Source organism: Streptomyces sp. NPDC054770 (assembly GCF_053611985.1).
Genome location: NZ_JBSHBL010000064.1, coordinates 1 through 56,822, shown reverse-complemented (window position 1 = coordinate 56,822; position 56,822 = coordinate 1). Strand labels below are relative to the sequence as shown.

Below are 56,822 nucleotides of genomic sequence, written 5' to 3'. Positions count from 1 at the left end.
TCTCCGAGCACCGTCATATGTGGTCTCCCCCCGAGTCCCCATGATGTTTCCGCCCGGTGTTCCCCCCCGGATGGCCCGATGGCCGGGGGCGGGGGGGCGCCGGGGGGGGGGGGGGGGGCCGCGGGGGGGAGGAGGTGTAGCGGGTGGTGTGGGGGGGGCGACGGCGGCGGCGCCCCTGGGGACTACTGGGTGACGCTGATCGTCTGCGCGGCCGACGACTCGGCGGACGACCAGGCGGAGTGGTCGTTCAGCGCGGCCGACTGGTTGGACGCGTCGATGTTGGCGATGTGCTTGGTGACGTTGACCGTCTTGCCGAAGCTGAACTTCAGGCGGCCGAGGGCCTCACGGCCCGGCAGCAGCTCGGCGGACTCGTTCTCCAGCTCGTTCATGTCCATGCTCATGACGGATGTCCCTTCGTTTCGTGTGCGATGAGGTTGAGGTCGGTCTCGGTGCCGGCGCCGTGCGCCAGGGCGGTACTACTGGTGGACGCTGATGGTCTGACCGGCGCCGGAGTCGGCCACCGACCACGACGAGTGGTCGTTCAGCGCGGCGGACTGGTTGGACGCGTCGATGTTCGCGATGTGCTTGGTGACGTTGACCGTCTTGCCGAAGCCGAACTTCAGCCGGCCCAGGGCCTCGCGACCCGGCAGCAGCTCCGCGGACTCGGCCTCAAGCTCGTGGGCGTCCATCATGATCTTTTCCCCCTCAGGGATAGACATTTCCGATCGGACTGAGTCAGGTTCCCCCCGGACTCTGTCCAATCTGGTCGGACGTGCTGTCCAACGAGATTGGACACTAGGCCCTGCGGAACCCCTCGCGCAACCCCTTCCGGAAATCACCCACTCGGCCGATCGCCGACCCGCCCGTAGAATCGGCCGCGACATGACGGAGTCCGCAGGTGGCGAGCAGGAAGTGACGGTCAGTGGCCAACGCACTGCAGCAGTTGATCCGTGAGCACCTCGACCGCAAGGGCTGGTCCTACGGCGACGTGGCACGGCGCGGCGGCATCCCCCGCTCCACCGTGCACCACCTGGCCACCACCGAGCGCGTGGTCCGCATGCCCCAGGCGACCACCCTGGAAGGCCTGGCCAAGGGCCTGGAACTCCCGCTGGAGGCGGTGCGCCGCGCCGCCGCCGAGGCCTGCGGGATCCACGTGTACGACACCTCGCCGGCCGCGGATCCGAAGGGCACCGCGGGCGCCGCCGACCCCGAGGTCGCGCTGCTCATCGCCAGCGTCCAGAAACTGTCGGCCGACGACCGCCGGCATGTCACCGCGCTCGTGGAGTCCCTGCTGGACCGCGCGCCCCGGGAGAAGTGAGCGCCACCGGGCCGCTTCCGGACGCTCTTCCGTCAAGTCGGAAAAATAATCCAACTCCGCACGAAAGCGTCAAGATCCGCCGCTAGTCTCTGCCTCACTGCCCGGGAACGCGAGAGCCGCACGACCACGGGCTCTCAGGGGGACATGTGTTGTTCGTGCACGGCGGACCGGCGACGGCCGTGGTCCGGAAACCCGACGGTGAGTCCGTCGTCCTGCTGTCCGGGGAACTGCCCGAGGTGCTCACCGACGGGTCGGTCACCGAACTCCTCGACCTGGCCGCCGCCATCCTGGACCCGGGCGAACTCGCCCTTTTCGAGGAGTGCCTGCGCACCCTGCGCCGCAACGGCATGCACGCGGGCCGCCGCATCGAGGTCGACGGCGCCGTGCTGACCGTCTACGAGGGGTGAGCCGGCGCCGAGGACGGGTGGCGCCAGCCACGAGAGGTGCGGGAAGTGCCCGGAACCGGACTTGAACCGGTACGCCCGCGAGGGGCAGCGAGGTTTAAGCTCGCCGTGTCTGCATTCCACCATCCGGGCAGGCCATGGGCTCCGCTACGAGGCTCCGAGCCTATCGGGAGGCGTCCCTCGAACAGCGGACGGGCAACCCGATGTTGTCTTATTTTATTGACGTCTGAGGGAGCATCAGCCCCCGGAACTAGCCATCCGCACTTGCCAATAGCGTTACGCGCGGTGGGTGGGCGCGTACACGGAATGACGGAATTTCACCGTCCGAACAAGGGGGCTCCACCTGTTCTCGACGACCGGGAGGACCCGGTTCCGGATCGTCGCCGTCATCCCCAGGTATGACTCGGCACCCCCGTGGTCCGTCCCGAGTCGCCCCCCGGAACCGGAACTGCGGCTGACTACACGGGCCCGTACGGCCGAGACGATGGTGCGGTCCCCATGAACGCCGTCGTCCCGACAGGAGCGCCCTTCCGTGTCCACCACACCCATCGCCGACCGGCGGACCACTTCCGTGGCCGCACGTGCCACGGACCTCTCGAAGATCTACGGCCAGGGTGAGACCCAGGTGGTCGCCCTGGACCGGGTCACCGTCGAGTTCCGGCAGGCCGAGTTCACCGCGATCATGGGGCCGTCCGGCTCCGGGAAGTCCACGCTGATGCACTGCGTGGCCGGCCTCGACACCTTCTCCTCCGGTTCCGTGCGGATCGGCGACACCGAGCTGGGCTCCCTGAAGGACAAGCAGCTGACCAAGCTGCGCCGGGACAAGATCGGGTTCATCTTCCAGGCGTTCAACCTGCTGCCGACGCTGACCGCCCTGGAGAACATCACCCTCCCGATGGACATCGCGGGGCGGAAACCGGACAAGCAGTGGCTGGACAACGTGATCCAGATGGTCGGCCTCCGGGACCGGCTCGGCCACCGCCCCTCGCAGCTCTCCGGCGGCCAGCAGCAGCGCGTCGCCGTGGCCCGCGCCCTCGCCTCCCGGCCGGAGATCATCTTCGGTGACGAGCCGACCGGAAACCTCGACTCCCGCTCCGGCGCCGAGGTGCTGGGCTTCCTGCGCAACTCGGTGCGGGAGCTCGGCCAGACCGTCGTCATGGTCACCCACGACCCGGTGGCCGCGTCGTACGCGGACCGCGTGGTCTTCCTCGCCGACGGCCGGATCGTCGACGAGATGTACCGCCCGACGGCCGAGGGCGTCCTGGACTTCATGAAGCAGTTCGACGCGAAGGGCCGTACCAGCTGATGTTCCGCACCGCCCTGCGCAACGTACTCGCGCACAAGGCCCGGCTGCTGATGACCGTGCTCGCCGTCATGCTCGGCGTCGCGTTCGTCTCTGGCACCCTGGTCTTCACCAACACCGTCTCGGACGCCTTCCAGAACAGCTCCGCCAAGGGCTTCAAGGGCGTCGACGTGGCCGTCCAGGCCAAGTACCAGGACTCCAAGGGCGACACGCTCGGCAAGACCCCGGACCTCACCCAGGCCCTGCTCGACAAGGCCGCGAAGGTCCCCGGGGCCGCCTCCGCCACCGGCGTCGTCTCCGGCTTCACCGCGATCGCCGACAAGGACGGCAAGCTGATCGGCGGCGGCTGGCAGTCCGAGGGCGGCAACTACTGGGGCGCCAAGGACGCCCGCTACCCGCTGGCCAGCGGCCACGCGCCGAGCGGGAAGAACGAGGTCCTGATCGACGCCAAGACCGCCGGGCGGGCCGGCTACAAGGTCGGCGACACCGTGCGCATCTCGGTCAACGGCCCGGTCCTCACCCCGACGATCGCCGGCATCTTCACCACCGACGACGGCAACGTCGCGGCCGGCGGCAGCCTCGCCCTGTTCGACACGGCGACCGCGCAGCAGCTGTTCGGCAAGAAGGGCGCGTACGACGAGATCGACGTGACCGCGAAGGCGGGCACCGGCCAGGCCGCCCTCAAGTCCCAGCTGGACCAGGCCCTGCCGAAGAAGCTCGTGGAGACCACCACCGGGCAGCAGCTCGCCGACGACCAGGCGAAGCAGATCTCCAGCAGCATGAGCGGGCTGCGCCAGGGCCTGCTGGTCTTCGCCGGCATCGCGCTGTTCGTCGGCACGTTCATCATCGCCAACACCTTCACCATGCTGGTCGCCCAGCGCACCAAGGAGCTCGCGCTGCTGCGGGCGGTGGGCGCCTCGCGCCGCCAGGTCACCCGCTCGGTGCTGATCGAGGCGTTCGTGGTCGGCGCGGTGGCCGGCGTGACCGGTCTGGTCGCCGGCATCGGCATCGGCGCCGGACTGCGCTCGCTGCTGGGCTCGCTCGGCGCGACCGTCCCGGACGGCCCGCTGGTCATCACCCCCGGCACGGTCGCGGCCGCGCTCGCCGTCGGCGTCGTCATCACCATGCTGGCCGCCTGGCTGCCCGGCCGCCGCGCCGCGAAGATCCCGCCGGTCGCCGCGATGAGCGCCCTGCACTCCGCCCCGACCACCAAGTCGCTGGTGCTGCGCAACACGATCGGCGCGCTGTTCTCGGCGGCGGGCGTGACGGTGATCCTGGCGGCGACGACGATGAGCGGCTCCGACGGCCAGGCGCCGATGGGCCTGGGCGCCGTCCTCCTCATCATCGGCGTCTTCGTCCTCACGCCGCTGCTCTCCCGCCCGCTGATCGCGGCCGCGGCCCCGCTGCTGCGCGGGTTCGGCGTCTCCGGCAAGCTCGCGCGCCAGAACTCGGTGCGAAACCCGCGCCGTACCGCCGCCACCGCGTCCGCGCTGATGATCGGCCTGACCCTGATCACCGGTATGACGGTGATGGCGGGCAGCCTCCAGAAGTCCATCGACAGGATGGCGAGCGCGGCGATCCGCGCGGACTACGTGGTCTCGATGGCCAACGGCAACGCCCTCTCCCCCGACGTCGCCAAGAAGGTCGCGGCCACCGACGGCGTCACCGCCTCCAGCCCGCTGAGCAACGCGGCCTCCCGGATCGACGGCGACACCGAGTACCTGACCGGCGTCAACGGCTCGGCGATCGGCAAGCTGACCGACCTCACGGTGGACAGCGGCACCTTCAAGGTCGGCGGCACGGACGTCGTCGTGGACGACGACACGGCCAAGTCGCACGGCTGGAAGGCCGGTTCCGGCTTCACCGTGCACTACGAGGACGGCAAGGCGCAGCGGCTCACGGTCGCCGCGGTCTACGAGGGCAACCAGCTCATCCGCGGGATCATGCTCGACGACGCAGTCCTCACCCCGCACGAGAGCGACCCGGCCGACATGCAGGTCATGGTCAAGACGGCGGACGGCGCGTCGAGCGCGACCAAGGACAAGCTGGAGAAGGCCCTCGGCTCCAACCCGGCGATCAAGGTCCAGGACAAGCAGGACCTGTCCAACTCCATCGCGCAGGCGTTCACGCTGATCCTGAACATGGTCTACGGCCTGCTCGCGATGGCGGTGATCGTCGCGGTCCTCGGGGTCATCAACACCCTGGCCATGTCGGTGTTCGAACGCTCCCAGGAGATCGGCATGCTCCGCGCGATCGGCCTGGACCGCAAGGCGGTGAAGCGTATGGTCCGCCTGGAGTCCCTGGTCATCTCACTCTTCGGCGGGGTGCTGGGCATCGGCCTGGGCGTGTTCTTCGGCTGGGCGGCCGGTCAGCTGGTCGGCGCGAAGATGCCGACGTACGAGCTGGTGCTGCCCTGGACCCGGATGGCGGTCTTCCTCCTCCTGGCCGGCACGGTCGGCGTCCTGGCGGCCCTGTGGCCGGCCCGGCGCGCGGCGCGGCTGAACGTGCTGGCGGCGATCAAGTCCGAGTAGCGGACGGCGGTACGTACGGCGAAGGGGCCCCACGCTCGCGGTGGGGCCCCTTTCGTGTGCCGCCGTCAGTTCCAGGTGCGGGTGCGCAGCGGCAGCCCGGAGGCACCCGACTCCGGGGTCCGGACGGCCAGCACCTGGTTGACGCCGATGCGGTTGCGTTCGAAGGCGAGGGCGGAGGCGGCCATGTACAGCCGCCAGACACGGGCCCGGCCGGGGCTGGTCAGCCGCATGGCCCGCGGCCACTCGGCCTCCAGGTTGGCCACCCACTGGCGCAGGGTGCGGGCGTAGTGCTCGCGGATCGACTCCACGTCCCGCACCTCGAACCCGGCCCGCTCCAGCTGGGTGACGGTGGTGCCGATCGGGGCGAGCTCGCCGTCCGGGAAGACGTAGGCGTCGATGAACTCGTCGACGTTGTACCCGGACTCGTCGTGCTGCGGCCGCCGTGCGATCTGGTGGTTGAGCAGCCGCCCGCCGGGCTTCAGCAGCCCGTACAGCTCCCGCGCGTACACCAGGTACTGCTCGGCCCCCACGTGCTCGGCCATCCCGATCGACGAGATCGCGTCGTACGGCCCGTCCCTGACGTCCCGGTAGTCCTGGACCCTGATCTCCACCCGGTCCGTCAGACCCTCGTCCGCGACCCGTTTGCGGGCGTACGCGGCCTGCTCCTGGGAGAGGGTGACCCCGACGACGCTCACGCCGTGCTCCCGGGCCGCGTGGATCGCCATGGAGCCCCAGCCGCAGCCGACGTCGAGCAGCCGCTGACCGGGGGTCAGGCCGAGCTTCGCGCTGACGAGTTCGAGCTTGTCGCGCTGCGCGCTCTCCAGGGTCTCTGCGTTTTCGATGTCCCCCCAGTAGGCGCACGAGTAGACCATCGACGGCCCGAGGACGAGCTCGTAGAAGTCGTTGCCCACGTCGTAGTGGTGGCTGATGGCCTGTCTGTCGCTGTGGCGGGTGTGCAGGTGTCTCCGTCTGCGCGCCTCCTCACGGGGCGGGGCGGGCGGCAGGAGCGGCCCGGCGAGCTTCAGCAGCTCGCCCACGGCGGCCCGTACGGCGGGGTCCCGCAGGGCCTGGAGGACCGTACGGCTGTCCTCCCCGCGCTCCCAGATCAGTCCGGACATCACTTCGAGGGCGCCGTAGAGGTCGCCCTCGATGTCCAGGTCGCCGGCGACCCAGGCGCGGGCCACGCCCAGTTCGCCCGGCTTGAACAACATGCGGCGCAGGGCGCGGCGGTTGCGCACGACGAGTGTCGGCGCGTCCGGCGGCCCGTCCTGCGATCCGTCCCAGGCCCGCAGCCGCACCGGGAGCGGGGCTCCCAGCACCTGCTCGGCAACTCTCCTCAGCCGCGACGCGGCGTCGGCCATGGCGCACACCTCCAAGACGTTGATCCCGGATGCCGGTTACCACGTAAACACCGTGAGGGCAGCGGCGCAGTCCCGCAAAGGAGTTACGACTGGGCAAAACCGGTGTATGCGCCACGCACTCTCCGGCACCGCCCCCAGTTCTACTGCCCACCTGTTGCCGTGCTGTTGCCTCCGCGCCCAGAAACGCCGAAGGACCTCCCGCACCACGGATGGCGGGAGGTCCTTCGGGTGGTTCAGCGACCGGTGACCGGGGTCAGGAGGCCTTGGCCTTCTCCTCGGCCTTCGGGGCGGCGACCGGCGCCGGCTTGGCGGCCTCGTAGAACTCCTCGCGGGGGTTCTCCATGGCACCCAGGGACACGACCTCGCGCTTGAGGAACATGCCGAGCGTCCAGTCCGCGAAGATACGGATCTTGCGGTTCCAGGTCGGCATGGCGAGACCGTGGTAACCACGGTGCATGTACCAGGCCAGACGGCCCTTGACCTTGATCTTCGTCTTGCCCAGGACGATCATCGCAACGCCCTTGTGCAGACCGAGACCCGCGACCGCGCCCTTGTTGGCGTGGCTGTACTCCTTCTGCGGGAAGCCCCGCATGCCGGAGACCACGTTGTCGCCGAGGACCTTGGCCTGGCGCAGCGCGTGCTGCGCGTTCGGCGGGCACCAGGCGTTCTCGACGCCGGCCTTGCGGGCGGCGACGTCCGGCACCTGGGCGTTGTCGCCCGCGGCCCAGATGTAGTCGGTGCCCTGCACCTGGAGGGTCGGGGCGGTGTCCACGTGGCCGCGCGGGCCGAGCGGGAGACCGAAGCGGGACAGCGCCGGGTTCGGCTTGACACCCGCCGTCCACACGATCGTGTTGGAGTCGACCTCGAGGCCGTTCTTCAGCACCACGTGACCGTCGACGCAGGAGTCCATCGAGGTGGAGAGGTAGATCTCCACACCGCGGCTCTCCAGGTGCTCCTTGCCGTACAGGCCCAGCTTGGGGCCGACCTCGGGAAGGATCTTGTCGGCGGCGTCGACCAGGATGAAGCGCATGTCCTCACGGGACACGTTCTTGTAGTACTTGGCGGCGTCGCGGGCCATGTCCTCGACCTCGCCGATGGTCTCCGCACCCGCGAAGCCACCGCCGACGAAGACGAAGGTGAGCGCCTTGCGGCGGATCTCGTCGTCGGTCGTGGAGTCGGCCTTGTCCAGCTGCTCCAGGACGTGGTTGCGCAGGCCGATGGACTCCTCGATGCCCTTCATGCCGATGCCCTGCTCGGCGAGGCCGGGGATCGGGAAGGTGCGGGAGACCGCGCCGAGTGCGATCACCAGGTAGTCGAAGGGCAGCTCGTACGACTCGCCGACCAGCGGCGCGATCGTGGCGACCTTGCGGTCCTGGTCGATGGTGGTGACCCGGCCGGTGAGGACCTCCGCCTTCGGCAGGACGCGTCGCAGCGGGACGACGACGTGCCGAGGGGAGATGCTGCCGGCGGCGGCTTCGGGGAGGAAGGGCTGGTAGGTCATGTACGACCGGGGGTCGACGACCGTGACGGTCGCCTCGCCGTAGCGCATCTTCTTGAGAATGCGCCGAGCTGCGTACAGGCCTACGTACCCACCGCCTACTACGAGGATCCTGGGACGCTCCGTGGTGCTCATGGCATCGAGTATCCACCCGCCCCAGGGGGGCCGCTCGTGCGCCCCTTCACAAGCTTCTACAGGGCCCGTGCTACACTCCGCCGCTCACGTGACACAGGTCATGGTCATCGGCGGGAACCCACTTCCGATACGACCCGTTGTCAATGCCGCGTGAGCTGCCTCTCCAGGCTTCCGGGGGCACCGTGAGGGCACCCGATGTCACCCTCACGAGCACCTCCCGGAACACCCCCTCGACGCTCTCCTGAGCATCCGCTCAGGCCTGTTGAGCCCCCGAACGGCCCAAGAGCCCCCACCGGACCCCCCACCTGCGCCGAATTCCTTGTGAAGAACTTCACGAAGTTTTCCGACGGGCTCTCGTGGCACGGCGTGTCACCGACGCCAAACCCGCTCATCCGCTTACCCGGCCCGCTCAGACGATGCGTCGGGAGCGGCTCCGAGGGCCGCCGTCAGGCGATGGACCAGGCGATGCCGTCGAGGATGTCGTGCTCGCTCACCACGACCTCGGTCGCGCCCACCCGCTCCATGATCGACTGGAGTACGAGGGCACCGGCCGCGATGACGTCGACGCGGCCGGGGTGCATGGCGGGGATCGCCGCCCGCTCGGCGTGCGTCGATCGCAGCAGCCACTCGGTGATCTCCCGGACCCGGGCGTAGGGGATGCGGGAGTGGTGGATGGCGGCGGAGTCGTACTCCGGCAGGTCCTGGTGGATGGCGGAGAGGGTGGTGACGGAGCCGGCGAGACCGACCAGGGTGTGCGCCTCGCGCAGCGGTACGGTCTCCTCCGCGAGGTCGAGGGCGCGCTCGATGTCGGCCCACATGGAGGCGGTCTCGGCCTCGGTGGGCGGGTCGCTGACGCGCCCCTCGTGCACGAGATGCCGCTCGGTCATCCGCACGCAGCCGACGTCCACGGACCGGGCGGCGGCGACGTGTGCGTCGCCCACCACGAACTCGGTGGAGCCGCCGCCGATGTCCACGACGAGGAACGGCTTGGCGAGGTCGTCGCGCCCGGCGAGCTCCCTGGTGGCGCCGGTGAAGGAGAACTCGGCCTCCTGGTCACCGCTGATGACCTCGGGCTCGACACCGAGGATGTCGAGCACGCCGCGCACGAACTCGTCCCGGTTCTCGGCGTCACGGGACGCGGAGGTGGCCACGAACCTGAGCCGCTCCGCCCCGTACTCCTTGACGACCGCCGCGTACTCCCGGCAGGCCGCGAAGGTCCGCTCCAGCGCCTCCGGCGCCAGCCGCCCGGTCCGGTCGACCCCCTGCCCGAGCCGCACGATCACCATCCGCCGGTCCAGATCGACGAGCTCCCCGGTCTCCGGGTTCGCATCGGCGACGAGCAGCCGGATGGAGTTGGTACCGCAATCGATGGCGGCGACGCGGGTCATGGGTGGTGTGTTCCTCACTCTGTACGTGCTGTACGTGACCTTGCAGCGGACCGATTCGGGTGGTGGGTGGGCGAAGGTCTCGGGGATCCAGGGGGCGGAGCCCCCTGGGACGGTGGGCTGACCGGCGGTCAGTTCTCGGTCGAGGGCACCACACACGCCCCCTTGGCCCACCACTCGGGAAGCATGGCGATCGCCTCGTCGCCGAGCGGGTTCACACCGGGGCCGGCGGCCAGCGAGTGGGCCACCAGGACGTGCAGGCACTTCACCCGGTCCGGCATCCCCCCGGCGCTGGGAAAGCCCGTCAGCTCCTCGATCTCGTCCCGGCGCCGGATGTAGTCCTCGTGCGCGGCCCGGTACGCCGCCGCCAGCTCCGGATCGCTCTCCAGCCGCGCCGTCATCTCCTTCATCACGCCGTTGGCCTCAAGGGTGCCGATCGCGGACGCGGCCTTCGGGCACGTCAGGTAGTACAGCGTCGGGAACGGCGTCCCGTCCGGCAGCCGCGGCGCGGTCTCCACGACGTCCGGCTGCCCGCACGGGCACCGGTGCGCGATCGCCCGCAGTCCGCGCGGCGGCCGCCCGAGCTGCTGCTTGAAGGCCTCGACGTCCGCGTCGGTCGGCTCGGTACGCGGAGTGGAGGGAGGAGCCGTTTCCATGCCTGTCTTTCTGCTCTGCCGCGCTACTGCGCGCTACTGCTCACTGGTCGGACGCGTCGGACTTGTCGACGCCGTCCCAGACGTTCGCGTACCAGGGCCGGTCGGCCGCCCCGAGGTAGGCGTGCGCCTGCTTGGCGGCACCGGGGTCGATCACGACGTACCCGGTCTCCCCCGGCATCACATAGTGCAGCCGCTGCCGGATCTGCTGCTCGGCGTAGGAGTCGTCCTGCCACCGCGCCTTGAGGTCCCGCAGCTGCTCGACCCGCTGCCGGGCCTGCTGCTGCTGCCGTTCGAGGTCGGAGATCTCGGCGCGCTGGGAGACGTACTGCCGCATCGGATAGGCGAGCGCGACGATCATCGTGCAGAGCACGATCGCGAGCAGCGCGGCGCGGCCGGTGAGCCGGGAACGGCGGGCCTGGCGCCGGGTCTGGGAGCGGTAGACACGGGCCGCCGTCTGCTCGCCGAGCAGCTTGAGCCTGGTCGCGGTGGAGAACCGGTCCCGGTCCTTCACGGCCATGTCCCCGCCTCCCTGGTCACCCTGATACGCGCGTACGTCCCCGGACACGGTACGGGACCGGGTACGGGGACGTACGTACGACTGGCTAAGGCTTAACTCCGTAGGGGTCAGCCCTTGAAGCGCGGGAAGGCGCTGCGGCCGGCGTACACCGCCGCGTCGTCGAGGATCTCCTCGATGCGCAGCAGCTGGTTGTACTTGGCGACGCGCTCGGAGCGGGCCGGGGCGCCGGTCTTGATCTGGCCGCAGTTGGTGGCGACGGCGAGGTCGGCGATGGTGACGTCCTCGGTCTCGCCGGAGCGGTGCGACATCATGCACTTGAAGCCGTTGCGCTGGGCGAGCTCGACGGCGTCCAGGGTCTCGGTCAGGGAACCGATCTGGTTCACCTTCACCAGCAGGGCGTTGGCGGTGCCCTCCTCGATGCCGCGGGCCAGGCGCTCCGGGTTGGTGACGAACAGGTCGTCGCCGACGATCTGGACCTTGTCGCCCAGCTTGTCGGTGAGGACCTTCCAGCCGGCCCAGTCGTCCTCGAACAGCGGGTCCTCGATGGAGACCAGCGGGTACGCGGCGACGAGCTCCTCGTAGTACTCGGTCATCTCGGCGGCCGAGCGGGACTTGCCCTCGAACTCGTACTTGCCGTCCTTGTAGAACTCGGACGCGGCGACGTCGAGCGCGAGGGCGATCTGCTCACCGGGGACGTAACCGGCCTGCTTGATCGCCTCCAGGATGAGGTCGAGCGCGGCGCGGTTGGACTCCAGGTTCGGCGCGAAGCCGCCCTCGTCGCCGAGACCGGTGGCCAGGCCCTTCGACTTCAGGACCTTCTTGAGGGTGTGGTAGACCTCGGCACCCCAGCGCAGCGCCTCCGAGAAGGACTCCGCGCCGATCGGGGCGATCATGAACTCCTGGATGTCGACGTTGGAGTCCGCGTGCGAGCCGCCGTTGAGGATGTTCATCATCGGGACGGGCAGCAGGTGCGCGTTCGGGCCACCGAGGTAGCGGAACAGCGGCAGGTCGGACGCCTCGGAGGCGGCGTGCGCGACGGCCAGGGAGACGCCGAGGATGGCGTTGGCGCCGAGCGAGCCCTTGTTGTCGGTGGCGTCCAGGTCGAACATCGCCTGGTCGATCAGGCGCTGCTCGGTGGCGTCGTAGCCGACCAGCTCCGGGCCGATCTGCTCGATGACGGCGAGGACGGCCTTCTCGACGCCCTTGCCCAGGTAGCGGTTGGGGTCGCCGTCACGGAGCTCGATGGCCTCGAAGGCACCGGTGGAGGCGCCGGACGGAACGGCGGCACGACCCGTGCTGCCGTCGTCGAGGCCGACCTCGACCTCGACCGTGGGGTTGCCTCGGGAGTCCAGGATTTCCCGGGCTACGACGACGTCGATGGACGGCACGAGCATCTCCTTCTTGGGTTGTGACGCTGGTTGTGCGGGGCGCACGCGGGCCTCGTCGGCCCTTGCTCAGCCTTGCGACTAGAGCCTAACCGTCCTGGGGCCGTCGGCCGCCACGACCGACCGGCCCTTGGACACAGAGACGGTACTCATTGTTCACCCGCGGAACAAAGGGGGTCCCGATGAAGAACGGGAGAAGAGCGGACCAAGAAGGGGACCGCGGCACCGCAAAGAGAAACCCCGCCCCGGTGCGTACGGGGGAAAACGCACCGGAGCGGGGGCCCGTGGGGGACGGGGGTGACCCTCACGCGGTCTCCACTATGGGGACCGCGGTTGTGTGGGGGCTGTGGTTCAGCTGGGCGCCGCTTAGTACTTACGGCGACCGCGCCGCACCCTGCTTTCACGTGCAGCCGCACCCTGCTTTCAGGTGCGGCCGCGCCCTACTTCAGGTGCAGCTGCTGGCCCGGGTAGATGAAGTCGGCGTCGTCGACGATGTCCTTGTTCAGCTTGAACAGCGCCTGCCAGCCGCCCTTCACCTTGTGCTTCACGGCGATCGAGCTGAGGGTGTCGCCCTTGACGACCTTGTACTCGCCGTCGCCCTTCTTGACCTTCTTGCCGGTCGGGGTGGTGACGGTCTTCTTGGCGGCCGGACGCTCGGCGGAGCGGGAGGCCGCCTGGGTGTCGGTCGAGCGGGTGCCGGCGCCGCTGCTCGACGAGCCGGACGAGCCGGTGCTGCTGCCGGTGTAGGTGGCGCCGGACAGGCCCGTGCCGCAGACCGGCCAGGCACCCTTGCCCTGCGCGCCGAGGACCTTCTCGGCGATCTGGATCTGCTGCGCCTTGGTGGCCTGGTTGGCCTGCGCGGCGTACTGCGTGCCGCCGTACGCGGCCCAGGTGGAGGCCGAGAACTGGAGACCGCCGTAGTAGCCGTTGCCGGTGTTGATGGCCCAGTTGCCGCCCGACTCGCACTGGGCGACGGCGTCCCACTCCGAGGCCGTGGCGGCGGAGGCGCTGCCGGCCGCCATCAGCGGCGCGGCGACGGCGACGCCGGTGACACCGGCGACAGCGATGGCGCGGACGGCCTTGGACGGACGACGGTGCTTGCCCTTGCCGGAAAACAGCATGGATCGATCCCCTCACCGACGCCTGCGAGGTGAGCTGTCGGGTTCGGGCCGGTTGAGTTGCCCGGCCGCACACCTGTGTGTCGGTGCGCGGCTTCACCCCGAGCCGGATCGGCAGCCTCGACTACCGGTCCCGGCACTTACCTTGGGTCCCCCGCTCCTGCCTACGGCGCATGACGCGACGACTGTTCCCGGACGGCCGCTGGCAGGACTCGGCGTTGCGACGGCCGGGGCTCGTGGTGACGAGCGGCCTTGACCGTAAACAGGCGATCAGGTGAATTTCAAAGATGATCAGGGCTTCTGAGACTCATCCCACACTTTCACCAAAACGGACATTCAACTTCTAAGTGGGGCGGCACGGGAGGCCAACTCCCGCTGCTTTTCGTCCGTTTAGCTACCGAGTTTCAGGGTCTGACCGGCGGCGATGTTGTTCGGGTCGATGCCGATGGCCGTCTTGTTCGCGGAGTAGAGCGCGCGCCATCCGCCGTCGAGGTCAAGGGAGTCGGCGATGGAGGCGAGGGTGTCGCCGGCGTGGACGGTGTAGGTGTCGCCGGCGTGGGAGGCGTGACGGCCGGAAGTGGTGGCATCCTGACCGTTTGTCACGTTTTCATCCGCGGAGTCGCCGCGATGCTTGCCGCCGCCACTGACGGCCCCCGTGTCGACCAGACTCCAAGAGCCTCCGGTCTGCCCTGAATTGTCCGAGGTGTCGGCCTCGGGGATGACGGGGCTCTCGCTCGCCTTCGAGGTGCCGGAGTCGGATGATTCCGACTTTTCCGTCTTGGCGGATTTGCTGGGAGTGTCCGCCTTGGAGTCGTCGCTCGCGCTCGGGGAGGGAGTGGCGGAGTCACTCCCGGAGTCCGAGGCGTCGGAGGAGGACCCGGAATCGGAGGAGGAGGACGACGAATTCAGCAGCCCGGAGGACGAGTCCGACGAGTCGGAGGAACCGGACGAATCATCCGAGCCGCCGAGGCCCGTGTCGACGTTCACCGAGGCGTCGTCGGACGAGAGGCCGGCCAGCAGCGCACAGGTCCGCCAGGGCTTGGTGCCCTGGTCGGCGAGTATCTTCTCGGCGACCGCGATCTGCTGCGAACGGCTCGCCTGGTCGGGCGTACTGGCGTACTCCTGGCCCCCGTACTTGCTCCAGTCGTCCAGGGACATCTGGAGGCCGCCGTAGTAGCCGTTGCCGTTGTCGGCGCTCCAGGAGCCGCCGCTCTCGCACTCGGCCACGTGGTCCCAGGTGGAGCCGTCGGCCGCGTTGGCGCTCGCCGCCCCGAGGAGCGGGATGGCGATGGCGGAGCCGGTCACGCCGGCCGCGACGAGGAGAGCCGGAGCCTGACGGGGGCGACGGTGACGACCGTTCCCGGAGAGCATGCGGAAACCTTTCGAGCGACAGCGGTGACCGGCACGGCGGGTCCCGCAGGGCGCCGCGCTGATGGGTGAACGTATCGGCAGACGATCACTTGTCACAAGTTAATGCCGCGCAGATCACGTGAAGATCACAGACTTGAACGCTGGTCACGTTCTGCCCGTACGGGCCGAGAACTCCACGGGGAGCGTGCGCAGTCCGCGCATGATGAGCCCGCCGCGCCACCGCAATTCGCTCTCGTCGACCGCGAGTCGGAGGTCGGGAAGGCGGGTGAGGAGGGTGGCGAGCGCGGTCTGGCCCTCCAGGCGGGCGAGCGGGGCACCGAGGCAGTAGTGGATGCCGTGGCCGTATCCGAGGTGCTGGTTGTCCCGCCGGGCGAGGTCGAGGGTGTCCGGCTCGGCGAACCGCTCCGGGTCCCGGTCCGCCGCGGCCAGGACGACCAGGACCGGGTCGCCGGGCGCGATGTGCTGCCCGCCGATGACGACCGGCTCGGTGGCGAACCGCCAGGTGGCCAGCTCCACCGGCCCGTCGTAGCGCAGCAGTTCCTCGACACCGGTCTCCAGCAGCCCGCGCTCGCCGGCCGCGAGGGAGTCCTGGAGCCGGGCGCGCTGCTCGGGGTGGGTGAGCAGGGCGTAGGTCCCGTTCCCGATCAGGTTGACGGTCGTCTCGAACCCGGCGAACAAGAGGATGAAGGCCATGGCCGCGGCCTCGTTCTCGGTGAGGTGCTCGCCGTGGTCGGAGGCCCTGATGAGCCCGGAGATCAGGTCCTCGCCGGGCCCGGCCTCGGCGGGCAGCGCCTCCCGCTTCCGGTGGATCAGCTCGGCCAGGTATCCCCGCATCTTCTTCACCGACCGCGCTACCCCGCCCCGCGGCCCGCCGCCGTGCCGGATCATCATGCCGGCCCAGTCCCGGAAGTCGTCCTGGTCCTCGGGCGGAACGCCGAGCAGGTCGCAGATGGCGTAGATGGGGAGCGGAAAGGCGAAGTCGTGGATCAGGTCGGCGGACCCGGCCGCGGCGAACCGGTCGATGAGCCGGTCGGTCAGCTCCTGCACGCGCGGCGCGAACTCCGCCACCCGGCGCGGTGTGAACGCCTTGCTCACCAGCCGCCGCAGCCGGGTGTGGTCCGGCGGATCGATGTTCAGCAGATGCGTCATCAACTCGGCCTTGCGCTCACCGGGGATCCCGGTCTTCCCCTTGGCGTGCGCGGGCTCGTCGTGATGCGCCGGGTTCTTGGACAGCCGGGGGTCGGCGAGGGCTTGCTTGGCATCGGCGTACCGGGTGACCAGCCAGGCTTCCACACCGCTGGGGAGCGCGGCCCGGTGCACGGGGGCGTGTTCGCGGAGCCAGGCGTAGGCGGGGTAGGGGTCGGTCGCGAACTCCCAGGTGAAGAGGTCGGGGGCGGCAGGGGCGGGATGGGGCTGGTTGGTCACTCCTTGACGGTATCCGGAGCCCGGGGCGCGGGTGCGGCGCGCTCGGCCAGGAGCCGCCGTGCCTCGTGGTGACCTTCGTCAGCGGCGCTTCGGTACCACTCCTCGGCGGTCCGTCCCCGGAGGGACGCGGAGATCTCTCAGCCCTCCGTGTGCCGGATCGCGTCCCGGTAGGCCCGTGCCGCCGCCCGCAGTGCCGACTCCGGGTCGACGCCCTCCGCCTCCGCGCGGGCGGCCAGTGCGAGCAGTTCGTAGCCGATGCCCGGTGCCTGCGGCAGCGGCACCTCCAGCTCCGCCGTCCGCACCCGGGAGGCCAGCTTGGCCGCCAGCGCGAGACCCGGCTGGGCGAGGGGTATCCCGTCCGTCACCGACGCGCGCCGCTTCTCCACCGCCTTCGTGCGCAGCCAGTGCTCCGCCACCTCCTCCGGGGTCGACGCGGTCTCGTCGCCGAAGACGTGCGGGTGGCGGTGGATGAGCTTGGCGACGATGCCTCCCGCCACGTCGTCGATCGAGAAGGGGGCGTCCGGGTCCTCCTCCGCGATCCGCGCGTGGAAGACGACCTGGAGGAGCACGTCGCCCAGTTCCTCGCGCAGTTCGTCGCGGTCGCCGTCCTCGATCGCCTCGACGAGTTCGTACGCCTCCTCGATGCCGTACTTCGCGAGGCCCTTGTGGGTCTGCCGGGACGACCAGGGGCACTCCGCGCGGATCCGGTCCATGACCTGGACGAGGTCGAGGAGGCGGGCGCCGGGCAGGTCGTAGGAGGCGGGGAGCAGTTCCAGCTCGGGCATCCGGACGCGGCCGGAGCCGGCGAGGCGGGCCAGGCCGTCCGTGAGGGCGGGCTCGCCCTCGCCCGCCGCCACGACCACCACCGTCCGGCCGCCGGCGCAGGCGTCGACCAGCTCCTGGGCGGTGGGGGCGGCCTCGTCCACGGCCGTCCCGGCCTCGCGCAGATACGGCAGCTGGGGATGGGCGCCGTCCGCGCACAGCACGCGGTCCGCCGCGCGCAGCGCCTGCCAGGCGGGCCAGGACAGCAGGCCGGGGGCGACCCGGTGGCTGGTGGTGAGCAGGACGACACGGCCGGGGTCGGACGGCCGGGAGGTCGGAGCGGGTTCCGGGGTGGTGGGTTCGGGGCTGGTGGTGTTCACGCTCCGAACGTAACGCACCGCCGCCGCCGACCTCGCGGTTTGTCCACAGGGCGGGGGTGATCAAGTGATCGTATGACTGCCCGTGGCGACTCGTCCCCGTCCTCGGCCGCCCCGCGCCGGGCGGGCCCTACGCCGACACCGGTGTCCCGGCCGACGTGACCTCCCGTACCCACGGCGTCTTGGCGTCCACGCGGCTGCTCTTCTGGACGTCCCAGGCGCCGTAGCGGGGGTTGAGGTCGACGTGGAGTTCCTTGGAGGCGGTGGCGAGGGCCTTCCAGAAGGCCGGCTGCGAGGTTTCGGTGCCGAGTGCCTGCGCGAGCTTGGTGGCCTCCACCTGGAAGCGGAGGTTGTCGTCCAGGCGCGCCGGGGCGATGCCGTACTTCTGCAGCCAGGCGGTCTCGAGCGCCTTGGAGCTGCCGGCCTGCTGTTCGAGGCCGGAGCGCATCGCCTCGACCTCCTTGCGGGTGACGCTGACGCCGGTGTCCTGGGCGGCCCGGTGCAGCACCCGGTCGAGGACCATGTTGTACAGGGTGTCCCGGGTGAGGCTGCTGGTGGAGGCGAGGACCTGCTGGTACTGCGTCTGGTCCGGGACCGCGGCGCGCTGGGCCCGGCGCACCTCGTTCACGCGGTTCTCCAGCTGCGAGACGGTGATCCGCTGGCCGCCCACGACGGCCGCCGCGCCCGGATGCGCGTCACTGCCGCAGGCGGTGAGGAAGGGGGCCGCGGCGGCGATCGCGGCGGACAGGAGGAGCGCGGTGCGACGGCGGCGGTGCAAGGATGCCTCCCGAGGAGATTGTGCGACGGTGCACAAGGTCTTGCGGTGATCGATGGTAGGCAGTGGGCAAGCTCTGGCCAACCCATTCGACCAACGATTCACACGCGCATCCGGCACCGCCGCACCACCCTCCGGAAGGGTTTGCGGCAGGGATTCCGCTCAGCCGGTGATCGCCACCGGGGCGTCCCAGGCGTCGCGGTCCACGGTGATCGTGTAACCGCCGCGCGTCTCCTTGCTGTTCACCATGTACTGGTGGGCCCGGCTGTGCCCGGTGAACTGCGACGCACCGAACGGCCAGTCCGTGGTCGTGGTGTTCTTCTGGTCCCACAGCGCGTACCAGAGGTTGCCCGGCAGGTCCGTCTTGTCGGTGGCGTTCGCGATCGCCTTGGCGCTGGAGCTGGTGAAGCCGTAGAAGCCCGCGCGGTACGTCTTCGCGCGCAGCTGCTTGCCGAAGGCGCGCACATAGGTCAGCACGGCGTTGTTGCACGACGTGTTCGTCGTGTCGTACGCCTCCATGTCGAGGTAGATCGGGCTGCCCGCCTTCATGCCGAGGGCGGCGGCCTTGGCGACCGCGTCGTTGGCGTCGGTGGTGCCGAGGGAGGCGGCGTTCGACGCCGTCATCTTCTCCGGGTTGGAGCCGGTCTGGCAGGACGGCTGCGCTCCGACGTACAGCGGGACGAGCTTCCAGCCGACCGCGGAGACGGACTTGACCCAGGAGGCGGTGAGGTTGGCCTGGGCGCAGCCGCGGTTCTTGCCGCCGATGTAGACGGCGGCGGCGCCGTAGAAGCCGGTGTTCCAGGCCTTCATCGCGGCGAGCGAGGGCGCTTCGCAGGTGTCGAAGGCGCGGCCGGTGAACGTCTTCTGGGCGGGCCAGGCGGTGGCCGCCATGGAGGTCTGCGCGGCGATCCCGGCCCCGGCGACCACGGCGGCGCCCGCGACGCCCCAGGTGATGTATCTGCGCTTCTTCGACTGCCGGTGACCGGACATGCCCGAACCCCACCCCTGTGTCTTTGTGTCTTTGCTGTGCGGCAAGTTGTGCGAAAAGTAGGTGCAGTATGCACGGCGCGGGAACTAGCCGCGCACCTGCCCCAGCCACTGCAACGTGCGCCGGACCTCCGCCGCCAGCGGGTGCCCGGGCCCGTGCAGCCGCTCCACGTCCATCAGCAGCCGGGCGAGCGTGTCGTGCGCGGCGGGCCGGTCGCCGAGCGCGAGCAGCAGATGCCCGATCCGGCGGCGCACGTCGTGCGCGAGCTGCGGGTCGCCGGCCACGTACTGGTTCTCGTAGTACGGCAGCAGCGCGCGGTACTCCGCGAGCGCCGCCGCCGGTTCGCCGAGCTGTTCCAGGCACTGGGCGGTCTCGTAGCGGAAGCGCAGGACCTGCGGGTCGGCCTGGCCCGCCTCGGCGGCGCGTTCGTCGGCGAGCCGGCGCAGTTCGGGCAGCGCGCGCCGGTACTGCCCGTCGTCCATCAGGGTGGCCGCGTACTGCTTGCGCAGGGTGCGTACGACCGTGGAGCGCTCGCCGTGCCGGTCGGCGGCGACCGGCAGGATCGCGCCCAGGATGTCGACGGCCTGGGTGATGCGCCCCTCCCCCAGCAGCCGCTTGACCTCGTCGACGGCGGCGGCGACGTCCGGCCGGTCCGGTACGGCGGCCACGGGGGCGGCGGGCCGGGGTGCGGGGGTCCGCGCCCGGTCCGGCCAGGGGGCGTGCGGGCGCAGGAAGGGGCGGGTGGGGTCCAGAGGCGCCCCGGAGGGCGTCCCGCGCGCGGGCAGGAGCGCCGACAGGTCCTCGTAGACCTCCTGCGCGGACGCCGGGCGGTGCTGCGGGTCCTTGGCGAGCAGGCGCAGCACGAGGCTCTCCAGCGGCTCCGGCACCTCGGCGCGGATCCGGCGCACGGGCAGCGGGGGCTCGTACAGGTGCCGGTGCAGCACGCCGAGCGCCGTGGAACCCGCGAACGGCACCTCCCCGCTGAGCAGTTCGTGCAGCAGCACGCCGAGCGCGTACAGGTCGGTGTACGGGCCGACCGCGCCGCCCATCGCCTGCTCGGGCGCCATGTAGGCGGGCGAGCCGATCGGGGAGCCGGTGTGGGTGAGGCGGGTCGTGTCGGTGTCCATGACGGAGGCCACGCCCAGGTCGAGGACAGTGACCGTGCCGTCCTGCTTCACCATCACGTTGCGCGGCTTGAGGTCGCGGTGGACGATCGGCACCGCGTGCACGGCGCTCAGCACGGCGCACAGCTGCGCGGCCACCGCGACCGCCCACTGCCACGGGTACGGGTCGTGCTCCGCGAGGTGGTCGGAGAGGTCGGCACCGTCCACGTACTGCATGACGAGGAAGAGCTCCTCGCCCTCGCTGCCCGCGTCGTGCACGGTGACCAGGCCGGGGTGGTCGACCTGCGCGGTCACCCGGCACTCCCGCAGGAACCGCCGGCGCAGCTCCTCCGCCTCCGCGCCCGCCACCTTGTCGGGGCGCAGCAGCTTCACCGCCACCCGCCGGTCGAGCCGCTGGTCGTACGCCGTCCACACCTGGCCCATGCCGCCCTGCCCGATGAGCGTGGACAGCTCGTAGCGGCCGGCGACGACGCGTCCTGTCGCCACGGTCACCTTCCGCCCTCGTAGTCGCCCTCGTGCTGCCCGTCGTGCTTGCGCAGGTAGTCACTGAGTTCGTCGAGTTCGGCGCGCACCTGGTCGATCCGGGCGGGTGCCGGGCGCTGGGGCGGTGCGGGTATCGGAGGCTGCGTGGGCGGCGGCGCGGGTATCGGGGAAACGGTGTGCGGCGGCGGGGTGTGCGGGGACTGCGCGCGCGGCGGCGTCGTCCCCGTGACGTACGGCGAGGCGGGGCGCGGGGGCACGTAGCCGTACGTCTGCTGCGCCGCGTAGGCCTCGCGCTGCCGCTGGAAGTGGCGTACGTCGGCCGCGAGGTAGTAGACGATGGTGGCGAGCAGCGTGCCGAACAGCAGGGTGATGCCCAGGTAGCCGCCGGTCGTGTGCACGTCGTCGCCGGGTTCGGTGCCCAGCAGCACGAAGCTGAGGACGTCGGCCGCGGCCACCGCCACCAGCAGGCCGAAGTCCAGCGATCTGCGGGTCACGATGGCCAGCCGCAGCATCATCGCCCACATCAGCAGACCGACGCTGAACACGCCGAGCGCCACGAACACCACGCGCCACAGGACCAGTACCGCGTCGTGCGGCGGCCGCTGCACCGGCTGCGCATGGCCCTGGCCTTGCATGATCGCTCCTGTATTGCCTGAAATTCCCCGAAAAGGGCATACGTGCCCGTCCGGCGCCGTCCGTCCGCGGACAACATCGGTCGTGCGATGGTCGCTTCGAGCATATGGCCCGGCACGGACAACCGGTTCGGGTTGTACCGAACCGTTGTCGGACCGACTGCCGGAACGCGCCGGGCAAGGATCGGCCAAGAGGCAATCGGGGGTCAATCGGGCGTGACGGTCCCGTCGGTGAGGCCGTCGTACATACCGCGCACGAGGTGCTCGCCGAGCCGGCTCGCGTGGCGCAGCGCCCGCTCGAACTCGTCGAGTGCGCGGAAACGCGCGCCGTAGCGCCGCTGTTCCTCCAGGGGGAGCCGGGGCAGCTGGAGCCGGCGCACGTCCAGCCGGGTCGCGGTGGAGGCATAGCTGCTGGCCTGCCGGTTGTTGGCGGTACCCCGCAGGAAGCCGGCGAGGAACCACGGGTCGAGGGCGGTGCCGTCGGGGCGCAGGAGCACGAGGTTGCGCCCCAGGGCGGCGCCCGCCGTCGCCGCGTCGATCACCCGCGCCACCGAGCCCCCGCCGAGGACCGGTACGACGACATCGCCCGGCTCGGTCAGCACGGCCTCCTCGTCGCTCTCGGGAAGCGTGCCCGAGGGCGCCGCCGCGGCGAGGACGTCGTGGTCGGTGAGTACCGGCACGCGCGCGTGGCCGCCGCTCCCGCCGGTGCGCAGCACCAGCGCGCCCGCACGCGCGAGTTCACCGACGGTGGTGAGCGGCCACCGCGCGGGCGGCGCCTGGTCGGCCGGGGGCGGGGTGAGGTCGACGGTCAGGCGCAGGGTCGCGTCGAACCGTTCGCGGACCGCCGTGAGCTGTTCCGCGCCGTCGGCCATGGCGGCCGGGGGCAGATGGCGGGCGGGGGCCAGGTCCACGTCGTCGTCGAGGAGTTCGATGACCGGCACCGATCGGGCCAGCCCCGGCCGTTCCACCGGACCCCCGGCGCGCTCGAAGGCACGCCAGGCGTCCAGGGCGGCGTCCCGTACCGCCGCCCAGTCCGGCCCGCCCCGTCCTTCTGCGGCGAACCTCCCGGTGTCCACGAGCAGTACCTCGGGCGCGGCCGGGGTCCGGTCGGGCCGGCGCAGCACCCACAGGTGCAGCGGGATGCTGTACGGCGCCGCCGCGCCCACCGGCAGCGCGACCAGCGCCCTGAGCGCGCCCCGGCGCAGCAGGTCGGCACGGATCCGGCGCCCGGAACGGCGGGAGGCGACGGCCGGCGGCATCAGCAGGACCGCGGTGCCGCCGTCGGCGAGCCGGGCCAGGGCGTGCTGCACCCAGGCCAGTTCCGACTCGGTGCGCGCCGGGAAGCCGTACTCCCAGCGGGCGTCGTACGCCAGCTCGTCGTGGCCCCAGTTGCGCTCGTTGAACGGCGGGTGGCACAGCACCGCGTCGGCGCGCAGCTCCGGGTAGGCGTCGGCGCGCAGGGTGTCGCCGGTGGCGCCGTGCACCCCGGCCCGGGAGTGCAGCGCGAGCCGCAGCGCGGTGAGCGCGGCGAGATCGGGGGCACTGTCCTGGGCGTACAGCTCCTGGCCGGGGCGGACGTCCACGGCGCGCAGCAGGGCGCCGGTACCGCAGGCCGGGTCCAGCACGGTGCGGGCGGGGCCGGCCAGGTCGGCCATGAGGCCGGCGAGTTCGGACGGGGTGAGCGTGTACTGGCGGGGGTTGGCGTCCAGGTGCCGGCCCAGCAGGAACTCGAAGGCCTGCCGGGCTCCGACCTCGGCGGCCAGTTCGGCGGCGCCGCGCAGGAGCGGGGTGGAGGGGAGGAGTTGGGGGCCGGTGGGGGTGCGGACGGCGGGGGTGCGGACGGCGGGGGTGGCGGAGGCGCCTGCGCCGGGGGTGGTGGGGGCGACGGTCGCGCCGGGGGGCGTCGGCCCGGTGTTCACAGGGCGGCTGGGCGCTGCGGTGTTCACACTCCCTGCATCGCCAGGCCTGTTCACAGTCTCGGCGGTGCGCGCGGTCCGCCCGCTGTGAACCGTGCGCTCCGCCGCCCCGCCGAGGCGCGCGGTCAGCACCTGCTCCAGCGCGCCCGGCAGCATCGCGGCCAGGCGCTCGTCCGAGCCCGCGCTCACGTCGAGCCAGACGGTGGGGCGCTCGTGGATCAGCAGCAGCACACAGCCGGTGTGCACCAGCGCCGTCAGCGCGCCCTCGGGATGCCCGGCGAGCTGCTGCCAGACCCGCTCTCGCAACGGGACCTCGGCGAGTTTTCCCTGCTTGCGCAGCCAGGACTCGACCTCGGCGAGCGCGAAGGACGGGCTGGTCTCGGTGCCGCCGACCGGCTTGGGGAAGTCGGCATGCCGACGGCGCCAGTTGCTGACGGCGGCGCGGCCCACTCCGGCGAGCCGGGCGATACCGGCCGCGGTCACCTCCGTGGCGTTGTCCTGCACGCGGCCTCGCTCCCCTCGTCCCAAGCACCCAGGTGCCATCTGTGCACCGAGCATACCGATGTACACAAGATCTACCCCTTCACGGTCGTGCACATCCCGCACTACGTAAGTCATGTTGACTCGGTTCACAGGCTCTGGTCTCATTGACTCGTCACTCCGACCCGCTCCTCCGAGAAGGACTCCTGATGCGCCTCCCGTCCCGTGCCGTGATGCTCATAGCCGCTGCCGCGACCCTTCCGCTGGCCCTGACCGCCTGCTCCTCCGCATCCACCGGTTCCACCACCGACTCCGGTACCGGCACGAACGCCCAGCCGGCCAAGGCGAAGGACCCCAATGCCGGTCTGCTCACGGGTACACAGCTGAAGAAGGCGCTGGCGCCCGCCTCGGCCTTCCCGTCCGGGCTCACCCTCGAATCCGACGGTTCCGCGGACAGCGGCGGCCGGTTCCTCTCCCCCGCCACCCGGAAGGCGGGAAAGCCGGACTGCACCAGACTGGAGACCACGTCCTGGATCCAGGTGTCCGGCTACAAGGGCGGGGTGTCGTTCGCGCAGAACGGCTACGCGGACAAGACCGAGGAAGTGGACCAGGAGATCGACGCCTTCCAGGGCACCACGGCGGCCGACGTGATGAAGGCCCTGCGGACGGTGGCCGCCGAGTGCGCCACGTACACGGACACCGACGCGCACGCCAAGGTGAAGCTCACCGGCAGCGCCACGGCCGGACTCGGCGACGAGGCCTACACGATGACGCTGACGAGCGGCTACTGGGAGAACGGCACCACGCTGATCGCGGCCCGTTCCGGCACCTCCGTGGTCACCGTGCTGTCCACGGCGGGCGGCGACAACGGCGCCGCGTCCGCGAAGAAGGTGACGACGACGATCCTTTCGGCGCTGAAGAAGTAGCCGAAGCAGTAGCCGAAGAAACAGCCGAAGAAGCAGGCGGCGCGGGCGGCCTGGTCCGAGCCCGGCGCCGACGCCCCACCACCGTTCCGTTCCCGTGAAGGATGCCGATGCGCCTGACGTCCCGCCCCGCCGGCCGGGCGGCCGCCGGGGAGACCGCCGTACGAGAACGGGGCGTGCCCGGAACACCGCTGCGTGCCGGGCTCGTTCTCGGCCTGCTGCTCGGGTTCTACCTGCTGGCCCTGCTCCTCCTCGTCGCGCTGGCGGTCCTGGACGTCTTCCTGGCCCGGGACGGGAGCTTCACGGTCATGGCCGTCGAGGGCTACCTCGGCTCGCTGGCGATCGCCTGGTGCGTGGTGCGGGTCGTCCTGCTCAGCCGCGGCCCCGGGGACGGGCAGGACGAGGTGCCCGGTGTGTCACTGGCGCCGCGGGAGCAGCCGGAGCTGTGGCGGCGTGTGCGGGACCTGGCCGAGCGGGTGGGCACCCGGCCGCCCACGGAGATCCGGGTGATCCCGGGGGCCAATGCCATGGTGCGGGAGGACGCCCGGTGGCTCGGGCTGGTCGCGGGCGAACGGCGGCTCTTCCTCGGCGTCGCCCTGCTGATCGGTCTGCCGGACGACGAACTGGACGCCGTGCTCGGGCACGAACTGGGCCACTACGCGCACGACGACACCCGGCTGGGCGGCCTGCTCTGGGCGCTGCACGGCAGGGTGCTGCACACCGTGCACACGTTGCGGCAGCGGGCCGCGCGTGAGGAGGCCGAGGAGCAGGCGAGGGCCGCCGCACGGGCCGCACGGCGCCGGGCGGCCGGCAAGCCGCCACCGGTGAAGCGGGAGCCGACGCGGGGCCCGGACCACTACCTGGCCCTCGTCTTCTCCGGGTACGCGATGCTGTGCCTGCGCCTGACCGAGGCCGTCAGCCGCCGGCAGGAGTACGCGGCCGACCTGGTGGCCGCCCGGATCGCCGGACGGGACACCACGGCCGCCGCGCTGCGCCGCATCCCCGTGCTCGACGCCGCCGACGATCTCTACCTGCGCGAGTACGCCCTGATGGGCGGGGACGCCGGCCTGCTGCCGCCGGAAGGGCAGTTCCACGGCGGGCTCGCCCTTCTGCTCGCGGACCCCGCCCGCCGGGCGGAGCTGGACGCGTGGGCCCGCAGGCCGCTCCCGGAGGTGGTACCCGAGGAGAGGTCCCCGTACGACAGCCACCCGCCCACGGCCGACCGCATCGCGGTGCTGGAGGCACTCCCCGACGACGGACGCACCGCCACGCTCCCCCGGCGCCCAGCCCTCGCGCTGCTCCGGGATCCTGACCGCCTCCTCGCCGGACTGGAACGAGCCGTACTGAGCCGGGAGACGCTGTCCTGGCGACGGGTGCCCTGGGCGGAACTGCCCGCGCTGACCCGGCGCGAGAGCTGGGCGCGGGAAGCGGGGCCGCTGCTGGGGGCCATGGCCGAGGTGGCCGACGCGAGGGGCGCCGCCGTATCCGGAGCGACGCACCTCGACCACCACGACCAGCACGACCACCTCGGCCGCCTCGACCATCTCGACCACCCCGGCCGCCTCGACCATCTCGACCACCCCGGCCGCCTCGACCACCTCGGCCGCCTTCTGGACCTGGTCGACCACGGCCTGCTGGACGACATCGCCGCCCGGCTGCCCAGGTCGGAGCAGGCAGGCCGGAGCAGTGGCCGCGCCGCACGCGAGTTCGCCCGGACGGCCTTCCGCTCGGCCCTGCGCCAACTGGCCCTGCTCACCGCACTGGACACCGGGCTGTGCCGGTGGGAGCTGTGCTGGTCCGGGCCCCCGGTCCGGACGGTGGGGCCCGTACAGTTCGCCGAGGCGCTGGAGGAGGCCCTGCGCCAGGCGGTCGCCGATCCGCCCGGTACGGGTCCCCTGCGGGCCCTGCTGTCCGGCGGCGGCCGTGCCCCGACGGCCTCTTGGCCCGCCCCCTCCACCGTTCCTTCCGCCGTCCCTTGGGCCGCCTCTCCGCCCGCCTCTCCGCCCGCCTCTTCCGGCGGCCCCTACCCGAAAGACCCGGTATGAACGTCCTCATCGACATAGCCGGCGCCGGCGTCCTCGCCTACTCCGCCGTGACCGTCCCGCGCAACGCCCGCAAGGCACGGGCGCTCCGGGCGGAGGCGAAGGCCAAGGCGCCGGTCAACATCGACCCCGCCAAGTACGGGCTGGTGCCCGCCGCTCAGCTCGACAGCCGTTTCGCGGGCCCCGATCCCGAGGCCGACGCGATCGCGCAGGCCGCCCTCGCCGGTGACTGGCGGCGGGCCGCCGCCTACCTGGCCGGGGCGGGCCGGGACTGGGACCTGCGGTGGTACCGGCTCGGCATTCTCACCCACGCCGCCGCCGAGGACGACACCTGGCTCAAGGCATGGCGGACCGAGTACCCGGGCGATCCGGCCGCCGCCCTGGTGCACGCCGACGCGCTCGTCGAGCTCGCGGGCAACGTCCGCGGCGCGAAGCTGGCGAAACACACCACGGCCGAGCAGTTCGAGGGCTTCCACCGGCTGCTGGCCGAGGCGCTGCCCGCCTGCCAGGAGGCCGCCTGGATGGCACCCGAGGACCCCTGCCCCTGGATCGCGCAGATCAGCATCGCCTTGGGGCTCGGCTGGTCGCACGACGACTTCCGGGCGCTGTGGGCGGAGATCACCGCGCGCGACCCTCACCACTTCGGGGCCCATGTCAGCGCCCTGCAGTACTGGTGCGCCAAGTGGCGCGGTTCGCACGAGCTGATGTACGCGTTCGCCGAACAGGCCGCGGTCACCGCGCCGCGGGGCAGCCTGCTGCCCGTACTGCGCCTGTACGGGCTGATGGAGCACGCGTTCCGGGAGCCCAAGGAGCCGGTGTACCGCCAGCCGTTCGTGCAGGCGGCCGTGGACGCCGTCCTGGACGCCGTGGAGTGGACACCGGCCGGGCACCACCGGCTGCCGATGGTGCGGCACCTGCTGGCGGAGGCCTTGTTCCAGACGGACCGGTACGCGGAGGCCGTCGAGCAGTTCCGGGCGGTCGGCGGATACGTCGGCAGCCCGCCGTGGTCGTACTCCGGCAACCCGGTCAAGGCGTTCGTCTTCGCCCGCACCAACACCTTCGTGGCCTGGGAGAAGGCGGGCTGCCCCGCCCCGCCGCCGCGCGGTCGCGCCCTGGGGTACTGACGCACGCGGCGGGGGCGGGCCGGTTCAGCGCGCTTTGAAGCGGGACGGCGCCTTGGTCGGGTTGCCGCCGGCGGGGAGTTTCTGGCCCGAGCAGGTGGTGAGGACCTTCTTCATCGCGGCCTTCTCGGCGGCGGTGACCCACAGGCCGTACTTCTTCTTCACGGCGACCTGCGCGGCGACGTAGGTGCAGCGGTAGGACTTGTCGGGCGGCAGCCAGGTGGCGGTGTCGCCGTCGCCCTTGCCTCGGTTGGCGCTCGCGTCGACGGCGAGGAGGTTCAGCGGGTCGTTGGCCAGGGCTATGCGCTTGCTGGCGTCCCAGTACTTGGCGCCCGTCTGCCAGGCGTCCGAGAGCGCGACGAGGTGGTCTATGTCGACCAGGCTGCGGCCGCGCTTGTAGGTGACGTCCTTGCCGGAGTAGGGGTCCGGCTCCAGCACGCCGGAGGAGACCTTGCAGTCGCCGTCGGTGAACTTCACCTCCTTGAGGTCGCGCTTGAGTATGTCGTCCCGGGTGTCGCAGGAGTTGGAGTCGGTGTCCGCCCAGGCGGAGCCGAACTTCTCCCGGGAGTAACCGGTCTTCGGCGCCCTGCCCTTGACGGTCAGCGATTCGGCGGCCGTCAGGGCCGCTCCGCCGCCGCCTCCCGTGCCCTGGGCTCCCGAACTCCCCTTGTCCTGCAAGTCCTTGCAGCCCGCCACCGCGAAGATCACGACGACGGCCAGGACCGCCCCGTTCCTCAGACGCGCCACGTGCGCCCCCTCTTTCTTGCCCCTGTCCGCCTCCGCACGGGCGGATTTCTGCTGGTCCCACGGTAACTGCCGCACGGTTCGGGCCAGATAGGTCACAAAAGGATATATACCCACAACTCGCCCTTATCGGCAGCCGATTGACACCCGGGGCGAAGCTCGGGCCGTACGTCCTCGCGCCCGCTCACTCCCCGCCGCGACCGAATGCCCCCGATGGCGCACCTCACACCTACGGGGGGCGGACTTGACCTTGACGCCGGTGTCAGCGTCCGACGATCCCGGCATGAGCGAGAACATCCGCCCCCAGGGGCCCCGTACCGTCGTCGTCACCGGTGCCGGCACCGGTATCGGCCGCGCCACGGCGCGCGCGTTCGCCGCCGAGGGCGCGCACGTGATCGCCGTCGGCCGCCGGCCGGGCCCCCTCTCCGAAACCGCCGACGGGCACCCCGGGATCACCGCACTGCCCGCGGACATCACCGCCGAGGACGGACCCGGGACGGTCGTACGGACGGCCGTGGAGCGCCACGGCCGCCTCGACGTGCTCGTCCACAACGCGGCGGTCGTCACCGCCGACTCCCTGCGCACCTACACCCGCGCGGCCGTACGGCCGCTGCTGGAGACGAACCTGGTCGCTCCCGTGCTGCTCACCCAGGCCGCGCTCCCGGCGCTGGAGGAGAGCCGAGGTGTCGTGGTGAACGTGACGACGGCCGTCGGCCAGCGCGGCTGGCCGACCGGCAACTCGCTGTACGCGGCGGGAAAGGCCGCCCTCGAAGTGCTCACCCGCAGCTGGGCCGTCGAACTGGCCCCGCGCGGCATCCGGGTGGTCGCGGTGGCCCCGGGCGCGATCGAGACACCCATCGCCGACCACTCCGCGTACACGCCGGAGCAGCGGGCCGCGCTGCGCGCGTGGCAGCTCGACCACACCCCGCTCGGCCGGATCGGCCGCCCCGAGGAGGTCGCCTGGGCCATCGCCCGGCTCGCCTCGCCACAGGCGTCGTTCGTGACCGGCGTGGTGCTGCCGGTGGACGGCGGGGCGGTCGTCTCCTGACCCCGCGGCATCCCGTCAGGCCGGCTCGCCCGCCTCGCGCAGCGCCGCCGCCAGTCGCTCCCGTACCTCCGTCTGCGCCGCGATCCGTGCGTCCAGGACCGCCAGCCGGTCCCGGGCGATCCGCAGGCCCCGCGCCGAGGCGCGGCCGGCACTGACCTCGCCGTCCAGGCACGGCAGGAAGGCCTGTACGTCGTCCAGGGTGAGGCCCGCGGCCAGCAGCCGGCGGATGTTGCGGACGCGTACGGCCGTACGGGCGTCGTACGCGCGGTAGCCGTTGGCGGCGCGCGCGGAGGTGATCAGGCCCGCCTGTTCGTAGTGGCGCAGGGCGCGCGGTGTCGATCCGGTCGCCCGCGCCAGCTCACCGATCCGCATGTCCCGCGCCCCCGTCACCCGTCACCCGTCACGAGCCAAGGATTGAGGCGAGGAACTCCCCGACCCAGCTCAGCAGTTCCCGCCCGACGAGCGGCTTGCCGCCGACCTTCGCGGTCTTGGGGCGGGGCACCAGCACCTGGTGGACGGCCGGCTTGATGACGGTCCCCGGGTACAGGCGCTTGAGGCGCAGCTCCTGCGACTCGCGCAACTCCACCGGTGCGAACCGGATGTTGGTGCCCTGAAGGACGATCTCGCCGACCCCGCACGCGCGGGCGAGCATCCGCAGCCCGGCGACGAGCAGCAGGTTCTCCACCGGCTCGGGCAACTTGCCGTAGCGGTCGGTGAGTTCCTCGCGGACCGCCCTGATGTCGTCCTCCGAGTTGGCGGAGGCGATGGAACGGTACGCCTGGAGGCGCAGCCGCTCGCCGGGCGCGTAGTCGTGCGGGACGTGCGCGTCGACGGGCAGCTCGATCTTGACCTCGAGCGGCGGCTCCTCCTCGATCTCGCCGGTCTCCAGCTGCCGCCGGTAGTCCGCGACGGCCTCGCCGACCATGCGGACGTACAGGTCGAAGCCGACGCCCGCGATGTGCCCGGACTGCTCGCCGCCGAGCAGGTTGCCGGCGCCGCGGATCTCCAGGTCCTTCATCGCCACATACATGCCGGCGCCCATCTCGGTGTGCTGGGCGATGGTCGCGAGCCGTTCGTGCGCGGTCTCGGTCAGCGGCTTCTCCGGCGGGTACAGGAAGTACGCGTACCCGCGCTCGCGCCCCCGGCCGACCCGGCCGCGCAGCTGGTGCAGCTGGGAGAGGCCGAAGGTGTCGCCGCGTTCCACGATGAGCGTGTTGGCGTTGGAGATGTCGATGCCGGACTCGACGATCGTGGTCGAGACCAGGACGTCGAACTTCTTCTCCCAGAAGTCGACGACGACCTGTTCCAGCGCCGACTCCGACATCTGGCCGTGGGCGGTCGCGATGCGCGCCTCGGGGACGATCTCGCGGAGCCTGGCCGCCGCCCGGTCGATGGACTCCACCCGGTTGTGGATGTAGAAGACCTGGCCCTCGCGCAGCAGTTCACGGCGGATGGCGGCGCCGATCTGCTTCTCCTCGTACGGCCCCACGAAGGTGAGCACCGGGTGCCGCTCCTCCGGGGGCGTGGTGATCGTCGACATCTCGCGGATGCCGGTGACCGCCATCTCCAGGGTGCGCGGGATCGGGGTGGCGGACATGGTCAGCACGTCGACGTTGGCGCGCAGCTTCTTCAGCTGCTCCTTGTGCTCGACGCCGAAGCGCTGCTCCTCGTCGACGATGACCAGGCCGAGGTCCTTGAACTTGGTCTCCGAGGAGAACAGGCGATGGGTGCCGATGACGACGTCGACCGCACCCTCGCGCAGGCCCTCCAGAGTTCCCTTCGCCTCGGTGTCGGTCTGGAACCGGGAGAGCGCCTTCACGCTCACCGGGAACTGCGAGTACCGCTCGGAGAACGTGCCGAAGTGCTGCTGCACCAGCAGCGTGGTGGGCACGAGGACGGCCACCTGCTTGCCGTCCTGTACGGCCTTGAAGGCGGCCCGCACCGCGATCTCGGTCTTGCCGTAGCCGACGTCGCCGCAGATCAGGCGGTCCATGGGGACCGACTTCTCCATGTCGTCCTTGACCTCGGCGATGGTGGTCAGCTGGTCGGGGGTCTCCGCGTACGGGAAGGCGTCCTCCAGCTCGCGCTGCCACGGCGTGTCCCCGCCGAAGGCGTGGCCGGGGGCGGCCATGCGCGCGCTGTAGAGCTTGATCAGGTCGGCGGCGATCTCCTTGACGGCCTTCTTGGCGCGCGCCTTGGTCTTCGTCCAGTCCGCGCCGCCCAGGCGGTGCAGGGTGGGTGCCTCGCCGCCGACGTACTTGGTGATCTGCTCCAGCTGGTCGGTCGGGATGTACAGCCGGTCACCGGGCTGGCCGCGCTTGGCGGGGGCGTACTCCACGACCAGGTACTCGCGGGTGGCGCCCTGGACGGTGCGCTGCACCATCTCGATGTAGCGGCCGACGCCGTGCTGCTCGTGGACGATGTAGTCGCCCGCCTCCAGGGTGAGCGGGTCGATGGTCTTGCGGCGGCGGGCCGGCATCCGGGCGCCGTCCTTGCCGGCCGCCTTCTGGCCGGTCAGGTCGGTCTCGGTGAGGACGGCGAGTCTGAGCGCCGGATCGACGAAGCCGTAGTCGATCGAGCCGCACGACACGTGCACGACCGAGGGGCTGAGGTCGCCCAGGTCGACGTCGAGGCGGGCCGCGATGCCCTCGCCGCCGAGCACCTCGACGGTGCGGGAGGCGGGGCCGTGGCCCTCGGTGACGTACACCGTGCGCCAGCCGTCGGCCAGCCAGCCCTTGGTGTCGGCGAGCGCCTTCGCGGTGTCGCCGCGGTAGGTCTCGGGGGCGTGCATGCCCAGCTTGAGGGTGTCGGCGGACAGCTCCTCGTCGGCGGCGAACGGCGACACCGACCACCACATCATGTCCAGCTCGCGGGCGCGGTCGCGGACGTCCGCGATCGACCACAGGGAGGCCGCGCCGACGTCGATGGGTGCCTCGCCGCCGCCGGCGGTGGCCGCCCAGGAGGCCTGCAGGAACTCCTGGCTCGTCGCCACCAGGTCGGCGGCGCGCGTGCGGACCCGCTCCGGGTCGCACACGACGGCCATCGCGCCCTTGGGCAGCACGTCGAGCAGCAGCTCCATGTCGTCGACCAGGACCGGGGCGAGGGACTCCATGCCCTCGACCGCGATCCCCTCGGCGATCTTGTTCAGCAGCTCGCCGAGCTCCGGGTGCTCCTCGGCGAGGGCACGCGCGCGTGCGCGGACGTCCTCGGTCAGCAGCAGCTCGCGGCAGGGGGGCGCCCACAGGCCGTGCTCGGCGACCTCCAGGGAGCGCTGGTCGGCGACCTTGAAGTAGCGGATCTCCTCGACGTCGTCGCCCCAGAACTCGACGCGCAGGGGGTGTTCCTCGGTGGGCGGGAAGACGTCCAGGATGCCGCCGCGGACGGCGAACTCGCCGCGCTTCTCGACGAGCTCCACGCGTGCGTAGGCGGCGGCCGCGAGGGCTTCCACGATCTCGTTCAGGTCAGCGGTCTGGCCGGTGCGCAGGGCCACCGGCTCCAGGTCGCCGAGGCCCTTGACCTGCGGCTGGAGCACGGAGCGTACGGGCGCGACGACGACGGAGACCGGGCCGGTCTCGGGGTCGTCGGGGCGGGGGTGGGCGAGGCGGCGCAGGACGGCGAGGCGGCGGCCCACGGTGTCGCTGCGCGGGCTGAGGCGCTCGTGCGGGAGCGTCTCCCAGGAGGGGTACTCCACGACGCCCTCGGCCGGCAGCAGGGTGCGCAGCGCCGACGCCAGGTCCTCGGCCTCGCGGCCGGTGGCGGTGACCGCGAGCACGGGGCGGCCGGCCTCGCGGGCCAGGGCGGCGAGCGCGAGGGGGCGGGCGGCGGGGGGGCCGACCAGGTCGACGTGCATGCGGTTGCCGTCCGCGGCCGCCTTGATCGCTTCCGCGAGGGCGGGGTCCTTGACGACGGCGTCGAGCAGACCGTGCAGGCTCATTCAGGGCGGCTTTCGTCGGGGGGTGGGCAACGCGAAGTGCCCGGCGCGGGCTGCGACCGGGGGGTCTCCAGCCTACGACTACGCGGGCGCGGGTGCCGGGGCTGTGGATAACCTCCGTCGCCCTGTGAGGTGCCGTGCGCCCCGGTCGCCGTACCAGGGGGCTCCGCCCCCTGGACCCCCGAAGCCTATGCCCACCCACCACCCGACTCGGCGAGTCGAAAAGCGAGACTTGAAAAACAAAAAAGACAAAGGCACGCCCGCCACTCGACCCGGTCGATGGAGAAGCCGGCCCCGACTCGGTCAGTCGAAAGGGCGGACGGACACGGTCGAAGGGGCGGCCCCCGACACGGTCGATCGAAAGACCAGGCCGGACACGGACGACCGAAAGACCAGACCCGACTCAGCCGGTCGAACGGCCAGGCCCGACTCGACCGACCGAAAGACCGGACCCGGCTCAGCCGACCGAAAGACCAGACCCGACACGGTCGGCCGAAAGACCAGACCCGACACGGTCGGCCGAAAGACCAGACCCAACTCAGCCGACCGAAAGACCAGACCCGACACGGTCGGCCGAAAGACCAGACCCGACCCGGTCGGCCGAAAGACCAGGCCCGACTCGGTCGGTCGAAAGGCCAGGCTCGGGAGATGTGAAGGCGCCCGGCGACGAGGAGTCTCTCAGGGCTCCTCGGCGCCGGGCGTTCCCCCGCAACCCCCGTGTGCGGTGGTCTCTTCTGTTCTGTTGGTTCAGTCCGTCGCGATGGCGTTCAGGACGTTCATGCGGCCCGCGCGGAACGCCGGGATCAGGGCGGCGAACAGGCCCACGAAGGCCGAGCCGATGAAGACGCCGATGATCGTCGGCCAGGGGATCTCCAGGACCTTCAGGCCCTGCAGGGCGAGCAGCTTCTGGGCCGTGGCGCCCCAGCCCATGCCCAGGCCGAGGCCCAGCAGGGCGCCGAAGAGGGCGATCACCACGGACTCCATGCGGATCATGCGGCGCAGCTGGCGGCGGGAGAGGCCGATCGCCCGCATCAGGCCGATCTCGCGGGTCCGCTCGACCACCGACAGGGCGAGGGTGTTCACGACTCCGAGGACCGCGACGATGATCGCCAGGGCGAGCAGGCCGTAGATCAGGTTCAGCAGCTGGCCGATCTGGTCCTTGAGCGCCTTCTTGTAGTCGGTCTGGTCGCGCACGGTGTACTGCGGGTAGTCGTGCAGCGCGGACTTGAGCGCCTTGTACGCGGCGTCCTGCCCCCCGTCCTTGGCGGTGGCGAAGACCAGGTCGTCGAGCGGCATCTTGGCGGCCGGCACGTACTTGGCGAGCGTGGTGATGTTCGTGTACTTGGAGCCGGCGTCGATGAGGCCGTCGCTGCTGGTGATCGCCCGGACCGTGAGGTGGGCCGTGCGGCCGTCCTTGAAGCTGACGGCGATCTTCGAGCCGAGGTGGATGCCGTGCGCCTTGGCGAACTTGTCGTACACGGACATCGAGTCGGGCAGGTAGGCGTCCTTGAGGTCACCGGCGACGGTCTTGGTGCGCAGGTCGGTCGCGTAGGTGGGGTCGGCCGCCGTGATGTCGGTGTCCTTGAGGGTCTTGCCGTCGGGGGTGGTGTAGTCGGCGGTGGTGGTGCGGTACTCGGTGACACGGGCGAGTCCCGGCACGTCCTTGACGGCCTTGACCGCCTGCGGGGTGATCCGCTGGCCGCTGTCGGACTGGATGATGAAGTCCGTGCCGACGGTCTTGTCGAGCTGGTCGGAGGCGGAGGCGACCATGGAGGAGCCGACCACCGAGAGGCAGGCGACCAGCGCGAGCCCGATCATCAGGGCGGCGCCCGTGGCACCGGTGCGGCGCGGGTTGCGCAGCGCGTTGCGTTCGGCCATGCGTCCGACCGGGCCGAACATCCGCAGCAGGACGGCGCCCAGAACCCGTACGACAGCGCCCGCGAGCAGCGGGCCGATGACGACGAACCCGATGAGCGAGAGCACGATGCCGAGACCGAGCCAGGCCGAGCCCGCCTTGGCCTTGTCCGCGGCCGAGGCCAGGTAGAGGCCGTAGCCGCCCGCGCCGGTCAGCACGAGGCCCACCAGGGCGCGGATCCGGCCCGCCCGGGCGTCGGCGGGGGCGCCCGCGTCGCGCAGCGCGGCCATCGGGGAGACCTTGCCGGCGCGGCGCGCGGGCAGGTAGGCGGCGAGGACGGTGACGACGACGCCGAGGATCAGGCCGAGCACCGGGGTCGTCCAGGCGACCGTCAGGTCACTGGTCGACAGGTGCATGCCCATCTGGCCCATCAGCTTCATCAGGCCGACCGCGATGCCGACGCCCGCGCCGACGCCCAGGACCGAGCCGACCACGCCGAGCAGCAGGGCCTCGACGAGCACGGACCGGTTGACCTGGCCGCGGCTGGATCCGACGGCCCGCATCAGGCCGATCTCGCGGGTGCGCTGGGCGACCAGCATGGAGAAGGTGTTGATGATCAGGAAGATGCCGACCAGGAAGGCGATCCCGGCGAAGCCGAGCATCGCGTACTTCATGACGCCCAGGAAGCCCTCGACGTCCTTCTGGTTGGCGTCGGCGGTCTCCTTGGCGGTCTGCACCTTGTAGGCGGTGCCGAGTTCGCCGACGACGTTCTTCTTCAGCTGCGCGTCCGTCACCCCGGCCGCGGCCGTCACGTTGATGTTCGTGAAGACGCCGGTCTGTCCGACGAGCGTCCGCTGGGCGGTCTTCGTGTCCAGGTAGAAGATCGCGGCACCGGGGTTGGTGACGGTGAAGTCGGCGATGCCGGAGATCTTCGCGGTGTGCGTGCCGACCGCGCTGATCACGCCGATCTCGTCGCCCAGCTTGAGGTGGTGCTTGTCGGCGGTGTCGGCGTCCACCATGACCTGGCCGGAGTTCTCCGGCGCCGTACCGGAGGTGATCTTCATGGTGCGGGCGTCGTTGGAGTTCCAGCTGCCGACGATGGTCGGGGCGCCGCTGGACGGCGAGAGGCTGTCCTTGTCCGCGTTCACGACGGTCACGGACGTCGAGAAGACCGTCCCCTCCGCCGCCTTGACGCCGTTCGCGGCGCGGACCTTGCCGACCACCGAGGCCGGCATGACCGGCGGCCGGCCGTTGTCGGAGGTCGTCTGGCCGGTGTCGGAGGCGCTCCTGGCGCTGACCGTCACATCGGACGAGGTCGCCGCGAACAGTTTGTCGAACGTCGTGTTCATGGTGTCGGTGAACACCAGCGTGCCGCACACGAAGGCCACCGACAGCAGCACGGCGACCGCCGACAGGGCCATGCGTCCCTTGTGCGCGAAGAAGTTGCGCATCGAGGTCTTCATGACGGTCATGACGTACGCCCCCGCGCGTCGAAGTCCTTCATGCGGTCCAGGACGGTGTCGGCGGTCGGCTTGAACATCTCGTCGACGATCCGGCCGTCGGCGAGGTAGAGCACGCGGTCCGCGTAGGAGGCGGCGACCGGGTCGTGCGTGACCATCACGATCGTCTGGCCCAGGTCGTCCACCGAGCTGCGCAGGAAGCCGAGGACCTCCGCGCCCGCGCGGGAGTCGAGGTTTCCGGTCGGCTCGTCACCGAAGATGATCTCGGGGCGGGCGGCGAGGGCGCGCGCCACGGCCACGCGCTGCTGCTGGCCGCCCGAGAGCTGTGTGGGACGGTGCTTGAGCCGGTCCGCGAGCCCCACGGTGTCGACGACGCGCCCCAGCCACTCCTTGTCGGGCTTGCGCCCGGCGATGTCCATGGGGAGCGTGATGTTCTCCAGGGCGTTCAGCGTCGGCAGCAGGTTGAACGCCTGGAAGATGAACCCGATCCGGTCCCGGCGCAGCTTGGTGAGCTTCTTGTCCTTCAGGCCGGTGATCTCGGTCTCGTCCAGGTAGATCTGACCGCTCGTCACGGTGTCGAGCCCGGCGAGGCAGTGCATCAGGGTGGACTTCCCGGACCCCGAGGGGCCCATGATCGCGGTGAACTGCCCCCGCGCGATGTCCACGTCGACATGGTCCAGGGCGACGACGCGGGTCTCTCCGGCCCCGTAGGCCTTGACGACCTGCCGCGCCCGCGCGGCAACGGCCGTACGCCCTCCAGTACCCCCGTGCCTGGGAATGGTCACAGCCGATGTCACGGTATGTCTCCTAAGTCGGTCAGCGAATGCACAGCGCGGTGCGGCGCTCTGTGGCGAAGAAGTTGGTACGACGATGAGTCTCGTGGTCCGGCAGGGTGCTCCGCGCTGGTGCGAAGCCCCGTCTTTCCGGGGGGAAAACCCCACCCCCGCCGGTTCGGTCAACCGCCCCCCGACGGCGTAAAGCCAGGTTAAGGACGGAGCCGGTGCCGTCTCGTCCTCCGGCGGAACGAACCCTCCCCGAGCCGTAGTACGGAGAACCCCCTAGGGGATGTCCACCGACGGGTGGAGTCCTTCTCGGGGTCGGCCTCCACCCGGCGACCCCGACAGCGTCCTCCCTCCCGTCGCGTGAGGGTCAAGTGGGCGCACGCTCCCACCAGGTGGACGCCCACTCCCGTCGGCCCGGGGCGGATGGGAAGCTGTCGTACGCGAGATAGATACATGAGGAACACAACGGGAGGGGACCGGCGTGGAGAAGGAGAACACGAAGCCCGCGATACGCGCGGCGGGGCGCGAGGCCGGGACCGGCCGGCGGGGGGCCGTGGTGGCCGCCCTGATGCTCGCCATGGCGCTGGCGGCGCTCGACTCCACCGTCGTCTCCACCGCCGTACCCCAGATCGTCGGCGACCTCGGCGGTTTCTCGGTCTTCTCCTGGCTCTTCTCCGGCTACCTGCTGGCCGTGACCGTGACGCTGCCGGTGTACGGCAAGCTCTCCGACACCTTCGGCCGCAAGCCGGTGCTGGTCGCGGGCGCCGCGGTGTTCCTGCTGGGGTCGCTGCTGTGCGCGGTCGCCTGGAACATGGGCGCGCTGATCGCGTTCCGGATCGTGCAGGGCCTCGGCGGCGGGGCGCTGCAGGGCACCGTGCAGACCCTCGCGGCGGACCTGTACCCGCTGGAGGAGCGCCCGAAGATCCAGTCGAAGCTGTCCACGGTGTGGGCAGTGTCGGCGGTCGCCGGGCCGGGGCTCGGCGGGGTACTGGCCGCGTACGCGGACTGGCGGTGGATCTTCCTCATCAACCTGCCGATCGGCGCGGCCGCGCTCTGGCTGATAGTGCGTCACCTCCACGAGCCGAAGCGCGCGCCGCGCACGCCCCCGCGGGTGGACTGGGCGGGTGCGCTGGCGGTCTTCGCGTGCGGAGGTGTGCTGCTGACGGCGCTCGTGCAGGGCGGGGTGGCGTGGGCGTGGTGGTCCGCGCCGTCCTGCGCGCTGTTCGCCACCGGGCTCGCGCTGGCGGGCCTCGTGGTGTGGATCGAGCGCCGGGCGGCCGAGCCGATCATCCCGGGGTGGGTGTGGCGGCGCCGTACGATCGCGGCCGTCAACCTCGCGCTCGGCGCGCTGGGCCTGCTGATGGTGGCGCCGTCGGTGTTCCTCCCCACGTATGCGCAGTCGGTGCTCGGGCTCGCGCCGGTGGCCGCCGGGTTCGTGCTGTCGGTGTGGACGCTGAGCTGGCCGGTCTCGGCGGCCCTCAGCCAGCACGTGTACCGGCGGATCGGCTTCCGCGACACCGCGCTGCTCGGCATCGGCACGGCCGCGCTGATCCTGTTCGCGTTCCCCTTCCTGCCCTACCCGGGGTCGGCCTGGCAGCCGACGCTGCTGATGCTCCTGCTGGGCGGCGCACTGGGCCTGTTCCAGCTGCCGCTGATCGTGGGCGTGCAGTCGACGGTGGGCTGGGAGGAGCGGGGCACCACGACCGCGTCGGTGCTGTTCTGCCGGCAGACCGGCCAGACGATCGGGGCGTCGGTGTTCGGCGCGGTCGCCAACGGGGTGCTGGCCGCGCGGCTGGGCGGCGCGGGCGACCTCGACTCCGTCACGCGCGCGCTGGACGACGGCACGGCCGCCGAGGCCACCCGCCACGCCATCGCGGACGCGGTCCACGCGGTCTACTTCGGGGCGGCGTGCGCGGCGGCACTGGCGTTCCTGGTGCTCCTGTCGGTCGCCCCGCGACGCTTCCCGGTCCTCAGGGACTGACTCCCGCCCCACCGGTTAACGCGGATAACACCCCAGGTCAGACACGTTCAGGTGAAGTAAGCGCATACCGGCCGGACAGTTACCGGAAAAGGCCGCACGCCCTGGATACCTGCGAGTAACGTGCGTCCCCCGCTCCCCCCTCTCCCTGCGGTCCGCCGCCACGGACCCGAGCCACGCAAGGAGCACCGGGATGTCCCACGACCCTGCCACCCCTCCCGTTCCTTCCACCCCTTCCCTCCCCACCCCGCCGGAGCCACCGGAGCCGCCGCACCTCACCTACCCCTGGCAGCCGCTGCCGCCGGAGCCGCCGAGACCCCGGCACGTGCCGCACCGGGAGCCGGTCGGGCACCACAGCGACCTGCGGGTGCTGCGCGGCGCCTACCGCCTCCAGCGGCGCACCGCGGCCCTCACCGCGCTCGGATACTTCACGCTCTTCCTGGTGCTGTCGGCGTTCGCCCCGTCCGTGATGACGAGCACGGTCGCCGACGGCGTGCCCGCGGGCCTGCTCCTCGCGCTCCTGCAACTCCCGGTCACCTGGCTGGCGATCGCGCTCTACGAGCACACCGCGCGCCGCCATGTGGACCCGCTCGCCGACCGCATCCGCCGGACCGCGGAACTGGACGCCAGGCGAGGGGCCGTACGGTGACCGGTTTCGGCGGCTCCGCCCAGTCGATGTCCCTGGTCGCCTTCACCGTCGTCGCCACACTCACCCTGCTGCTGTGCGTGCTGGCCGGCCCGGACCGCGACGACCTCGATGAGTTCTACACCGGCTACGGCTCCCTCTCCCCCCTGCGCAACGGCCTGGCCATCGCCGGCGACTACATCTCCGGGGCCGGCGTCCTCGCCGCCGCCGGGGTGATCGCCCTGTGCGGCTACGACGGCGTCGTCCTCGCCCTCAGCACGGCCCTGTCGCTGATGCTGCTGATGTTCCTGCTGGCCGAACCGCTGCACAACGCGGGCCGGTTCACCATGGGCGACGCGCTGGCCCGCCGGATGCCCGGCCGGAGCGTACGGATCGCGGCCTGCGCGGTGACCATCGCCGCCCTGCTGCCGCTGATGCTGGTCCAGCTGGCCGGTGCCGGCCAGCTGATGGCCTTCGTCCTCGGCTTCTCCAACGAGACCGTGCAGACCGGCTGCGTCGTCGGCCTCGGCGCCCTGATGATCAGCTACGCGGCCATCGGCGGCATGAAGGGCACCGCCCTCATCCAGATCCTGAAGATCGTGATGCTGCTCGGCTCCGGCACCGTGGTCGCGCTGCTGGTCCTCAACCGCTTCGGCTGGGACCCGGGCGCCCTGCTCACCGCGGCGGCCAGGGGCAGCGGCGCCGGCAACGCCTTCCTGCGCTCGGGCCTCCAGTTCACCGGCGGTCCCGCGCCCCGCCTGGACATGATCAGTTCGGAGCTGACCGTCGTCCTCGGCGGCGCCTGCCTGCCGCACATCACCATGCGCATGTACACCGCCTCCAGCGCCCGCCAGGTCCGCCGGTCGATGTCCTGGGCGGTGTCGTGCGTGGCCCTGTTCGTACTGGTCGTCAGCATCGTCGGCTTCGGCGCCACCGCCCTGGTCGGCCGTACCGCCATCACCGCCGCCGACCCGCAGGGCAACACCGCCTACCTGCTGGGCTCTCGCGCGGCCTTCGGCACCGACGTCTCGGCCGCGGAGACCCTGCTCTTCACCACCGTCACCGCGGCGATCTTCCTGACCCTGCTCGCCTCCGTCGCCGGCATGATCCTCGCCTGCGCCAACTCCCTCGCCCACGACGTCTTCGCGACCCGCGTCCAGGACATGCCGGTCCGCCGCGAGATGGCCCTGGCCCGCGTCTCCGCGCTCGCCATAGGAGTCCCCACGATCCTGCTGGCGGTCCTGGTGCAGCACCACAGCCTGCAGCCCCTGATCACGCTCTCCTTCTGCGTGGGCGCCTCCGCCCTCGCCCCCGCCCTGGTCTACGGCCTCTTCTGGCGCCGCTACACCAGCACCGGCCTGCTGTGCACCCTCCTCGGCGGCACCCTCACCGTGCTGCTCCTGATGCCGGGCACCAACCTGGTCTCGGGCTCGCCGGGCGCCGCCTTCCCGCACGCCGACTTCAACTGGTTCCCCTTCACCACCACCGGCCTCGTCTCCATCCCGGCCGGCTTCTTCCTGGGCTGGCTGGGGACGGTGACCTCCGGCCGGCGCAGGGCCGCGGAACAGCGCCGGCAGTACGAGGCGGTGGAGGGACGGATCCTGGCGGGGGCGGCACGGCGAGGGAACTGACGGGGCGCGGGACGCGGGGCGCGGGACGCGGGGCGCGGGACGCGGGGCGCGGGGCGCGGGACGCGGGGCGCGGGGCGCGGGGCGCGGGGCGCTATTCCGCCGCCGCGCGCCCCGTCAGGGTCATGAGGCTGTCCCGCATGTGGTCCATGTGCGCCTGTACGTCGTCCCAGGTCTCGCCGTGCTCGCGCAGCACCCGCTCGGTCTCCCGTGCGATGTGCTCCTCGCGGGCCCGGGCCTCCGCGAGGACCTCGGCGGCACGCACCTGTGCCTCCTCCTCGGAACGGCGCGCCGACGCCTCGGCCTCGACCAGGGCCTGCTCCGCCTCCAGCAGGGCGGCCTCGGCGCGGGCGATGCGTTCGGCGTTGTGCGCGTCGACCGCGGCGGCGCGCGCGGCCTCCTCGCGCTCCTCCTCGGCCCAGCGTTCGGCGTGCTCCTTGGCCTGCTCGGCGAGCATCCCGGTGGTGCGCTGCCGCATCTCGCGCAAGGCCGCGAGGGCCTCGCCGCGCTGCTCCTTCACCTCCAGCCGGGTGCCGATGCGGATGTCGTCCGCCTCGGCGTGCGCGGCGAGAAGGTACTGGCGGGCGCGTTCCTCGGTGTCCGCACGGAGCGCGTCGGCCTGCTCCTGCACCGCACAGCACTCGCTGTCGGCGAGCGCCGCGGCCTCCGCGACCCCCTCGGTCAGCGCCCGCCGGGCCCCCTCGCGCAGAGCCTTCGCCTCCTCCGCCACGAGCCGGAACACCCGGTGCGCGCGGTCCCCCAGCGCCTCGTAGGTCTGCGGGGGGAGCTGCTCGACCTCGGCGCGCAGTTGCCCGGCCTCCGCCTCCATCTCCTTGGCGAGCACGGTGAGCCGCGCGGCACGCTCCCATGCCGCGTCCCGGTCGTCGCACAGCGCCACCATGAACGTGTCGACCTGATCGGGGCGGTAGCCACGCCCCCGGACGGTCATGAACTCGTACGGCGACATCGATGCGCTGCTCACCTGGAACCCCTCTCCGCCGGACCCGCACGAAAATGATGATTTCGCGGACATCTTGATGGATCGGACGTAAGTGTTCATAACGCGACACTCCGCATGCCGTGCTCTAAACACCGCACGCCGCACGAGGGGACGGCCGGCGCGCCGGGGGGGCGCGAACGCTCAGCCGCGCGCCCTGCGGTAGCGGGTCAGCACGGTCGCGCCCGCTCGTTCCGCGGACAGGCACTCGAGTTCGGCGGGCGGACCGCCGGCCGGGAAGAGCGGCAGGCCGGCGCCGAGGACGGTCGGGAAGGTGACCAGCCGGTACTCGTCGACCAGACCGGCCGCCGCCAGCGTGTGCACGACCCGGATGCTGCCCATGACGACCACGTCCCGCCGCTCGGTCTTGACGGCGTCCAGGAGATCGCCGTCGAGGAGGCGGGAGTTCGCCCACGCGGACACGTCGGACAGGGTGCGGGAGGCGACCAGCTTCGGTGCGGCGTTCAGGCGCGCGGAGAAGGGGTCGTCGCGGCCCGGCCACAGGCGCGCGAAGGCCTCCCAGGTGGACCGCCCCAGCAGGACGACCCCCTCGTCCAGGGTGCGGCCCAGACGGAACCTGTCCCCGGTGATCTCCTCCCGGCCGAACCGGAAGAGCCAGCCGCCGTACGGCGTGCCCTCGGAGCCGTCCGGGTCGGACACGATCCCGTCCAGGGTGGTGAACTGGATGACGACAACGCTCATGACGGTTGTCCCTTCGCTCGATGGTCACCGGTACATACCGGCGGCACCGGGCGGACTCATCGCCGTCGGCGGAACTTCCCTCCCGGCCCTTTCAGCAGCCGTGCGGCGCGGGCGCCTCGGCCGGTGCGAGCGCCGTCAGCACGCGCGGGTCCGTGAACACCACGTTGCGCGCGACCCGGCCGCCGGTGACCGTGAGGACCTGCACGCTGTGCAGCAGGTGCCCGCCGCCGGGCTCCGGGGCGTACGCGACGACCGTGGGCTGCCCGCCCGCGGTCCCGGCGCGCACCCGCCAGCCGGTGCCGCGCATCCGGAACACCCGGTCCATGAACAGGCCGTAGTCGCCACGGCCCCGGTACCACAGCGGAACCGGCGGCATCTCCAGGATCGCGTCGTCGGTGAGCAGGCGTACCAGCGCGGGCACATCGGCCGCCTCGAAGGCCCGCAGGTACCTCCCCACCGTCTCCCGCACCCCGGGGTCGTCCGGCTCGGTCACCTCGTCGACGGTGCCCACACGCGCGAGCGCGGTGCGCGCCCGCTGGAGCGCGCTGTTCACGGCGGGCACCGAGGTCTCCAACTGGTCGGCGACCTCGGCGGCGCTGAACTCCAGCACCTCGCGCAGCACCAGCACGGCGCGCTGCCGCGCGGGCAGCACCTGCCATGCCGCCACCAGCGCGAGCCGCAGATCCGCGCGGGCCTCCGCGTCGTAGCGCGCGTCCGGGAACGGCTCCAGCCACGGCACGTCGAGCGAGGGCGTGAGCGGCGCCTCCGGATCGACGGCGGGTGCCCCGAGCCCGGACGGCAACGGCCGCCGCGCCCGCCCCTGAAGCGCCGTCAGGCACGCGTTCGTCGCGATCCGGTACAGCCAGGTCCGCACGGACGCCCGCGCGGGGTCGTAGCGCTCCCGCGCCTTCCAGGCCCGCAGCATGGTCTCCTGCACCAGATCCTCGGCCTCGTGGAACGAGCCCAGCATCCGATAGCAGTACGCCACCAACTCGCCCCGGTACGGCTCGAAGTCCATCCGCCCATCATGCCCGCGGGGTACGACAGTCGGGCACGCGCGCGTGGGGGCCGGTCCGGTCTCCCGACCCGACCGGCCCCCGTACGGCCGTCCTATCCCCGCGCCGCTACAGCAGCCCGTCCCACATCTGCTCCAGCAGGACCGACCACCAGCTCTCCGGCGAGCCGAGCGCCGCCGGGTCCAGGGAGGCCAGCTGGGCCTGGAAGTCGACGGTCCAGCGGCCCGCCTGCTCCTGGTTCAGGCCGAACCTGAGCCGCCACATCCGGCCCAGCAGGGCCAGACAGCGGGCGAACTCCGGCAGCCCCGTGTTCACGAACTGCGGCGGCACGGACGCCCCGCCCGGCCCCGCCTCCACGGGCACGGCCACGATGTTCGCGGTGCCGTACTGCACACAGACCGCCTTGCCGAAGTCGGTCCCCATGACGAGGTACGACGCCGCGTCCGGCGCCGGCCGCAACCCGCGCTCCTGCGCCAGCTCCGCCAGCGTCGGCACCGGCCTGCCCGGCTGCGCCTGCGCCCAGAAGAAGGGGCCCATGTCCAGCGGCAGCCCCGCCGCCACCAGCGTGTGCGCCACGACCGGCGGCACGCCCTGGCGCGACACCGCCGCCTGCTCGAAGCGGAACACGCCGGGACCGAACGCCGCGGCCAGTTCCTGCGCGATCGCCTCCGGCGGGATCGGCGGCGCCGCCTGCACCTGCGGCAACGGCGCCCGCACCGGCGCGGGCCGCGCGGGACCGGCGGCCACCTGGTGCAACTCGCCCTGATGCGCCAGCAACTGCCGCATCCCCTGCTGCCGGCTCGCGTGGTCCGTCCCGTACGGCGCGATGCTCGCCAGCCGCGCCTGCGGCCACTGCTCCCGGATCATCCGCGCGCAGTAGGCACCCGGCAGCTCGCACGACTCCAGCTCCGTGTGCAGCTCCAGCACCTGGTCCGGCGGCACGTTCATCGCCCGCAGCTCGTGGAAGATCTGCCACTCCGGGTGCGGGGTGCCCGGCGCCGAACGCCGGATCAGCTGCTGCTCCGAGCCGTCCTGCGCCCGGTAGCGCAGCACCGCCTGGTATCCCGGCCCGACCGTCGGCTGCCCCTGCTGCGGCGGGTAGCCGTACGCCGGCGGCTGCTGCCCCGGCACCGGCTGACCGGGCACGGGCTGACCGGGCACAGGCTGACCGGGAGGCGGCGGCATCGCACCGGCCGGCATCGGGGGCGGCATCTGCGCGGCGCCCGGCGGCATGCCGGGGGCGCCGGGAGGACCCACCGGAGGTGCGGACAGCACCGTCTCCGCGTGGTGGACCGCCGCTCGGCCCGCACCGGCGGCAACATCCTGCGCGCCACCCGGCGCGGGAGGCGTGCCGGGGGCGCCCGGAACGTTCGGTGCGCCAGGCGCGAACGGGGCGCCCGGCGCGCCCGGCATGCCCGGGGTGGCCAGCATCGTGGCCGCGCGATCGATGTCGCCCGGCGGCGTGCCACCGGGAGTACCCGGCGCGCCGGGAGAGCCGGGGGCACCGGGGGCGCCCACCGGACCGGGTCCCTTGGGACCCAGCCCCGACACCAGCTGCGTGGGCGCGTACCCGCCCGCCGACGCACCGGGCGCGGGCGGCTGAGGCGCGCCCCCGGGGTGGACGCCCGGCGCTCCCGGGACGCCCGGCGGCGGAGGCGGCGCACCGGCCCCGCCACGTGCCCGGCGCGGCGGGGGCGCGGCCTTGCTCGTCGCGGCGTCCGCTATGTCACTGGCGTTCGGCGCGAGATGCCGTTCCGGAGCGGCCGGGGCGGCCGGACCCGCCGGATTCGCCGGGGGCTGCGGCGCACCCGGAGCACCGGCCGGTGCCTGCGGATAGCCGTAGCCCGGAGCGGCCGGCGGCTGCGGGTAGCCGTAGGAGGCCGCGGGCGGGGCCGTGGGCGCCTGCGGACGGGCGGGCGCACCGGGAGCCGCCGGTGCCTGCGGGTAGCCGTACGACGGGGCGTCCTGCGGAGGCGACGGAGGCGGGCCACCCGGCACGCCCGGCACGCCCGGCACGCCCGGCGCACTCGCGTCGTCGAGCGCCGGGGACACCGCCGTGCGGGGCAGCTGGCTTCCGCCCGACATCAGTGCCGTCTCGGCGTCCCCGAGGGCACCGTCGTCGGCATCGCTCAGCGGCGGTGCGAACACCGTCGCGGGCAGCGGGACGGAACGGTCCTCACCGGCATCGGCGTTGGTGTCGGTGCCGGCCCAAGGAGTCGCACCGGCGGGCACGTTGTGCGCACCCGGCGCACCCTGCGCCCCGCCGACTCCGCCGACCCCGACACCCGCTCCGGCCGCCGGCCAGGAAGCGCCACCGCCACCCGCCGGCACCCCCGCCTGCGTCTCGGCAAGCCCACCGGAACCGGAGCCCGAACCGGAACCGGAACCGGAACCCGCAGCGGCACCGGCACCGGCACCGGCCGGCGCCCCGTGGCTCCCCGTGCGCCGATCCGGAATACCCAGCTTGTCCGCCGCCTCCTGGAGCCACTCCGGTGGGCTCAGCAGGAACGACGTCTGGTTCAGGTCCACCCGGGCCGCGGGCGCCGGCACCGCGTCGGCGATCTCCGCCTCACGGCCGTACTCCTCCTCGTACCGGCGGATCACCTCGCCCACCGGCAGCGCCGGCCACAGCGTGGCCTCGCCGCTGTCCCGGGCGATCACCAGCCGCTGCCCGCCCGCGTCCGACCGCGGGCCCTCCGCGCGGTCCTCGCCCCACACCACGAACCCGAGGCCGAACTCCCGCACCCGCACCTCACGGTGCTGGTACGCGGGCACGTCGCCGTTGATCCACTCCTCGGCGCGCTCCTGCGCCTGCGCGAACGTCACCATGCCGGACCTCACTCCCCCGAACCCGAGCCGACCGAAGCGGCACGCGCGAAACCACCGTCGACCATCAGGTTCGCCACCGTCTGCAACTCCGGCGGGGACCCCGCCAGCCGCGACAGGAACACGTCGAAGTCGTCGCCGCACGGCAGCAGCAGACGCTCCACGCGCTCGGCCGGCGACCACGCCGGATCCACGTCACGCGCGTCGTCGTACGCGCAGAACCACACCGACCCCAGCCGGTCGCCCTTCACCTTCACCGCCACCAGACCGCCCTGCACGAAGGTGACACCCAGGTAGTCCTTGGTCAGGTGGTCGCGCAGGCACTTGTTGACGTACACGAGGTCGTTCACCGCCGCCTCGTCGCGGACCGTGAAGAACGGCTGGTCCAGCAGCAGTCCGAGGCCGGCGTCCAGCGCCGTGCCGACCGGCGCGCAGCCGCCCGCGGCCTTCAGGAACGAGCGGTACGCGCCCGGCAGCCGGTACCCGAGGTCCTCCTCGACCCCCTGCACCTGCGACTCCGACACCGCCACACCCGACTTCGGCAGCCCGAAGTGCGCCGGACGCGTCTCCTGCAACGGCCGCGTCCCGCGCTTGCCGTGGTCCACCCGCGCCGTCGCCACCCCGCCGTGGTGCCGCAGCAGCGCCTTCACCTCGACCGGGACCAGCTCCAGCCGCCGCGACCCCACCACGTGATGCCACGTCCAGCCGTGCGGCGTCGCCACCGCGGGCACCGTGTCCCACAGTTCATGGCCCGAAGCCGACTGCACCGCGTTCGCGGACACGAAGTCCGTCAGCCGCAACTCGTCGACGCCGAAACCCTCCGGCGGATCGGCGATCTCCACCGCCGCGCGCGCGTACGGCGAGAAATCGGGGTAGCCGCGCTCGTCGATCCGTACCCCTCTCGGGTGACGTGCCGCCCGGACCGGATCCGGGAAATGCACGACCTGCCCGGCATAGGCCGCGTTCGGCGGCGCGGCTTGCTGCCCGAGCCGACCTGTCGTCATGACGGTTGCCCCCTGCGGCACTCTGTACGGACCGATACCACACCCCTGCGGCGTGCCACGGCCCGTATCCGGCTGTCTCTCCCACGTCGCAGACGCGTCGACCACGCCCCTCGCGGTGCCGACAGCCTATGCGGTACACGAACCCCGGTCACCGGCCCTCCGGTTCCGTGACCAGCCGTCACCCCGCCGTGACAGCCTGCCCGAACCCGGGCGTGTCGCACCGCCCCAGCTACCGCACCGGCCACGGGATTTGGCAGTCTGTGACTTTCGGGGGGATGCCCGGGAGGGGAAGACGATCATGAACGCCACACAGACGGGACCGCACAGCGCCATGTCCGGCGCCATGCACGGCGCCACCCACGGCGACCCCCGCATCGGCTGGAGCAGCGCCGAAACACCTCCCGTGCCCGCACTCCAGCACCGCCGCGACGGCATCCTGCCCACCGTCGCCGCCGCCCTCTCCGTCCGCGGCGCCACCCTCACCGGCACCGCCGCCCGCGGCGACCAGCCGCCCCCGCTGCACCCGCTGGTCCAGGAGTTCCTCGACACCCTCCCCAGCGGACAACGCGACCGCTTCACCGGCCGCTGCGCCGAAGCCATCCTCATCTCACGGCACATCAGCGCCGCCGACGACGCCCGCAGCAAACGCGCCGCCCGCAAACCGATGACCAACGGCGAAGCCCGCAAATCCCTCAGGCAGGCCAAGCTCACCGCCCGCCGCATACGCGAGGACGGCGACCCCCTGCACGGCAGCTTCGCCGCCCCCTGCCGGGCCTGCGCCGCCCTCACCGCCCACTTCGGCGTCCGCGTCGTCGACCCCACCACCGGCGACGCCTGACGCACGCACCCCACCCGCCCCCGCACCGAGACAGAACACCGCACCCGCACCCGCACACGAACCAGGACGATCGAAGGGCAATGCACGCCGACCGCACCTCAACCACGCGCTTCTCCGTGCCCGTCGACGCGGCCCTGCGCGCCGCCGGCTGGCAGCCCGGGCGCTGGGACATAAGGCAGGCCGAGGTCTGGGCCGACGCCCTGCGCGACCACGCCTCACCCGCCGGACACCGGCACACCGTCTTCCCCGCGGCCGTGGAGGCCTGGGCCGAGTTCGGCGGGCTGCACATCAACCCCACCGGCACCGGCCGCCAGATCGCCCCCGCCACCCTGCACCTCGACCCCCTGCACGGCCTGCACCTCGCCCGCACCCTCGGCGACCTCGGCGGCGCCCTCGACACCGAGGTCTGCCCCCTCGGCGCGGAGCCCGACACCCACTCCCTGCTCGCCATCGACGCCGAGGGCCGCGTCTACACCCTCGACCACACCGGCGACTGGTATGTCGGCCCCGACATCGACCACGCCCTGGCCGCCCTCATCGCAGGCGTCGAACCCCAGCGCCTCACCACCCACGCATAACCACCACGTGGCACCACCAGGCGGCGCCGCCACGTGGCACCACCACGCGACAGCTGCCGGACAACCGCCCGGCAGGCCGCCCACCAGCCGCTCAGGCCGACGGAATCACCGCCGACACCCGGAAACCCCCGGCGTCGGTCGGCCCCGACACGAAGACCCCGCCCAGCCCGAGCACCCGCTCGCGCATTCCCACCAGACCGTTCCCACCCGAAGGCAGCCCCACGGCGGCCGCCGACGCCGGCTCCGGCGGGGGCTCGTTCTCCACCTGCATCGCGATCTCCGCCACCCGGTGTGCCAGGCGCACATGCGTCTTCGCACCCGCCGCATGCTTGTGGACGTTCGTCAACGCCTCCTGCACCACCCGGAACGCCGTCTGCTCGATCTCCACCGCATACGACCGCACAGTGCCCTCGACCGACAGGTCGACCACCATCCCGGCCGCCGCGGACTGCCCGACCAGCACCTCCAGCTCGGACAGCCAGGGCCCCTCCTCCTCGGCCACCCGCGAAGCCGCCGCCGCGGCCGCCACCCCCACGGCGGCCAACGGCACCGAAACCGAAGCGGGCACCGGCACCGGCGCCACGACCGTACGGCGCTGCCCGGCCTCGCCCGAACGCAGCACCCCCAGCATCTCCCGCAGCTCCGTCAGCGCCTGCCGCCCCATGTCCCCCACCAGCGCCGCGTTCTTCACCGCCTTCTCCGGATCCTTCCGGGCCACCGCCTGCAACGCCGCCGCATGCACCACCATCAACGACACCCGGTGCGCGACCACGTCATGCATCTCCCGCGCGATCCGGGTCCGCTCCTCGCCGCGCGCCCACTCCGCGCGCTCCTCCGCGCGCTCGGCGAGCAGCTGAAGCTCCCGTTCCAGGCTGTCCGCCCGCTCCCGCAGGCTCTCCATCAACCGGCGCCGGGCACCCACGTACAGCCCGAGCAGCACCGGAGGAGCGGTCAGCCCCAGCGAGGTCGTCACCGCCGCGAAGGGCACGAACCAGTCCCCCAGCGTCAGATCCCCCCGGGCCATGTCCTGCTTCACCCGCACGAACGTCACGATCATCGTCCCGACCAGCGACATCCCCGCCAGCGCCACGATGATCCGGCGCGGCAGCTCGGCCGCGGCGAGGGTGTACAGGCCGACGATGCCCATCAGGAAGCCCATCTGGGCCGGGGTGATCGCGATCGCGACCAGCACCACGGCGATCGGCCATTTCCGGCGCAGCACCAGCACGGAACCGGCCAGCAGACCGAACACGATCCCCACCGACACCGGGATCCCCGCGTCCCGCGCGAACGGAATCCCCTCCGCGGCGCACTCCAGCGCCGACACCAGTGCGAGCCCCACGTCCAGCACCGCACTACGCCACCGCGACCACCACCACGGCCCGGTCAAGGCCGTCGCGTGGTCTGCCCCCGTCGTGGTCATGCCTCCAGCCTACGGGCGCGAGGGTGGGCTTTTCCGGTGAGTTTCGTCTACTCGCCTACACCACACTCCGTAACCGAACAACCCCGAAACCCCCAGATACCGCAGATATCCCTCGAACCATCGAACAGAACACTCCACCCCGGCGACGAGGCCGGAAACCGCGGCATCCGCCGGGGAGTTGGCGGACCCGAAAACCGTGCCGGCGCAACCCGGGACGGTGATCCGCGTCCGGCGGGGCACCGACTTGTACCGTCGCACGGAAGGCGCCTGGTACGGCATAGTAGGAGGCGCCACTCGACGACCTGACTAAATGTCCGGTTCGGTCGACAATATTCCCCCGTGGTGTAATTGGCAGCACTGTGGCTTTTGGTGCCATCTGTCCGGGTTCGAGTCCTGGCGGGGGAGCCCTACCCGGTCCGGGCCCTGACAGCTCCGTCAGGGCCCGCTCCCATGTCTCCCCCGAAACGCCCCGGTATCCTGCGGATGTCACCCCCACCCGTCCAAAAAGCCGAAGGGCAACTCCGTGAGCGCCATTCGCCCGGCAGCCGTCGTCGTTCTCGCAGCGGGTGAGGGCACCCGTATGAAGTCGGCCACACCCAAGGTCCTGCACGAGATCTGTGGCCGTTCTCTGGTGGGTCATGTGCTCGCCGCGTCCCGCGAGTTGGACCCCGAGAACCTGGTCGTCGTCGTCGGGCACGCGCGCGAGCAGGTCGCCGCGCATCTCGGCGAGGTCGACGCCGCCGTCCGCACCGCCGTGCAGGAGCGGCAGAACGGCACCGGGCACGCCGTGCGGATGGCGCTGGAGGAGCTGGGCGGGGCGGTCGACGGAACCGTCGTCGTGGTCTGCGGCGACACCCCGCTGCTGACCGGGGCGACGCTGAAGCTGCTCGCCGAGACGCATCACGCCGACGGCAACGCCGTGACCGTGCTGACCGCCGAGGTCCCGGACGCGACCGGTTACGGCCGGATCGTGCGCGACGCCGCCTCGGGGGCCGTGACGGCCATCGTGGAGCACAAGGACGCCTCCGCCGCCCAGCGGGCGATCCGGGAGATCAACTCCGGGGTGTTCGCCTTCGACGGGCAGCTGCTCGCGGACGCGCTCGGGAAGGTGCGGACGGACAACAGCCAGGGCGAGGAGTACCTGACCGACGTGCTCGGGATCCTGCGGGAGGCCGGGCACCGGGTGGGCGCCTCGGTGGCCGGCGACCACCGGGAGATCGCCGGGATCAACAACCGGGTGCAGCTGGCGGAGGCGCGCCGCATCCTCAACGACCGGCTGCTGGAGCGGGCGATGCTGGACGGGGTGACCGTCGTGGACCCGGCGACGACATGGATCGACGTGACGGTCACCTTCGAGCAGGACGCCGTCGTGCACCCGGGGACGCAGCTGCTCGGTTCGACGCGGCTGGCACAGGGCGCCGAGGTCGGGCCGAACAGCCGGCTGAAGGACACCCGGGTGGGCGCCGGGGCGCGGGTGAACAACACGGTGTCCGATTCCGCCCATATCGGCGCGGACGCGTCTGTGGGACCGTACGCCTATCTGCGGCCGGGGACCCGGCTGGGGGCGAAGGGCAAGATCGGTACGTACGTGGAGACGAAGAACGCGTCGATCGGGGAGGGGACGAAGATTCCGCATCTCTCGTATGTCGGTGACGCGACGATCGGCGAGTACTCGAACATCGGTGCCGCAAGCGTGTTCGTGAACTACGACGGGGAGAACAAGCACCACACCACCGTCGGGTCGCACTGCAAGACGGGTTCGGACAACATGTTTGTGGCGCCTGTCACGATCGGGGACGGCGCGTACACCGCCGCCGGGTCCGTGATCACGAAGGACGTACCGCCCGGTTCGCTGGCCGTGGCCCGTGGCCAGCAGCGGAATATCGAGGGCTGGGTGGCCCGGAAGCGTCCGGGGAGCCCGGCGGCGAAGGCCGCCGAGGCGGCTTCCCGGCAGGGTGCGAGCGAGGACTGACCGGAAACAGGTGCGCCGAAGACGTCGTACCGTGATAAGTGCACACCCGCACCTAACCAGCTGATTCGGCCCTCCGCGTCCGGCGCGGCGGGCGCTGGACATCAGTTGTACGGCTGAGACACCTCTGAGGAGACAGTGCTGTGACCGGGTTCAAGACGACCGGCGAGAAGAAGATGATGTTCTTCTCCGGCCGCGCCCACCCCGAGCTTGCCGAGGAGGTCGCCCACCAGCTGGGTGTCGGGGTAGTCCCGACGAAGGCCTTCGACTTCGCGAACGGCGAGATCTACGTCCGCTACCAGGAGTCGGCGCGTGGGGCCGACTGCTTCGTGATCCAGAGCCACACGGCTCCGATCAACCAGTGGATCATGGAGCAGTTGATCATGATCGACGCCCTGAAGCGTGCGTCGGCGCGGTCCGTCACCGTGATTGTGCCGTTCTACGGTTACGCGCGGCAGGACAAGAAGCACCGGGGCCGTGAACCGATCTCGGCGCGGCTGATCGCGGACCTGATGAAGACGGCGGGTGCGGACCGGATCCTGACCGTGGACCTGCACACGGACCAGATCCAGGGCTTCTTCGACGGTCCGGTGGACCACCTGTTCGCGCTGCCGCTGCTCGCGGACTACGTGGGCCGGAAGGTGGACCGGGACAAGCTGACGATCGTCTCCCCGGACGCCGGCCGGGTGCGGGTGGCCGACCGCTGGTGCGACCGGCTCGGGGCGCCGCTGGCGATCGTGCACAAGCGGCGCGACAAGGACGTGGCGAACCAGGTGACCGTCCACGAGGTCGTGGGTGAGGTCAAGGGCCGGGTGTGCGTCCTGGTCGACGACATGATCGACACGGGTGGCACCATCTGTGCGGCGGCGGACGCGCTGTTCGCGCACGGCGCCGAGGACGTCATCGTCACCGCCACGCACGGTGTGCTGTCGGGTCCGGCGGCGGACCGGCTGAAGAACTCCCGGGTGAGCGAGTTCGTGCTGACGAACACGCTGCCGACGCCGGGTGAGCTGAGCCGGGATCTGGACAAGATCACGGTGCTGTCGATCGCGCCGACGATCGCGAGTGCGGTGCGCGAGGTGTTCGAGGACGGTTCGGTGACGAGCCTGTTCGACGAGCAGTGAGGTTTCTGCGCCGGTCGCGTTAGCCCTCACTGAAGATCCTTTTGGGTACGGCCTCCCCCTCCGAGTAGACTGCTGAAGTTGCTCGGCGAGGGAGGCCGTGCCTGTTCTGTGCAGGTGCCGGCGCTCCGTTATCGACGCGCTCTTCGTAGCAGGCCGTTCGTGGCCGGGTGACCACGTCCGTTTCTACCTCTACGAGGAGTGATGACCATGTCCGAGGTAAAGATCGCCGCCGAGACGCGCAGCGAGTTCGGCAAGGGTGCCGCGCGCCGTATCCGCCGTGACTCCAAGGTCCCCGGTGTCCTGTACGGCCACGGTTCGGACCCGATCCACCTGACCCTGCCGGGCCACGACCTGCTGCTGGCGCTGCGTACGCCGAACGTCCTGATCTCCCTGGACATCGACGGCAAGTCCAACGAGCTGGCGATCCCGAAGTCCGTCGTGCGCGACCCGATCAAGGGCTTCCTGGAGCACGTCGACCTGCTGCTGGTCAAGCGTGGCGAGAAGGTCACGGTCGAGATCCCGGTGCACACCGAGGGCGAGCTGGCCGCGGGCGGCTACCTGCTGGAGCACGTGCTCAACGCGCTGCCGGTCGAGGCCGAGGCCACCCACATCCCCGAGGCCGTCACCGTCTCCATCGAGGGCCTGGAGGCCGGTGCCTCCGTCCTCGCCAAGGACATCACCCTGCCGTCCGGTTCGACCCTGGCCGTCGAGGGGGACACGGTCGTCCTCCAGGTCCTGGCCGCGCAGGCGGAGGAGGCCCCTGAGGGCGAGTCCGCGGCCGAAGAGGCCGCCGAGGCCTGAGCCGTCGGTTCAGGTGCCGTCTGCTGATTAGGCGCCCGGCGCTGGTGGCTGTGCCCACCCGTTCCGCCCTGCGGAACGCCTACCCACAGCGGTAGCCATGCGGTAAGCGGTAAGCGGTAAGCGGTAAGCGGTAAGCGGTAAGCGGTAAGCGGTAAGCGGTAAAGCAACGGTCAGCCGTCGTTCCCCTGGGAGCGGCGGCTGGCGCGTATCAAGGAGATATGGACGTGACCACCCCCGCAGGCGCCTCCGCCGCCAACGCCCCCTGGCTGATCGTCGGGCTCGGTAATCCCGGGCCCGAGTACGCGATGAACCGGCACAACGTCGGGTTCATGGTCGCGGAGTTGCTCGCCGGGCGGATCGGGGGCAAGTTCAAGCGGGCCGGGAAGGCGCAGGCGCAGGTCGTGGAGGGGCGGCTCGGGGCGCCGGGGCCGGGCAGCCGGCGGGTGATCCTGGCCAAGCCGATGTCGTTCATGAATCTTTCCGGCGGCCCCGTCAACGCGCTGCGCGACTTCTACAAGGTGCCGCTCGCCAACATCGTCGCGATCCACGACGAACTCGACATCGACTACGGCGTCCTCCGCCTCAAGCTCGGCGGTGGCGACAACGGGCACAACGGGCTGAAGTCGATGACCAAGGCGATGGGGCCGGACTACCACCGGGTGCGGTTCGGGATCGGGCGTCCTCCGGGTCGGATGCAGGTCGCCGACTTCGTGCTGAAGGACTTCTCCTCGACCGAGCGCAAGGAACTGGACTACTTCGTGGACCGGGCCGCCGACGCGGTGGAGGCGCTGGTCACCGAGGGGCTGGAGCGGGCGCAAAGCTCGTACAACTCCTGACTTGTCCCCCACGGCAGTTGACCCGCCGTAGGGACATGGCCAATGATCCCGGCCATGCCTGCTGCCTCCGCCGCCTCCTCCCGTACGGCCCCGGTCAACGCGCTGCGCGTCGCCTCGATGGGCGCGGTCGCCGTGCTGATCCTGGTCGCCGGGGTGTGGGGGTCCTGGGGCACCGCGCAGGACGTGATGCTGACGAAGGGCAAGGAGCGGGGCACCGTCACGGTGTCGGCGTGCGGTGACGACACCTGCACGGGGCCGTTCGCGCCCGTCTCGGCCGGCGCGGCGAAGCGCACGAGCGTCGTCCTCGACAAGTCGGTCGGGGTGCGCAAGGGCAAGACGTACGACGTGATCGTGAAGCCCGGCACCGACGACGTGTTCCGGTCCGGTCCCGCCGGGGTCCTGTACGCCTGGGTGCCGCTCGGCGGTGCGCTGCTGCTGGCGTCGGTGGTGGTGGCCGGGGGGCTGCGGCTGACGCGGGTGGCGTGGCTGCTGGCGGGTTCCGGGATCGCACTGCTCACGGCGGCGTTCGCCGCGTTGCAGTGAGACGGGCGAGTGAGACGGCCGGTGCCCCCGGGGTGTACACCCCGGGGGCACCGTCGCGTTCGGAGTAGCCGTCAGCCGGTGTTG

At 71.7% G+C, this 56,822-nt stretch carries 47 protein-coding genes, 2 tRNA genes and 1 riboswitch (1 of these 50 running past the window's edge); of the genes, 19 read left to right on the top strand and 30 right to left on the bottom strand.

Annotated elements, in window-relative coordinates; translation table 11 throughout:
• The 3 genes from ACWGKQ_RS38840 to ACWGKQ_RS38830 all read right to left on the bottom strand — a co-directional run.
• Window positions 1-17, bottom strand: the start of a protein-coding gene (locus tag ACWGKQ_RS38840; RefSeq protein ID WP_453296756.1) for a hypothetical protein. 1,891 nt of this gene lie to the left of the window's left edge; 17 of the gene's 1,908 nt are visible here — the first part of the coding sequence; the start codon lies at window positions 15-17; the stop codon falls past the left edge of the window.
• A gap of 165 nt (window positions 18-182) precedes the next feature.
• Window positions 183-401 carry a hypothetical protein gene (locus tag ACWGKQ_RS38835; protein WP_189268007.1) on the bottom strand — a complete coding sequence of 73 codons (219 nt, stop codon included), beginning with the start codon at window positions 399-401 and terminating at the stop codon, window positions 183-185.
• A 75-nt stretch (window positions 402-476) separates the two neighbouring features.
• The gene (locus tag ACWGKQ_RS38830; RefSeq protein WP_293994153.1) at window positions 477-692 is read right to left on the bottom strand and encodes a hypothetical protein; all 216 of its coding nucleotides are present in this window, start codon (window positions 690-692) and stop codon (window positions 477-479) included.
• A 230-nt stretch (window positions 693-922) separates the two neighbouring features.
• Between ACWGKQ_RS38830 and ACWGKQ_RS38825 the strand changes: the two genes are divergently transcribed.
• The gene (locus ACWGKQ_RS38825) at window positions 923-1,318 is read left to right on the top strand and encodes a helix-turn-helix domain-containing protein (protein WP_453296755.1); all 396 of its coding nucleotides are present in this window, start codon (window positions 923-925) and stop codon (window positions 1,316-1,318) included.
• Window positions 1,319-1,464: 146 nt separating this feature from the next.
• Entirely contained in the window at window positions 1,465-1,725 is a 261-nt protein-coding gene (locus ACWGKQ_RS38820; RefSeq protein ID WP_453296754.1) for a hypothetical protein, read from the top strand.
• A gap of 46 nt (window positions 1,726-1,771) precedes the next feature.
• Here the strand turns inward: ACWGKQ_RS38820 and ACWGKQ_RS38815 are convergent.
• Window positions 1,772-1,854 (bottom strand) — tRNA-Leu (locus tag ACWGKQ_RS38815).
• Between the two features lie 400 nt (window positions 1,855-2,254).
• On the opposite strand from ACWGKQ_RS38815, the gene ACWGKQ_RS38810 reads away from it, so the two are divergent.
• Both ACWGKQ_RS38810 and ACWGKQ_RS38805 read left to right on the top strand, forming a co-directional pair.
• Window positions 2,255-3,028: an ABC transporter ATP-binding protein gene (locus ACWGKQ_RS38810; protein ID WP_453296753.1), complete on the top strand. Its 774-nt coding sequence runs from the start codon at window positions 2,255-2,257 to the stop codon at window positions 3,026-3,028.
• Window positions 3,028-5,556, top strand: a complete 2,529-nt coding sequence (locus tag ACWGKQ_RS38805) for an ABC transporter permease (RefSeq protein WP_453296752.1) — start codon at window positions 3,028-3,030, stop codon at window positions 5,554-5,556. The genes ACWGKQ_RS38810 and ACWGKQ_RS38805 overlap by 1 nt, the downstream gene beginning before the upstream one ends.
• Before the next feature lie 65 nt (window positions 5,557-5,621).
• On the opposite strand, the gene ACWGKQ_RS38800 is transcribed toward ACWGKQ_RS38805, so the two are convergent.
• The 15 genes from ACWGKQ_RS38800 to ACWGKQ_RS38730 all read right to left on the bottom strand — a co-directional run bounded on the left by ACWGKQ_RS38800 (window position 5,622) and on the right by ACWGKQ_RS38730 (window position 23,968).
• On the bottom strand, window positions 5,622-6,917 hold the full coding sequence (locus tag ACWGKQ_RS38800; protein WP_453296751.1) for a class I SAM-dependent methyltransferase: 1,296 nt from the start codon (window positions 6,915-6,917) through the stop codon (window positions 5,622-5,624).
• A gap of 253 nt (window positions 6,918-7,170) precedes the next feature.
• Window positions 7,171-8,550, bottom strand: a complete 1,380-nt coding sequence (locus ACWGKQ_RS38795) for an NAD(P)/FAD-dependent oxidoreductase (RefSeq protein ID WP_453296750.1) — start codon at window positions 8,548-8,550, stop codon at window positions 7,171-7,173.
• Between the two features lie 446 nt (window positions 8,551-8,996).
• Window positions 8,997-9,938: a Ppx/GppA phosphatase family protein gene (locus ACWGKQ_RS38790; protein WP_453296749.1), complete on the bottom strand. Its 942-nt coding sequence runs from the start codon at window positions 9,936-9,938 to the stop codon at window positions 8,997-8,999.
• Window positions 9,939-10,066: 128 nt separating this feature from the next.
• The gene (locus ACWGKQ_RS38785) at window positions 10,067-10,591 is read right to left on the bottom strand and encodes a DUF501 domain-containing protein (protein ID WP_453296748.1); all 525 of its coding nucleotides are present in this window, start codon (window positions 10,589-10,591) and stop codon (window positions 10,067-10,069) included.
• Window positions 10,592-10,631: 40 nt separating this feature from the next.
• Window positions 10,632-11,108: an FtsB family cell division protein gene (locus ACWGKQ_RS38780; RefSeq protein ID WP_453296747.1), complete on the bottom strand. Its 477-nt coding sequence runs from the start codon at window positions 11,106-11,108 to the stop codon at window positions 10,632-10,634.
• A gap of 107 nt (window positions 11,109-11,215) precedes the next feature.
• Window positions 11,216-12,502 carry a phosphopyruvate hydratase gene (eno, locus tag ACWGKQ_RS38775; RefSeq protein WP_089102262.1) on the bottom strand — a complete coding sequence of 429 codons (1,287 nt, stop codon included), beginning with the start codon at window positions 12,500-12,502 and terminating at the stop codon, window positions 11,216-11,218.
• 431 nt (window positions 12,503-12,933) lie between these two features.
• Window positions 12,934-13,614 (bottom strand): transglycosylase family protein, encoded by a 681-nt coding sequence (locus ACWGKQ_RS38770; protein WP_453296746.1) that lies wholly within the window; start codon window positions 13,612-13,614, stop codon window positions 12,934-12,936.
• A gap of 4 nt (window positions 13,615-13,618) precedes the next feature.
• A riboswitch (cyclic di-AMP (ydaO/yuaA leader) is annotated at window positions 13,619-13,793 on the bottom strand.
• 208 nt (window positions 13,794-14,001) lie between these two features.
• Window positions 14,002-14,982, bottom strand: a complete 981-nt coding sequence (locus ACWGKQ_RS38765; protein WP_453296745.1) for a transglycosylase family protein — start codon at window positions 14,980-14,982, stop codon at window positions 14,002-14,004.
• A gap of 144 nt (window positions 14,983-15,126) precedes the next feature.
• Complete coding sequence (locus ACWGKQ_RS38760) at window positions 15,127-16,407, bottom strand: cytochrome P450 family protein (protein WP_453296744.1); 1,281 nt, start codon at window positions 16,405-16,407, stop codon at window positions 15,127-15,129.
• 137 nt (window positions 16,408-16,544) lie between these two features.
• Window positions 16,545-17,549, bottom strand: coding sequence for a nucleoside triphosphate pyrophosphohydrolase (locus ACWGKQ_RS38755; protein WP_453296743.1), 1,005 nt, complete (start codon window positions 17,547-17,549; stop codon window positions 16,545-16,547).
• A 127-nt stretch (window positions 17,550-17,676) separates the two neighbouring features.
• The gene (locus ACWGKQ_RS38750; protein ID WP_453296742.1) at window positions 17,677-18,324 is read right to left on the bottom strand and encodes a SurA N-terminal domain-containing protein; all 648 of its coding nucleotides are present in this window, start codon (window positions 18,322-18,324) and stop codon (window positions 17,677-17,679) included.
• 159 nt (window positions 18,325-18,483) lie between these two features.
• On the bottom strand, window positions 18,484-19,311 hold the full coding sequence (locus ACWGKQ_RS38745) for a glycoside hydrolase domain-containing protein (protein WP_453296741.1): 828 nt from the start codon (window positions 19,309-19,311) through the stop codon (window positions 18,484-18,486).
• Between the two features lie 84 nt (window positions 19,312-19,395).
• Window positions 19,396-20,883, bottom strand: coding sequence for a protein kinase domain-containing protein (locus ACWGKQ_RS38740; RefSeq protein WP_453296760.1), 1,488 nt, complete (start codon window positions 20,881-20,883; stop codon window positions 19,396-19,398).
• A 38-nt stretch (window positions 20,884-20,921) separates the two neighbouring features.
• Window positions 20,922-21,551 carry a hypothetical protein gene (locus tag ACWGKQ_RS38735; RefSeq protein ID WP_453296740.1) on the bottom strand — a complete coding sequence of 210 codons (630 nt, stop codon included), beginning with the start codon at window positions 21,549-21,551 and terminating at the stop codon, window positions 20,922-20,924.
• A gap of 203 nt (window positions 21,552-21,754) precedes the next feature.
• The gene (locus ACWGKQ_RS38730; RefSeq protein WP_453296739.1) at window positions 21,755-23,968 is read right to left on the bottom strand and encodes an N-6 DNA methylase; all 2,214 of its coding nucleotides are present in this window, start codon (window positions 23,966-23,968) and stop codon (window positions 21,755-21,757) included.
• Window positions 23,969-24,153: 185 nt separating this feature from the next.
• On the opposite strand from ACWGKQ_RS38730, the gene ACWGKQ_RS38725 reads away from it, so the two are divergent.
• From ACWGKQ_RS38725 to ACWGKQ_RS38715, 3 genes are all read left to right on the top strand, one after another.
• Window positions 24,154-24,870 (top strand): hypothetical protein, encoded by a 717-nt coding sequence (locus ACWGKQ_RS38725; RefSeq protein ID WP_453296738.1) that lies wholly within the window; start codon window positions 24,154-24,156, stop codon window positions 24,868-24,870.
• 107 nt (window positions 24,871-24,977) lie between these two features.
• Complete coding sequence (locus ACWGKQ_RS38720) at window positions 24,978-26,912, top strand: M48 family metalloprotease (protein WP_453296737.1); 1,935 nt, start codon at window positions 24,978-24,980, stop codon at window positions 26,910-26,912.
• Window positions 26,909-28,033, top strand: coding sequence for a hypothetical protein (locus tag ACWGKQ_RS38715; RefSeq protein ID WP_453296736.1), 1,125 nt, complete (start codon window positions 26,909-26,911; stop codon window positions 28,031-28,033). The genes ACWGKQ_RS38720 and ACWGKQ_RS38715 overlap by 4 nt, the downstream gene beginning before the upstream one ends.
• Window positions 28,034-28,057: 24 nt before the next feature.
• Here the strand turns inward: ACWGKQ_RS38715 and ACWGKQ_RS38710 are convergent, their stop codons facing one another.
• On the bottom strand, window positions 28,058-28,777 hold the full coding sequence (locus tag ACWGKQ_RS38710; protein ID WP_453296735.1) for an HNH endonuclease family protein: 720 nt from the start codon (window positions 28,775-28,777) through the stop codon (window positions 28,058-28,060).
• Window positions 28,778-29,057: 280 nt separating this feature from the next.
• Here ACWGKQ_RS38710 and ACWGKQ_RS38705 point away from each other — a divergent pair, with 280 nt between their 5' ends.
• Complete coding sequence (locus tag ACWGKQ_RS38705) at window positions 29,058-29,822, top strand: SDR family NAD(P)-dependent oxidoreductase (RefSeq protein ID WP_453296734.1); 765 nt, start codon at window positions 29,058-29,060, stop codon at window positions 29,820-29,822.
• Window positions 29,823-29,837: 15 nt separating this feature from the next.
• On the opposite strand, the gene ACWGKQ_RS38700 is transcribed toward ACWGKQ_RS38705, so the two are convergent.
• The 4 genes from ACWGKQ_RS38700 to ACWGKQ_RS38685 form a co-directional block, all read right to left on the bottom strand.
• Window positions 29,838-30,194: a MerR family transcriptional regulator gene (locus tag ACWGKQ_RS38700; protein WP_453296733.1), complete on the bottom strand. Its 357-nt coding sequence runs from the start codon at window positions 30,192-30,194 to the stop codon at window positions 29,838-29,840.
• Window positions 30,195-30,222: 28 nt separating this feature from the next.
• Window positions 30,223-33,756 (bottom strand): transcription-repair coupling factor, encoded by a 3,534-nt coding sequence (mfd, locus tag ACWGKQ_RS38695; protein ID WP_453296732.1) that lies wholly within the window; start codon window positions 33,754-33,756, stop codon window positions 30,223-30,225.
• A gap of 744 nt (window positions 33,757-34,500) precedes the next feature.
• On the bottom strand, window positions 34,501-37,080 hold the full coding sequence (locus ACWGKQ_RS38690; protein WP_453296731.1) for an ABC transporter permease: 2,580 nt from the start codon (window positions 37,078-37,080) through the stop codon (window positions 34,501-34,503).
• Window positions 37,077-37,865, bottom strand: a complete 789-nt coding sequence (locus tag ACWGKQ_RS38685) for an ABC transporter ATP-binding protein (RefSeq protein WP_453296730.1) — start codon at window positions 37,863-37,865, stop codon at window positions 37,077-37,079. Before ACWGKQ_RS38685 ends, ACWGKQ_RS38690 begins: the two co-directional genes overlap by 4 nt.
• Before the next feature lie 466 nt (window positions 37,866-38,331).
• Here ACWGKQ_RS38685 and ACWGKQ_RS38680 point away from each other — a divergent pair, with 466 nt between their 5' ends.
• The 3 genes from ACWGKQ_RS38680 to ACWGKQ_RS38670 all read left to right on the top strand — a co-directional run bounded on the left by ACWGKQ_RS38680 (window position 38,332) and on the right by ACWGKQ_RS38670 (window position 42,084).
• A complete protein-coding gene (locus ACWGKQ_RS38680) occupies window positions 38,332-39,831 on the top strand; it encodes an MFS transporter (RefSeq protein ID WP_453296729.1) in 1,500 nt (499 codons plus the stop codon).
• Between the two features lie 190 nt (window positions 39,832-40,021).
• The gene (locus tag ACWGKQ_RS38675) at window positions 40,022-40,477 is read left to right on the top strand and encodes a DUF485 domain-containing protein (RefSeq protein WP_453296728.1); all 456 of its coding nucleotides are present in this window, start codon (window positions 40,022-40,024) and stop codon (window positions 40,475-40,477) included.
• Window positions 40,478-40,503: 26 nt separating this feature from the next.
• Window positions 40,504-42,084 carry a sodium/solute symporter gene (locus tag ACWGKQ_RS38670; RefSeq protein WP_453296759.1) on the top strand — a complete coding sequence of 527 codons (1,581 nt, stop codon included), beginning with the start codon at window positions 40,504-40,506 and terminating at the stop codon, window positions 42,082-42,084.
• Window positions 42,085-42,175: 91 nt separating this feature from the next.
• Here ACWGKQ_RS38670 and ACWGKQ_RS38665 read toward each other — a convergent pair whose 3' ends face one another.
• The 5 genes from ACWGKQ_RS38665 to ACWGKQ_RS38645 all read right to left on the bottom strand — a co-directional run bounded on the left by ACWGKQ_RS38665 (window position 42,176) and on the right by ACWGKQ_RS38645 (window position 48,626).
• Complete coding sequence (locus tag ACWGKQ_RS38665) at window positions 42,176-43,030, bottom strand: cellulose-binding protein (protein ID WP_453296758.1); 855 nt, start codon at window positions 43,028-43,030, stop codon at window positions 42,176-42,178.
• A 192-nt stretch (window positions 43,031-43,222) separates the two neighbouring features.
• On the bottom strand, window positions 43,223-43,780 hold the full coding sequence (locus ACWGKQ_RS38660) for a dihydrofolate reductase family protein (RefSeq protein WP_453296727.1): 558 nt from the start codon (window positions 43,778-43,780) through the stop codon (window positions 43,223-43,225).
• Window positions 43,781-43,871: 91 nt separating this feature from the next.
• A complete protein-coding gene (locus ACWGKQ_RS38655; RefSeq protein ID WP_453296726.1) occupies window positions 43,872-44,798 on the bottom strand; it encodes a sigma-70 family RNA polymerase sigma factor in 927 nt (308 codons plus the stop codon).
• Between the two features lie 106 nt (window positions 44,799-44,904).
• Complete coding sequence (locus tag ACWGKQ_RS38650) at window positions 44,905-47,625, bottom strand: SUKH-4 family immunity protein (protein ID WP_453296725.1); 2,721 nt, start codon at window positions 47,623-47,625, stop codon at window positions 44,905-44,907.
• 8 nt (window positions 47,626-47,633) lie between these two features.
• Entirely contained in the window at window positions 47,634-48,626 is a 993-nt protein-coding gene (locus ACWGKQ_RS38645; RefSeq protein WP_453296724.1) for an HNH endonuclease, read from the bottom strand.
• A gap of 298 nt (window positions 48,627-48,924) precedes the next feature.
• On the opposite strand from ACWGKQ_RS38645, the gene ACWGKQ_RS38640 reads away from it, so the two are divergent.
• Together ACWGKQ_RS38640 and ACWGKQ_RS38635 are read left to right on the top strand one after the other, a co-directional pair.
• Window positions 48,925-49,464: a YwqJ-related putative deaminase gene (locus ACWGKQ_RS38640; protein WP_453296723.1), complete on the top strand. Its 540-nt coding sequence runs from the start codon at window positions 48,925-48,927 to the stop codon at window positions 49,462-49,464.
• 80 nt (window positions 49,465-49,544) lie between these two features.
• Window positions 49,545-50,042 (top strand): SUKH-3 domain-containing protein, encoded by a 498-nt coding sequence (locus ACWGKQ_RS38635; RefSeq protein WP_453296722.1) that lies wholly within the window; start codon window positions 49,545-49,547, stop codon window positions 50,040-50,042.
• 91 nt (window positions 50,043-50,133) lie between these two features.
• Here the strand turns inward: ACWGKQ_RS38635 and ACWGKQ_RS38630 are convergent, their stop codons facing one another.
• Window positions 50,134-51,465 carry a sensor histidine kinase gene (locus ACWGKQ_RS38630; protein WP_453296721.1) on the bottom strand — a complete coding sequence of 444 codons (1,332 nt, stop codon included), beginning with the start codon at window positions 51,463-51,465 and terminating at the stop codon, window positions 50,134-50,136.
• Window positions 51,466-51,798: 333 nt separating this feature from the next.
• Here ACWGKQ_RS38630 and ACWGKQ_RS38625 point away from each other — a divergent pair.
• The 6 genes from ACWGKQ_RS38625 to ACWGKQ_RS38600 all read left to right on the top strand — a co-directional run bounded on the left by ACWGKQ_RS38625 (window position 51,799) and on the right by ACWGKQ_RS38600 (window position 56,738).
• A tRNA-Gln gene (locus ACWGKQ_RS38625) sits at window positions 51,799-51,870 on the top strand.
• Between the two features lie 118 nt (window positions 51,871-51,988).
• Window positions 51,989-53,437 carry a bifunctional UDP-N-acetylglucosamine diphosphorylase/glucosamine-1-phosphate N-acetyltransferase GlmU gene (gene glmU, locus ACWGKQ_RS38620; RefSeq protein ID WP_453296720.1) on the top strand — a complete coding sequence of 483 codons (1,449 nt, stop codon included), beginning with the start codon at window positions 51,989-51,991 and terminating at the stop codon, window positions 53,435-53,437.
• Window positions 53,438-53,577: 140 nt separating this feature from the next.
• A complete protein-coding gene (locus tag ACWGKQ_RS38615) occupies window positions 53,578-54,558 on the top strand; it encodes a ribose-phosphate diphosphokinase (protein ID WP_453296719.1) in 981 nt (326 codons plus the stop codon).
• A 207-nt stretch (window positions 54,559-54,765) separates the two neighbouring features.
• Window positions 54,766-55,359 (top strand): 50S ribosomal protein L25/general stress protein Ctc, encoded by a 594-nt coding sequence (locus ACWGKQ_RS38610; RefSeq protein ID WP_453296718.1) that lies wholly within the window; start codon window positions 54,766-54,768, stop codon window positions 55,357-55,359.
• Window positions 55,360-55,577: 218 nt separating this feature from the next.
• Window positions 55,578-56,195: an aminoacyl-tRNA hydrolase gene (pth, locus tag ACWGKQ_RS38605; RefSeq protein ID WP_453296717.1), complete on the top strand. Its 618-nt coding sequence runs from the start codon at window positions 55,578-55,580 to the stop codon at window positions 56,193-56,195.
• A gap of 42 nt (window positions 56,196-56,237) precedes the next feature.
• Entirely contained in the window at window positions 56,238-56,738 is a 501-nt protein-coding gene (locus tag ACWGKQ_RS38600; RefSeq protein WP_453296716.1) for a hypothetical protein, read from the top strand.
• The last annotated feature ends 84 nt before the right edge of the window (window positions 56,739-56,822 follow it).

Excerpts from the sequence above, each read along its gene's own strand:
- ACWGKQ_RS38725 (WP_453296738.1), top strand. The coding sequence starts at position 24,154 with ATGCGCCTCCCGTCCCGTGCCGTGATGCTCATAGCCGCTGCCGCGACC.
- ACWGKQ_RS38780 (WP_453296747.1), bottom strand. The coding sequence starts at position 11,108 with ATGGCCGTGAAGGACCGGGACCGGTTCTCCACCGCGACCAGGCTCAAG.
- ACWGKQ_RS38655 (WP_453296726.1), bottom strand. The coding sequence starts at position 44,798 with ATGGACTTCGAGCCGTACCGGGGCGAGTTGGTGGCGTACTGCTATCGG.
- ACWGKQ_RS38790 (WP_453296749.1), bottom strand. The coding sequence starts at position 9,938 with ATGACCCGCGTCGCCGCCATCGATTGCGGTACCAACTCCATCCGGCTG.
- ACWGKQ_RS38800 (WP_453296751.1), bottom strand. The coding sequence starts at position 6,917 with ATGGCCGACGCCGCGTCGCGGCTGAGGAGAGTTGCCGAGCAGGTGCTG.
- mfd (WP_453296732.1), bottom strand. The coding sequence starts at position 33,756 with ATGAGCCTGCACGGTCTGCTCGACGCCGTCGTCAAGGACCCCGCCCTC.
- ACWGKQ_RS38700 (WP_453296733.1), bottom strand. The coding sequence starts at position 30,194 with ATGCGGATCGGTGAGCTGGCGCGGGCGACCGGATCGACACCGCGCGCC.
- ACWGKQ_RS38795 (WP_453296750.1), bottom strand. The coding sequence starts at position 8,550 with ATGAGCACCACGGAGCGTCCCAGGATCCTCGTAGTAGGCGGTGGGTAC.
- ACWGKQ_RS38640 (WP_453296723.1), top strand. The coding sequence starts at position 48,925 with ATGAACGCCACACAGACGGGACCGCACAGCGCCATGTCCGGCGCCATG.
- ACWGKQ_RS38645 (WP_453296724.1), bottom strand. The coding sequence starts at position 48,626 with ATGACGACAGGTCGGCTCGGGCAGCAAGCCGCGCCGCCGAACGCGGCC.
- ACWGKQ_RS38785 (WP_453296748.1), bottom strand. The coding sequence starts at position 10,591 with ATGGAAACGGCTCCTCCCTCCACTCCGCGTACCGAGCCGACCGACGCG.
- ACWGKQ_RS38770 (WP_453296746.1), bottom strand. The coding sequence starts at position 13,614 with ATGCTGTTTTCCGGCAAGGGCAAGCACCGTCGTCCGTCCAAGGCCGTC.
- ACWGKQ_RS38650 (WP_453296725.1), bottom strand. The coding sequence starts at position 47,625 with ATGGTGACGTTCGCGCAGGCGCAGGAGCGCGCCGAGGAGTGGATCAAC.
- ACWGKQ_RS38835 (WP_189268007.1), bottom strand. The coding sequence starts at position 401 with ATGAGCATGGACATGAACGAGCTGGAGAACGAGTCCGCCGAGCTGCTG.
- ACWGKQ_RS38715 (WP_453296736.1), top strand. The coding sequence starts at position 26,909 with ATGAACGTCCTCATCGACATAGCCGGCGCCGGCGTCCTCGCCTACTCC.
- ACWGKQ_RS38610 (WP_453296718.1), top strand. The coding sequence starts at position 54,766 with ATGTCCGAGGTAAAGATCGCCGCCGAGACGCGCAGCGAGTTCGGCAAG.
- ACWGKQ_RS38665 (WP_453296758.1), bottom strand. The coding sequence starts at position 43,030 with ATGACCGTCCGGGGGCGTGGCTACCGCCCCGATCAGGTCGACACGTTC.
- ACWGKQ_RS38720 (WP_453296737.1), top strand. The coding sequence starts at position 24,978 with ATGCGCCTGACGTCCCGCCCCGCCGGCCGGGCGGCCGCCGGGGAGACC.
- eno (WP_089102262.1), bottom strand. The coding sequence starts at position 12,502 with ATGCTCGTGCCGTCCATCGACGTCGTCGTAGCCCGGGAAATCCTGGAC.
- ACWGKQ_RS38830 (WP_293994153.1), bottom strand. The coding sequence starts at position 692 with ATGATGGACGCCCACGAGCTTGAGGCCGAGTCCGCGGAGCTGCTGCCG.
- ACWGKQ_RS38735 (WP_453296740.1), bottom strand. The coding sequence starts at position 21,551 with ATGCAAGGCCAGGGCCATGCGCAGCCGGTGCAGCGGCCGCCGCACGAC.
- ACWGKQ_RS38745 (WP_453296741.1), bottom strand. The coding sequence starts at position 19,311 with ATGTCCGGTCACCGGCAGTCGAAGAAGCGCAGATACATCACCTGGGGC.
- ACWGKQ_RS38635 (WP_453296722.1), top strand. The coding sequence starts at position 49,545 with ATGCACGCCGACCGCACCTCAACCACGCGCTTCTCCGTGCCCGTCGAC.
- ACWGKQ_RS38630 (WP_453296721.1), bottom strand. The coding sequence starts at position 51,465 with ATGACCACGACGGGGGCAGACCACGCGACGGCCTTGACCGGGCCGTGG.
- ACWGKQ_RS38660 (WP_453296727.1), bottom strand. The coding sequence starts at position 43,780 with ATGAGCGTTGTCGTCATCCAGTTCACCACCCTGGACGGGATCGTGTCC.
- ACWGKQ_RS38805 (WP_453296752.1), top strand. The coding sequence starts at position 3,028 with ATGTTCCGCACCGCCCTGCGCAACGTACTCGCGCACAAGGCCCGGCTG.
- ACWGKQ_RS38675 (WP_453296728.1), top strand. The coding sequence starts at position 40,022 with ATGTCCCACGACCCTGCCACCCCTCCCGTTCCTTCCACCCCTTCCCTC.
- ACWGKQ_RS38600 (WP_453296716.1), top strand. The coding sequence starts at position 56,238 with ATGATCCCGGCCATGCCTGCTGCCTCCGCCGCCTCCTCCCGTACGGCC.
- ACWGKQ_RS38705 (WP_453296734.1), top strand. The coding sequence starts at position 29,058 with ATGAGCGAGAACATCCGCCCCCAGGGGCCCCGTACCGTCGTCGTCACC.
- ACWGKQ_RS38765 (WP_453296745.1), bottom strand. The coding sequence starts at position 14,982 with ATGCTCTCCGGGAACGGTCGTCACCGTCGCCCCCGTCAGGCTCCGGCT.
- ACWGKQ_RS38670 (WP_453296759.1), top strand. The coding sequence starts at position 40,504 with ATGTCCCTGGTCGCCTTCACCGTCGTCGCCACACTCACCCTGCTGCTG.
- ACWGKQ_RS38690 (WP_453296731.1), bottom strand. The coding sequence starts at position 37,080 with ATGACCGTCATGAAGACCTCGATGCGCAACTTCTTCGCGCACAAGGGA.
- pth (WP_453296717.1), top strand. The coding sequence starts at position 55,578 with ATGGACGTGACCACCCCCGCAGGCGCCTCCGCCGCCAACGCCCCCTGG.